Below are 56009 nucleotides of genomic sequence, written 5' to 3'. Positions count from 1 at the left end.
ACAGCATCTCGATCTTCTTGCGGAGCCGACGAGAAGTGCGACCCTCCCATGATCTTGCGATCTGGCGCGCCATGTCGCGAGCGCCCTCGTAGATCGAGCGTGGCACCCTCCGTGAGGCCTGCGTGGGGCAGCACCGGAGCTTCAATGCGCAGCGATCACAATCGCGCTTACTGGCCAGGTAAAGCATGGTGGCACCCTCATTCACCAGCGTTCCGGTCGTGGTAAGAACTTTGCCATCGGGGCAACGATAGACGTCTCCGGTATGGTCATAGGTGAAGTCGTCGCGCGAGAAGATCCCGTCTGTGCGGGCCGACTTGTCGAACACTGTAAGGTGGGGCTCGATGCCGTGCTCATAGAGCAGCCAGGCGAGCATCTCGGCCGAGCCATAACCGCTGTCACCGAGGAGCCGGCTTGGATAGAGATCGAACCGTTCGAGCGAGCGCTCAATCATGCACTTGGCAGCCAGCACCTCCGCCTGCCGAATCGCCGTAGTCGCCTCAACATCGACGATGATCGCGTTCTCGACGTCGATCAGGTAGTTCGTGGAGTAGGCGAAGAAGGCTTGGCGACCGTGAGCCCCCGTCCAGCGCGCCGCCGGGTCGGAGGGCGACACGAACTTGGGGGTGACTTCGGTCGCTGCCCCGAAGGCTGCATCTCCGAGGACAGCTAGATACTCATCGATGGCTCGTCCGGCCGCCGCCGGCGGAAGTCCCTTGTCGCCTTCGATGCCCTTCTGCCGATTGGCATCGGCCTTGATCAAGCTCGCATCGACTGCAAACCCTTCACCGCCGACCAGCCGTTCCTCGATGCAGCGGCGCAACACGCACTCGAACACGCGTCGGAAGAGATCGCTTTGCCGGAAGCGGCCGTGCCTGTCCTTGGAGAATGTCGAGTGATCCGGCACCGCCCCTCGAGACCGAGCCGGCAGAACCACCGGTAGGCGGTGAACCTCATCGCACAGGCGCCGCTCTGACCGGATACCGAAGCAGTAACCGATCAGCAGCATCCGGATCATGAGCTCCGGATCGATCGAAGGCCGATGTAGAAAGGTGCTAGGTCCCGCTTGATCTCTCCGAGGTCAACAAACCTGTCGATCGACCTGAGCAGGTGATCGGCGGGAATATGCTTCTCAAGTGAGAACTCATAGAACAAAGCGGCTTGCTCGACTTGCCGACCCCCATCATGATCTTCAGTCCTGCCAACTAGACAGGCTGAATCACTGATCTATCTGCGCCGCAACAGCCGACTTTTTCAACAGAATCGGCCCATCTGAGACCTCGGAGACCATTCGCTCTTCGGCGGCTGTTCGCGGTAAACCGGACATCAGGCGGCCAGCCGTTTAACGAGTACATGCCGTAGACGCCGCAAGCACGAGGAGCTTAGCAAATGAAGGGCCGCATAGGAGGCGAGATCGGCAGCGGCTGATGACGCACCGCTGGCGGCTCCAGTGATAAAACAATGGCCCGCCGGGTTCGCGCTGTGTTGGCGACTCTGCTAACCTAATCCAGTGATCGGTGCCCGCCGATTGCCAACAATCTCAAATAAACTCCGCCGGCTCGCAAGGTCGGCGGGTTTTTCTTTGACCTCGGGAAATTTACGGATGGTCGCGGTTCATGCTGGCGGGCCTCCTGCACCCGGTTGTGATGAGCATTGAGGAAGCCGTGTGATGTAGTTCACAGGCGGCAGGTATCACCCAGGATAGCGTGCCCGCCTCAACTGGAGGGAAGCGCCATGCAATTTAATTGGACAACCTCTCGAACGCTCGCTTTGACGGCCGTTCTTCTGGTGGCGGCTGGCACCACTACGGCAATTGGTACTCCTCGCGGAGTGTTTGAGCCGACTTTAGGACAAGATTGGCAATGCAGCCGAACCATGCTGGTCGTGACCACTTGTTCTCACAGCGCAAAACCAGGTTGAGTCCGGCGGCGGCTCCCCTGTGCGGTTCCTGATCGGAACAGTATCGCGAATGTGCGGAAGCGAACAGAACAGCCGCTTGGCTTGAGAGTAAGCTCGCCTTGCTTAGCCTTCCAAGGCTCAAGCGCCTCCAGCGGCCCCCGCCTCCACGACCCCAAAAGCCCCCAGCGCCGGGGCCGTCTTTAAGGCTATCGATGGCCCCATGCCGCCGATAGACCGTGTTCGATGTTCCAATGGAAATTCTGCCGAACCTCGGCGCCGTACCGGCCGGGTGTCGCCTAAGCGCGCGCGACGTGTGGGCGCCGGCACCCCACAACTTCAGATTCGTGGCTCCTGATGGCCCGACATGCGATGCTGACAGCATATTCGCGTCTCGGAGGGAAAGCCCGATGCGCCTCCTCCTATTGCCTTATCTCGGAATTGGTCTGTGCGCCTCGCTGGCGGCGTGGCTAACGGCGATGCTGCTTTATTGACGCGGGAACAGGTCCGCGCCTGGCGGCAGCAGCCGCACATAGGTGCCGCTCTCGTGCAGCCTGCCCAGTTCGATCGCGAAGTCCATATGCCGCATCGAGCCCTGGAACGAACGAAGTGGCATTTGGTTTCCAGCCCACATCTCCGAAGGAGGTAGCTAATGGACTGGAATCGTGTTGACGGCAATTGGAAAGAAATGAAGGGCAAGGTCAAGGAGCAATGGGGCAAGCTCACTGACGATGATCTTGACGTAATTGCCGGCAAGCAAGACCAGTTAGAAGGTCGTTTGCAACAGCGATACGGCTACGCAAAGGATCAGGCTACGAAAGAAGTGAACGACTGGTACGAACGCCAGAAGTGGTGACCGGCAAAGGCACAACAGTCTGGCGGGGTCTCCGTGGGCAGCGGGGGCCACAGACAGCGCGGATCAGGACAAGGCAGCGCGGCCCGCCGAGGTAATCGTGTATTCGACTTCACCCGAGGCGAGTGGTTCGGCCTCGACGAGCCCAAGCTCGACCAGGCGGGCGACGAGCTCATGGTTCAAATAGCGGCGGGCTGGCCCAGGATTCCAAAGCCAAGCGGTTCAAGAAGTCGCGTTCGGTCGCCGTCAGGTCCATCAGGACAACGTCGTTTAGAGGTCGCCGCAAGCGCTCCAGACTGCAATGGGGACGAGGGCGACGCAAACCCAAAAGGCGGGTGCGCTGGAGAAGCGAGAGCGAGTTACCTTTAACAATGTCGATTATCGTCCTCAGAGCAGGCTATGGCAAGTTCGCCCAGTCGGCGCAGAGGAACGCAAATGGGTGCTGTCCTAATTAGGACAATCGGGCTGGAGGATTAGGACACTTCGCGCTTAGATGCCGACCAACAAAAAGCCAAGAAGCTCCCTTGGAGCGCAGCGGGAAGCCTTGCTGCGCAGAGCCCGACATGTCGAGGTCGGCGCTCACATGACCGAATGGCTCAGCTCGCCCGGGGTGCAGCCTCCGGAGTAGTCCGCCCGTAAATTTCCCAATGGAACAGGGGTCGCCTCAGTTGGCAGCCTCTTCCTTTGCGCTGCTTACGCTGGCGGGGCTTTTCCCGTGAACGAAGCTCAGTAGCGCCGATAGTATCGATGGGCATAAGGCCGAACGACGACTACGCCGCGGCGATAGGCAGGTCGATAGACCGGGCGAGTTCGGACGCATCCGTGCCGGCCGCACACCAAGGCTACCGTCTCAACGTTCGCGATCGTTGATTGTCCGAGCGGAGCAACTGGCATTGCCGATGCCGTTGCAAATGAAAATGCGGCGCCACCGAGAACGGTGAGTGCGGCAAGTGTAAGCTTGAATTTCATCCATGCTACTCCAGCGGAGCCTATCCCCGCTAACCAACGTTAGACGTTCCTTCCTGAACCTTGGATGACCAAGTGTCCGTCCGGCGTTCTTTGATCCATCTCAACACTCAGCGGTGGTTCTCGGCGAGCCTTTGGGCATGAGCCAATCGGACGAGCCAGGCCCGCATAGAGAGGCGCCAGAGCCCAAGCCTTCGCGCTTGGAGGAGGCTCGACGCATCATCGAGGAATATGCGGACGACCTGCGCGAGATCATCAGGAATCTCCGCCGACACCTCAATTGACTCGCGCGCCTTAACGGACAACTCGCGCGCTTGGAGCGGCATCTGCCGGGATCTGGCGGCGGCGCGCGGCAGGGACGGAGAACGAGACGGCCTGATCGAGGCTGATCGGACAGCACCCTTAGAACGCGCCATGGGCTTCCTTTAGGGCATCTAATGAAGATGCTCAATCCCCAGACCGGGGGGATCGTCCGCATATTCAAGTGCCAGTGCGGTGAGCAAAGTTGGACCGAGGACAAAGAGTAAGGCCGCCTCGTGAGCGGGCTCTGCACTCCGGCTTCTGCTCTTGGCCCGAAGGGGAAGATCGCCTTCGTGTCCGGCACGTCGGCAGTCTGGGCCAGACCGGACATCAGGAAGGAGGGGGCAAATTGACGCAAATGGCCCGAACCGGACATTGCCGCCGCCGAAATCGCATTGTACGAGCGCGCGTCTTTGCTACACTCATTGATCGAGGCGCCGGGGTAGCCACTTCAGCTTTGTGGGAAATTGCACACCTTAGTCATAGCAAATCCGACCTTCACGGAGTGCCCAACATGAACTTTCACAGTGCGTTGAAGTTCGGAGCCGTCACTTTGCTATTTTTGTGCGCAGGTACGCCGGCGCACGCACAGTCGCCCAAGATGAAGATGACCACCGAAACACCTCCGTACCTCGTAACGCCGAACACGGTCGAAACGCGGATCGGTACGCTCAAATTTATTGATGGCTTCCCCGACGAAGCTACAGCGGCGAAGGTCTACGACAACCTCGATTTTCAACGCGGCGTTCAAGCATACCTTGCTGCGTTGCCCGCCGTTTCGATTGAAGCGTTTCTTAAAGGCTTCGCCGAGTTTGGATCCGTCAATCAGACTGTTTTGATCTCAGAGCAACTTTTGAACGCCAAGTCGCTGTTCCTTACTGCCAATACAACCACACCCTACACTTTGCTCTATCTGAGCACGAAGGATGGTCCGCTGGTCGTGGAGATCCCGCCAGAGGTACTTGGCCCGATCGATGACGCCTGGTTCCGGTGGGTTAGCGATGTTGGCATCACCGGTCCAGATAAAGGTAAAGGAGGCAAGTACCTCTTGCTGCCGCCGGGCTACACGGGCGCGGTCCCCGATGGGTATTTTGTTGCGCGTCCGCGCACAATTGGAAACCTGCTGTTCTTCCGCACCTTCTTGAGGGACGGCGATCCCAAGCCCGGCGTGGATAACGTAAAGAAGAACCTGAAAGTTTATTCGCTCAGCCAGGCGGCCAACCCACCTCCGATGAAGTTCGTGGACATCTCTGGCAAGGCTTTCAACACGATCGGTCCCGGCGATTATTCGCTGTTCGAGTTCGTCAATCGCGTTATTCAGGATGAACCTATTGATGCGTTGGACCCCAACACACTGGGCTTGTTCGCTGCCATTGGCATCGAAAAAGGTAAGCCATTCGCCCCCGATGTCCGATTAAAAAAGATACTTACCGAAGCAGCGGCGGTGGGCGACGCAACAGCGCGCTCAGTTACTTACAGGACCCGGATGAAAGATGCCTACTTCTATCCGAACAGCGCGTGGGTGACACCTTTCGTCGGCGGCAGCTATAAGTTTGAACAGGACGGAGCGGTCAATCTCGACGCAAAAAACATGTTCTTCTTCTATGCCACCGGCGTGACGCCAGCGATGACGATGAAGATGGTTGGTGAGGGTTCGCAGTACGCCGGTGCATTTGTGGATGCAAAGGGTAACCCCCTGGACGGCAGCAAAACGTACAGGCTGCACATGCCGCCCAACATTCCGGCCAAGGATTTCTGGTCGTTCACACTCTACGATAACCAGACACGCTCAATGCTCCAAACCGATCAACAATCTCCGGCTGTCGGTAGTCTCACCAAGGGATTGCTGGTCAATGCGGATGGTTCAGTGGACGTTTATTTCGGACCAAAGGCTCCCTCGGAGAAGGAATCAAACTGGGTGCAGACGATCCCGGGGAAGGGCTGGAACACCCTCTTGCGCCTCTACGGTCCGCTCGAACCTTGGTTCAACAGGACCTGGCGCCCCGGAGAGATTGAACCGATGTAGCCACTATCTGCATGCGATTGAGTTCGATCAAGTGCAGCCCCATTCTTCCGCTTCTGGCCCGAAGTCGGCTGCAAGAAAGGGCAGAGCATGTCCGCTCTGCCCAGTTAGTTCAGACGTCGACTTGCTCTGCTATTGCAATCGCATCGTCGACTTCAATTCCTAGGTATCGGACGGTGCTCTCGATTTTGGTGTGCCCCAGAAGCAGCTGCACGGCTCGCAGGTTGTCCGTGCGCCGATAGATAAGGGTCGCTTTTGTTCGACGAAGCGAATGCGTTTCGGACAGGTGAGGATCCAATCCTATACCGGACAGCCAGCTCCATAATAGCCGCACATATTGCCGAGCGGGCAGGCTGCTCCCGAGGCCTCTACGGCCGGTGAACAGACGGTTGCCAGGCTTCTTGCTCGTCGCCCTCAGGAAGTCATCGATGGCTTGGCGGGTAGACTCTGTAAGTTCGAACTTGACCGGCCGTCCAGTTTTCTTTTGGCGGACGCTTGCTCTATCGGCGGCATAGCCGCTTGGTGCCACGTCATCGACTTTCAAACCCACCACGTCGCAGCCACGAAGCTTGCTGTCGATGGCGATGTTGAACGACGCCGCATCGCGGATCGTCCCTCAACCTGGAGCTTCGTCCGGATAGAGCAAACGTGCTTCGGCCGAAGTGGCGGCTTGGCGCCAACAATCTTACCCTTGTTCCACGGGACGCGCTTTTGGACGTTCTCTGTGGCATTTGAGACGGCGGTCATGATGACCTCCTCAGTTGATGAGGCCGGTCACTTTCGAACGTGTCACCTTCTGAACCTACGTCGGCTTTCGGACGAGTGGAGCCGTCCTTAGGTCCAATTCGATGGATTAGAGTTCGCAATTTGACCCATAGCAGACCTCGGCTCTTGGCTCTTGCTCACGCTAGCTTAACAAATGACCCTGATAGAGTGAAAGCCGCTTTGCTATGATTCTCTCGTGATTTGCGGGGAAGCTGATGAGGTCCACCGTGCCGTGCATCAATCTCATCTGGCTAGCGCAACTTCCTTGAACGAGACGACCAGCGCCTTCTCGAGCTTTCCTTTCATGCTGCAGAGAATGTCGTAGGCCGCCTCACGGGGCATGGTCGGCTTGTACTGCCGGTGCTCGATCAGCGCCGCGAAAATATCCGAGATGGTGAGGATGCGAACGATGTCCGTGATGTTCTCGGCGCAGAGGCCGTCGGGATAGCCGCTGCCGTCGAGATACTCGTGATGGTGCCGGACGGAGTCGAGTATTTCGGATGAGATAGAGCCGTGCTCCTTCAGCACGTCATAACCCGCTGCCGGATGGGTCTCGACCAGCGCGCGCTCGTTGTCATCGAGGCGTCCCGGCTTGTCCAGAACCGCTAAGGGAATCCTGGCCTTTCCGATGTCGTGGAACATCGCAGCGGTAGAGAGCCGTTCAAGGTCGCTTTTGCGGACGCCGAGACTGAGGCCGAAATCGATCGCGACGCCGGTTACGAGAAGGCAGTGTTGGTAGGTTCCCTCATGATGGCGCCGCACCGTGGTCAGCCATTCGGATAGCCCGTGCTCGGAAATCCGGTTGGTGATCATGCGGCCGGCCTCCTTGGTGCCGTCGACGTCAATCCGCTCTCCGAGTGCGACTAAAGTGAACAATGATGTGATGGCGTTGGCCGCAGCCTCGACCGCATCATTAGGCTGCGAGATGTCGCACGTCGAACTAGTTTCGCTCCGCGCCGGATCGGACAGCGCGGCCATGAGCTTGATCGGATCGATCTTGCCGGGCAAAACGAGCGTGGCGCCCAGCGCGTAGGCTTGCGAGATGCAAACGCGGGAGGTTTGCTCGACGAGGAAGATCCGCTTGCCGGCCTTGGCGAGACGCGCAGCTCTCGTTTTCAGTGCGGCAATGTTTTCGACAGATCGTAGATCGGCACGGATCACGACGGCGGCAGGCGCATGCGGTAGCTTTGCCTCCACGTCGAGCCGCTCGCCCTCGACAGTGAATTGCCTTTCAAGGACCGAGCAGAGCCCGAAGAGCTTATCGGAAGTATCAGCCAGGACATGTACCAACATGACTGATGCCTCTGTTTGAAGGGGGCCGGTCTGAATGGGCCTGCGTCAGATTCCACACGATCATTGCATCAGATTAGAGTTCGATGAAACTGCTCGGCTTATGGCTGTTTCGACTCGGCTCTGTCGCTGGCCGTCTTTGGCGCTTTCTTGCCATCCGCGTGGATGAAGTGAACCCCAGCGACGGTTCCGTCAATCCAGACCAGCTCGCAGCGCCGATAGGCCAGTCCCGTAGACGACAGCAGCATGAAGAACTCCTTGGCCTTGAGAACGTCGAGCGATCCTTCGACCTCGATCTTGGCGCCCGTGTCCGAGACGTCGAGCAGGACACAGCTTCGCCGCCAGGTGCCGTCGGAGCCCATCAGGTTGACGGCCTGCCTGTGGTCCATCCGCACTCGAGAGGCGTTACGGCCATCGAATTTCATCGTCGCGCTCTCGATTTCGCAGTGCAGTGGTCGGCGCTCGCGGAGATTTCTCCCCAACGAACGGAGACCATTGGCTGGTCGACAGATGAAGCTTTTCAAACAGCTCCTGAGCTCGTTCGCGTTCGCCGAATGAAGGACGCGGGCCGCGATTGTTGAGGATGGCCAGCGTCGTCTGCCAATTCAGGCGCGACGCCCGACACGCCATCACCAAGCCTTCGCAATCGGACTCCGCCATTACGAGCTCCACGACCTCGACGGGTGCTCCGGACAGCACCGACAGCGCGGTGTATAGATTGGCGGTCTCGCTCCGGATAGCGAACCGATTGACGGTCGAGTCGTTCAGCTTGCCGGCGCGGTTCAGCGACACGATCTCCGGCCTCGCAGCGGCGTACTCTGCGTCCCAAGGGCGGTTCACCGTTACCGGCATTTCGGAGGACGTGGTTGCGCCTGAAAATGCGGACGGACGCGCGTCGGTGTTCGTGACGGTTGCTGCCCGTGGAGATGCCGATAGCAGCGCTCGGATAACCATGTCCGGTGTGCCTGGCCTCAACGCCAGAGCCTTGGTGATCTCGTCATCCTGCTCGGCCTTGCCGATCAAGATGGAATAGCCGACTTCAGAGAATCCCGCGGCTGGATTTCCGATAAGCGCCAGACAAACCTTGCTGCTGCCGCGCTGCAACAGCACGTCCGTCAGCGCATTTTCGATCTCGCGCCTGTCAGCAATGGCGAGGAGGTGACTCTCGCTGCTGGACGCCGCGATCTCCATAAGATCCCGCGGAGACAACGCCGGAGATTGACGCAGAACGGGGACCGCGATCGCGGCGTCTGCGCATGAGGCAAGACGCCGCAACGTCGTTCTCGGAGCCGCCCGCAAGTCTGCAAGAGCTGTACTGAGCTCGACGAGAGTGGCGGGGGCAATCCGAGCGATCAGACGAACAAGGACGTCGTCGAGCAGGCCGACGTGCGGCTCTTGCAACCGGCTGTTCTCGGCGACAAGCAGCTCGACGATGCGCCGAAGCATCCGAACACAACGTTCAGATGAGCTCCCAGCAATGGTGGCGTCCAACTCGACAATAACATCGGCTGCGGAAATTGCGGTCATTGGTCGGCCTTAATCGTCAATAAATGCAGTTATTCAATTTATGTATTACGCGCCGAAGTTGTTAACATAGGTTTTATTCATCTGGGTCTCACGGGTATTGTGCAACTATAATTGCCTTAAAATATCATCGAAACCGGCAGGCCGCGCCGTTTCGCCTACTTTGCGTGAGTATTGATGACCAAAGCGTCCATGCCGGCGCGACAGGAGACGCTTTCGACAACAATCGAACTCGTCGCGTATAGCCAGGAGCAATCGCACGGTCAGTTCATCTCCTTAAACTGAATAAGAGGATATGAGGACCGCTCGGACCTATTACTCGTTCCTTACTCCGGAGAGATTCGGCTTTTCGTCGTAGCATCCGAATTGCACCTGGCCCTGCAACTTGGATTAGGTGTTCTTGGCATCTGTGAACCGACCTTAACGGATGGTCTTGCCCTCGGCCATCAGGAGACTCATCATGCATCCCACAGAAATCCTGATCCGACGATTGCGTGCGAACACTCGGCTGTCCGACGAGGACGCCGCCGCAGTCAAGACGCTGCCCGTCGATGTAAAGCAGCTTACAGCCGACACTTGCGTCGTTCGTGAAGGTGATTGCCCCAAACGTAGCTGTTTGGTCCTAAGTGGTTTCCTCTGCCGGTCTAAGATTGCCGAGAGCGGCAAGCGTCAGATCCTGTCCTTCCACATCCCGGGAGACATTCCGGACTTACAGAGCCTTTTTCTCAGGGTTATGGATCATGATCTCGCGACAATATCCGCGGCGACACTGGGCTTCGTCGACCATTCCGCTCTTTCGGCACTGATCGAGCAGCGGCCCGCAGTCGCGCGCGCTTTCTGGTGCGAAACCCTGATCGACGCCGCAATCTTCCGTGAGTGGATCGTCAACGTGGCAGTGCGCCAAGCACCGGCCCGTATGGCGCATCTTCTCGCCGAAATGCGCGAGCGCTTGGCGGCGGTCGGACTCGTCGGCGATGACGAGTTTGAGTTTCCTGTTACGCAACCTGAATTGGCCGAGGCGCTTGGGCTAAGGATCGTGCACGTCAATCGCGTCCTTCAGGGTCTCCGCGCAGACGGCGTTTGTCCGTCGGCGCACACGTCCGCCGGCTTTAACCCTCCAGGAACTTTCATGTTGTGCTCATCCGTGGATGCGGCATTTTGATGGGCGAAATAAGCTCTCGGTTGCGTGCGAACATGGACCTCATTTTGGAGGAGGTGTGCCGAGAACTTCCGCGTGGCGGCGATCACGAGAGCCGTAAGTACATCGCGGAACAGTTGATCCAAGCGGCCGCGGCTGGTCAGAGCACCTTGGGCGAGCCGACGGCGGTCGCCAGAGGCGCCTTGGTGCGTCTCAACGCTCGACCTAGGTCTGCCTAGCGGCTCCGGCTCAGGGCGCCGCCGGGACTAGCCGTCGGCAGGCCCTCCACCAGTACGACATCGCGCAGATCCTACGACCCTTTTCCAAGCCCGCATTTTGAACTGGCCGGTTAAGAAGCTGTGTGCAACATGATCCGGCTGTCGAGCGATGCCGGCGGCCATAAGGCCCCGCGCTGCGGTTAGGTGCGGACCCCGACGCGCGGGGCCCATTGCTAATCCGATCGACGCCAGATGGAAAGCGGTAGCGAGGCGCCTATGATCACCACACGCTCAGCGGCCCCAGAAAGCCAAACACCGGGCAAGGCGATCCCTAACCCTAACAAGACCAAAACCGAATTGGGATTTTGCATTGCAGGAACGCAACTTGAGGGAAGGGCGATAGATAGCAACCGTATCGAACGCCGTTGCTTGCGGACGGAGGATTGACGCGCTCTCCCTTGCGGACGCCTTACACTTCTTCGCGCTTTTCTTTTCGGTCATGATTTGGCTGCCCTTACGTTGCGCTCAAGGCGATCGCCGGCACGAATTCATACCCGGACCCGCCAGCGGACCTTGTCGATCTCGACCTTAAACAAAGCCATTGGGCATACGCGGCATTCCGCCCTTGACGCGCACCGGCGTCGCCACAGGGGCAGGCGCGGAATTGTTCTCGCAGACCAATCCGGGGTCGTCGCGTTGGTGACGCATGTCATGAGAACAGCTCTTGCCGGAGAGACGGCCCCCGGCCGGGTGTCTTGGAGAGGTGGATCGGAGCCGCTCCGCCAGCCATCGGCGGCTATGGCCAGCAGACCTTAACCTTCGACGAAGTTCCACGTTCCTCCGCCGGGTGAACCGTTGCATAACTTTCCCATTGGAGATGCCACCTTTTTAGCGAGATTTTGCCATGGCGAACGGCACCGAAGATCTTCAAATGCTGCGGTTGATGAGGGCTTTTCAGAAGCTGACCGATCAGAATACGCGGCGCAAGGTGCTCTTGTACGCCGAGGAGCAGGTTCACCAGCAGCAAACCGGTGCCCGGGTCGAGCATGCGCCTGCTTCCGAGTGCACCAGCAAGTCGCCGCCCGGCAGCGGCGGCGGCACAACCGGAGATTCGTAGTCATTGGGCGGCCGACATGTGAAGCTAAGGCATATTTCGCGTCTCGGAGGAGAAACCCGATGCGCCTTGCATTGCCTTATCTTGGAATTGGTCTCTGCGCGTCGCTGGCGGCGTGGATGTCGGTGATGCTCTTCTATTGAAGTCCGTCCGCCCAGATTCGCCGATGCGGGCGGTCCTTAACTGTCTAGCCGGCAGGGTCGTTCCTTTTCGGCTCTTGCAAGAATTTTGGCATGTGTCCACGCGCTTCACGGTCACGCGGGGCGGGGCGCTCTGACGGATCGCGGCCGAGCTTGGCCTGCAGTTCGACGAGGTCGGTGAAGACGTCGGCCTGGCGGCGCAGCTCGTCGGCGATCATCGGCGGCTGGCTGGCGATCGTGGAAATCACGGTGACCCGCACGCCGCGGCGCTGAACGGCCTCGACCAGGGAGCGGAAGTCGCCGTCACCCGAGAACAGCACCATCTGGTCGATGTGCTCGGCGAGCTCCATGGCGTCCACGGCGAGCTCGATGTCCATGTTGCCCTTGACCTTACGGCGGCCGGAGGCGTCGATGAACTCCTTGGTCGCTTTGGTCACGACCGTGTAGCCGTTGTAGTCCAGCCAGTCGATCAGGGGGCGGATCGAGGAGTATTCCTGATCCTCAATGATCGCGGTGTAGTAGAACGCCCGCGTCAGTGTCCCGCGGCTCTGAAATTCCTTCAGCAGGCGCTTGTAATCGATGTCGAAGCCCAGAGTTTTCGCCGTCGCGTAGAGATTGGCTCCGTCGATGAAGAGCGCGATCTTGTCGGTAGAGGAAGGTGACATTTAGTTCACGCTTTCGGTGGGGCAAGTTCGGGTCCTGCAAGCATCCCGGATCCGCGACGCCGATTATCGGTCGCATTCTATATAAATCGCTACCGGAGATCGTCGAGTAGCGCCAAGCTTTAAGCTTCAACTATTTTCGAGAAGCACGCAGTCTTGGAACTCTGACATTAGCCGAAAGTTGTTCTGTCAGATTTGTAATGTATCCTGTCTATTTCCATGTGCCTGTTTGAGGGTGTTCCCGCCATGATCGCTGGCGATTTTCCTCTCTTTGATCTTTCCATTTATAGGCGCGGCCGCGCCTGGCGATGGTCCGTTATAGACCGGTCAGGGATTTCTGTTCTGACTGGAAGCGAGCGGAGCAGGCCTGCTGCGCAGTACATGGCAGCAAGGGCGGTTTTCCAATTGCTGTTGACCGCTCCGTATCGGAATCGAATTTCCCCGCCGGCCTAATCGTCGACTTGAAAGCCGAGATACTGGAGCCGAACGCCCGACCGAATCCTTGCAGCCATTCTGCGTGTTATTCGCCGCACGGTTTGACCCCGATCGGGGCTGAAGGTTCACCCCGGCCAACACTGCCTAATTTCTTGGGCCATTGCTCATCACGTGTGGGGTCAATGTTGGAAGGCGATAGGGATCAAAGTTCGGCGCTTGCTTACACCGCGTCGCGTGCTCCGATCGGAGTGATGCCTTCAACTGACGCTTCTACTGGATGGAGCGAGGTCCCTCGTGGCGATGTAGCCGAGCGGCTTGCGATCGGTTGCAATCAGCGACTCACCCATTTTTGCTCTCGATCACCGTGACCACCGTCTTTGTGGAGAGGCTTCGCACGACGGTTCCGCCCGCGTTCGGCTAAACCTGGAGCTGCGCGGTCTGCGACAGTTCGTATTTGGGCTTTGCCGCCGCCACCGGCGTGACGTCGTCCTGCAGGACCCGGGTCTGTCTTGCCGCTGGCCCCGGAAGGCGCGTGCGACGTCCTTTGCATCCGATGCCGCGTAGGACAGCTGGATGCGGGGATCGGCATAGTCGTTAACGCCGGCCACCAAGACGAAACAGCCACGGCCTGGTCGAACCGGCGGCTGGTCGCCCAGCGGCGGCTGGGTCGGGGCGCCGGGCGGTGCGACCAGTTGCGAGGCGACGTACAATCGCGCGGGGAGCGACGCGAGCAGGTTCGCGGCGTTTAGGCCACGCCTCGATCGCGTTGTCGCCGGCATCGAGCAGCGGGCCGCGGCTGAGCCGTGTCGGCTGGCCTGTCGGCGCGGACACCTGTGTGTCCACGCCGGCCGTGACGCCGCTGATGCGCCATTCCACCCGGCTGATCCCGCCGCCGCCATGACGAGGTGAGTTCTCTCGGCTTAACAGCAAACCAAAACTGGGGCCCGGCCTTTGGCGATAGCACAAGCCAGTCAGGCTGCGTTCTGTTCGGTGTCACGACCTCGACTTGGAAGCAGATAATCGAGCTGCCCGGAGAGCCTTCTTTTTTGCCGGCGCCCGAGTCTCTCTTTTCAGAATAACCAGGCAGAATAACCAGGCAGGCGTGGTGCTCGCTGTCTCCGGCGTCGCAGGATACAAATTCGCTGCTCATCCCCGGAAGTTCGCTGATATCTGCTCAAATTTCGCTGATACGTGGCATAGGGTATTCGCGATAACGCCCTGCAAACAGGCCGGTTTTTCTTTCGCCAGCGGCAGTTGCGAAGCCGAAACGATCAAATTCCCCGCAAAATTCCCTGTTTGCCGGGAAATGACCTAGAGACAGGTGCGATCAGCACTGGGTCGCCAGCCAGATCCAACATGCTGATTTTGTTGGAGGAATGGCCTTGCTGAAGGAGGATTTTCCGGCGCATTTGGAAATTCCGTTTGCCTCGCATTTGGAAATTCTGTGCTGGTTTCGTTTTGGTCGAAGGCAGATGAAAATCCTCGCGCGTTGAACGTTCGTTCGACTTATCAAGATACGAATTGAGCCTATGAACGCTGTCCGCGTTGCAAGCTTCCGACCGCTCGCGTTGACGTCGCGTGCGGGATCGACAGCTGCAGAATCCCGCCGCCTAAGCACTGTTCAACGAAACGCGAAGTCTATCTTTGAGATCGGACGCTAGTCTCGCTCCATCTTGTCCGGCACCATCGCACCGACATGGACCCAGCAGTGATGCTTGTCGCCGAGTTGGTGCGCGCGGTCGCACCACAATTGCATGATCCGGAAGCCAGATAACTCGCATCATCTTGCTTCTATGGACCAGACTGTCTTCCAACAGCCCGAGGCTTCCTTAACGAACGGCAGCTTCCAATTTGGTCGCAACCGGTACTGATGCGAGATGCAGCCTATTGTCGCCGCAGCTCAAGCCGAGCGTTGCCAGCCATACTATAATGATCCTCATCTCGTCCTATCCCATGATAAACGAGGCTGAAGACGGCGCTTACGTTCCCGGCAGATGTCGTATCAAGCTTTCACGGATGTGCCGCGCAAGTTCGGTGGCGGCTGGCGGCGCGTGGCCGTTAGGCATATGCAGATTGATCGCAAACGGAGGCAACTCAGGCAGGCCCGCTTCTGTAGGTACGATCTCGAGGTCGGCCGGCACGGTCGAGGTGAGCAAAGCCGTGATCGCCAAGTCTGAGCGAACGGTAGCCGTGCTGGCATCGATGCTCCCGCTCTCAAACACAGTGCGCCATGCCACGCCGTGCTCACTTAGCGCTCGAAGGACCGCAGGCCGGAATCCGCATGTTTCGGCGACCATCGAAACAGGAAACGGCGTTTTCAAATGTGCCGAGCCGGACTTTGCACCAACCCACACCAAGCGATCGACGATCAGGCACTCGCCGCGGGACGGCCCGAGCGGTTCTTCGATAAGGGCAACATCAATCGTCCCATCCAGGGTGCTCGCCAGAAGATCAGGAGACGCGGCGCAAACGAGCATGATGTCCACCAACGGATAGTTCTCAGTGTAGCTTTTCAAGATTGGAGCGAGCCACGTGCCGGCGAGATCGTAGGGAGCGCCCAGGCGAACTTGCCCGCTCATCGCGTCGGTAGTCATGTCTGACCAAAGCTCGTCATTCAGGACCAGCAGACGACGGACTTTCCCCAGCAGCCGCTCTCCTGTGGCGGTGAGCCGAATGCGTCGGCGATCACGCGTAAAGAGAGCGCCAGACAAATCCTCTAATCGGGAGATCTGCTGACTGACGGCGCTTTGAGACAGGTGCAGCGCATTTCCGGCCGCCGTCATGCTGGCATGATCGGCGACGGCTACGAAGGTCCGCAGAAGCCCCATATCGAGATTACGACGCATCCTTGTATTTTGGATCGTAATGCGTTCCATGCACAGCATGCGTTTCCATAATGGATTGCGGCGCGGTAAATTCTCGCTTCAATAAACAGGGGCAGAGAGTGTCTTCCGCCGAGTTCTTACCGCTTATTCTCTTCGTTATCGTTTCGACGATCACGCCAGGAGGCGCAACGACCCTAGCCACAGCCTCGGGCGCTCATTTCGGTTATCGTCGCTCCATACCGCTCATGGCCGGCATCGCGGTGGGCCTTGCTTCAATGGCGGCCTCGGCCGCTGCGGGCTTGGGGAGCGTTTTGCTGGCGCTACCGTCCTTGCAACTCGCTATGAAGGCGATCGGCTCGCTCTATCTCTTGTGGCTTGCCTGGAAGATCGGTCGCAGCGGACCTCCCCATCTCCAAGCTAATCTCGCGAAACCGACCAGCTTCCTCGGCGGGGTGTGGTTGCTATGGCACAACCCGAAAGGCTGGGCGATGACGCTGGGGGCCGCAGCTTCCTTTGCTGCGCTTGCGGGCAACCCGTTTCAACTCGGTGCGCTGCTCGGGTGCGCATTTGGTATCGCCGCAATCCTGTCTCTCTCGCTCTGGTGCGCCGCCGGATTGCTGCTCGCTCGCCTGCTCGAAACGGAGATGCAGTGGCGCGTCCTCAATGTCCTTTTAGGGGTTTTGCTCGTCATTTCGATCGTTCCGATGTGGCTCTAATGATTGGGGCCGCTGGTCGCTCTGCCTTCTCCCAATGACGGGGCCTTCCCCAAGGAGTTGCTGGTATTCAGCGATAATCCTGAGAAGCACATGGCAATGATGGGCATCCCAACCCGCGTCAGAAACTGCGGTTCGGATGCGCCAAGGACGGACCCGCATTTCATGCGGTCGTTGTACCCCTTGTTCATCCAAGAGGTACTGCCTCTTAATCCCAAGAGAGTGGTCGATCCGGACGGTACGCGACGCGGATCATCGCCAGTCGAGTGTTACCTGAAGGCCTCGCTTCGAGCCTTTGATGGTGGGATCTACTGTGGTTCGATTCCCGCGGCCTTGATGATCCGTCCCCATTTGCCGATCTCGGCCTTCAGGAAAGCCTCGAGCGCCTCCGGCGTCGCGCGCTCGGGCTCGACCGGAGCCATGCTGAGTTCGGCAAAGCGGCTGATCAGGGCAGGATCCTTCAGGGCTGTCTGCAGCGCGCTCACGAGACGGTCGATCACCGGCTTCGGCGTGCCGCGCGGCGCGTAGAGGCCGTACCAGGTCGTGACGTCGAACTCGGGAACACCGGCTTCGGCCGAGGTCGGCACGTCAGGCAGCGTCCCGACGCGTTTCTTGCTTGTGATCGCGTAGCCCTTGATCGTGTTCGACTGGATATACGGCGTCGGACCGGTCGCGGGATCGCAATAGACGTCGATGTGGCCAGCGATGACGTCGTTCAGCGCCGGTCCGCCGCCCTTGTAGTAGATCGGCGTAAGCTTTGTGTCGGTGGTGTTCATGAACATCAGGCCGCAGAGCTGCGAGGCCGAGCCGAGACCGACATTGCCGAAAGTCATCTTGTCGCCTTCGCTGCGGATGCGCGCGATCATCTCGCCGAGATCCTTGGCCGGAAAATTCGGCCGGGCCACCAGGATCATCGGCACGTCGGTGACAAGCCCGATCGTGGCGAAGTCGCCGACGGGGTCGAACGGCAGCTTGGCATAGAGGGAGGGTGCCGTGGCCTGGCCTACATGCATCAACAGCAGCGTGTAGCCGTCAGGCGCGGCTTTGGCGACGCGGTTGGTGCCGAGCGTGCCGCCGGCGCCGACGACATTCTCGATGACCATCGACTGCTTCAGCGTCGCGCTCATGGCGTTGCCGAGGATCCGCGCGATGACGTCGCCGGGGCCGCCGGCGGAGAAGGGCACGATCATCGTGACCGGGCGGGTGGGGTAGTCGTCTGCGATCGCCGCGCCACACGGGCAGAGCAGGAAAAACAGGATCAGCGATCGTACGAGATACGTCATCGAACACCCCCTGGCGGCATTTTTTTAGTCGTCGGAAGGCGCCGCCTCCTTGGCCGCCGACGATTTTTCGATCATGTCGAGCGCGGCCACCGCGGCCGCGTTGATGTGATCGACGCAGCAACGTTCGGCGAGGTCCGCATCGCCGTTTTGGATGGCACGCCAGATCGCTGTCACCTCGCGCAGGCTCTTGTTGATCCGTTTCGGTTGCGACATCGATGTGATCCGCAACAGCTGGATCCGGTCGTGGAGCGGCTTGAGCATGCGCTCGATGAAGGCATTGCGGCAGCCGCCGATCAGCGCGCCGTAGAAGTCGGTCTTGGCTTCGAGGCACCCGACCAGATCCTGCTTGGCGGCGGCGGCCTTCAGCCGCGTCAGGGCGTCCCCGATCCGGCGCGCCACTTCGGGATCGTGAAGCCTGGCGCATTCGCGGCCGGCGAAGCCTTCGAGGACCGCGCGTGCCGTGTAGAGCTGCCGGGCCTCCTCCAGGCTGATCGTCGAGACCACGGGGCCGCGATGCGGGACGGTATTGACGAGCCCGTCGGCCTCGAGGGCGCGCAGCGCTTCGCGGATCGAGGGACGGCTGACGCCCATCATCTCGCAGAGCTCGCGCTCGACCAGCCGCTGGCCCGGCTTGAGCGTTCCGGACATGATCGCCCCGCGCAGCTTTTGCGCGACCATCGCCCGGACGGTCGGGACGTCCTCGATGCGAAGCGACTGCAGTTCCGTGCGTCTGTCCATGACTGGCCTTGGTTTGAGGGCTCAAAACCGGTTTACAGGCAGAATCATCATTTCGGCAATTTGAACGTGCGGGGGCTGGTCGAGGGCAAAGACGATGGAACGGGCGATGTCGGCCGGCTCGAGCGCCATCCTGAACTGGTCGAAATAGTCCTTTTCCTTCTGCTGATCGCCGCGGTAGCGGGTCAGGATGATGTTGGTCCGGGTCAGGCCGGGCTGGAGCTCGGTGACCCTGATCGCAGTTTCCGCCAGCTCGCCCCGGAGGGTCTCGGTGAACATGTGCACGCCCGCCTTGCTGGTGCTGTAGGCGGCCATGTCAGGCACGATCCGGACCGCGTTGATCGAGCTGATATTGACGACATGGCCGGCATTGCGCTGGACCATGCCGGGGAGGATCGCGCGCGTGACGCGCATCAGGCCGATCAGGTTGGTCTGGATGATGTTGGACCAGTCGTCCGCGGAACCAATGTCGAAGCGTGTCCGTCCGCCGATATCGTGGCCGGCGTTGTTGATGAGGACATCGACCGGTTTGAAATGACCGGGAATGGCATCGGGCAGGCCATCCACCGCCTTTGCGTCGCTGATGTCGAGCTGGATCGGAAACACCGCATTGCCGGCCGTCGCCGCCAGCTCCTGAAGCGCCTTGGCGTCGCGATCGACCAGCACGACGCGGCGGCCGCTTTCCAAGAGCGCCTTGGTGATGGCGCGTCCGATGCCGCCGGCGGCGCCTGTCAGCACGACGGTCTGACCCGAATGTTCAGTCATAACAACACTCCCATTCCAATGCTCTCATGCGACCGACCAGCCGCCGTCGATCGGCAGGCTGGCTCCGGTAATGTCGTTTGCGGCGGTTCCACAGAGAAAGACGACCATGGCGGCGACCGCATCCATTTCGACGAAGCGCTGCGTGGGCTGGCGCTCGCCGAGATACTCACGGGTCACGTCGTCTACCGATCGGTCACTGTCCGATGCAATCGCCGCGAGCTTGTTCAGGATGGCGGGCGTCGGCAGCGTGCCGGGGCAGAGCGTGTTGCAGGTGATGCCGCTGCGTGCTGTCTCAATGGCGACGGCGCGGGTCATGCCCAAAATCGCCGTCTTGGTGGTGACGTAGTCGATGCGGTCCTCGACTGCGCGGCTCGAATAGATCGAGCCCATGTTGATGATGCGGCCCCAGCCGCGCTGCTTCATCGCCGGCAGCGCCAGGCGGATCAGATGGAACGGCGCAGACAGGTTCACGGCCAGCGCTTGCTCCCATCGATCGGGCGGAAACTGCTCGATCGCGGAGAAATGCCTGATAACGGCGTTGTTGACGAGGATATCGATGGCGCCGCAGCGGTCGAGCAGGTCCGCCATCATGGCCTCGATCGCCTCGCGTTGGGAGAGATCGACGCCGGCCGCGATGATTTCGACACCGAAGCGGGCGCGAAGGTCATCCGCGGCCTGCTTCGGCGCGACGAGATCGTGAAGGACGATGTTGGCACCCGCGCCGGCCAGGCCTTCCGCGACGGCCAGTCCGAGGCCCGCAGTCGCACCAGTCACGAGTGCCCATTTGCCCTTCATCGTAGCCACGCTTCGCTATTTGTTGTCGAGTTCGGCGAAGACGTCCTTCGCGTTTCGGAATGCATCCACGCCGGCCGGCACGCCGCAATAGATCGCAACCTGCATGAAGACCTCGCGGATTTCCTCGCGCGTTGCGCCGTTGGCGAGCGCACCGCGCACGTGAGTCTTCAGCTCATGCGGCCGGTTGAGCGCGCACAGCATTGCGAGATTGAGAAAGCTGCGGGTCTTCCGCTCCAGCCCTTCGCGCCCCCAGACATAGCCCCAGCAATATTCGGTGGTGAGATCCTGCATCGGGCGGTTGAAATCGTCCGCGGATGCGATAGCCTTGTCGACGAACTCGTTGCCGAGCACGCTCTTGCGGATTTCGAGGCCGCGGTCGTAAGTCGCCTTGTCCATGTTGTTCTCCGTTGTCAGTTTTTCGGCCAGAACGGCTGTGCCAGTGCGAGCGCTGGAGGGAATACCGTCACCGGCACGCCTGCCTGCCACTGCACGATGGTCATGCCGGCGCCGACGCGGCGGCCCTTCTCGTCGAACTTGATCTCGCCCAGCGGATAGTATTTCGAGGGGCCGGCATCCATGGTGCGCAATGCTTCACCGACGGCGACGCGATCGGCCTTACCGGCTTTCTCGAGCGCGTCCTTGATCACCCACATGTCGCCGTAGGTGGAGATCGCGTTCTGCGTCATCCACGGCTCCTTGTAGCGGGTCTTCAATTCGGCGATCAGTGCCTCGTGGCCCTTGGCGCCCCAGCTTGCGACGCAGGTCAGTACGCCCTGAAGCAGTTCGGGGCTGACGGTTTGCAGCATGTCCGGCTCGGCGATCGCGATGCCGAACGAGATGGTCGGAATCTTGCCCTGGCCGAGACCGAACTCGTTCATCTTCTCGAGCAGCAGTTTTGCGTCCGAGATCACCGTGGGCAGGAAGAACAGCAGGTCCGGCTTGGCCGAACGGATCTTCTGCACAAGCGACGTCGCATCCGCCAGCGGCGGCGTGAACGTCTCGTCGACGATCAGCTGCAACTGGTTCTCCGCCAGAAGGCCCTCGCGCATCGCCTTTGCGGAGGCGATCGAGGCCCCCGTGTTGTCGGTGAGGATCGCGACCGTCTTCGGACGCTTACCGGAGGCCGTCTCCGCCAGCTTGATGATCTGGGGCAACGCTTGCCGCGCCTGCGAACCTGCGGTGGCTGCGGTCTGGAATACGTATTTGAATCCGCGCTCGGTGATGAGGTCGGAGTAGGAGAGGGTGAGGACGGGCAGGCTGGCGCGCTCGGTCACCTCCGTGACCGCGAGCGTGAACGAGGACAAATACGCGCCGCTGGCCGCGACCAGATCGGTCTCCTGCGCAACCATGCGCTGGGCGGCGTTCTTGGCCTTTTCCGTGGTGTCGCCGGAATCGAGCACGACGAGCTTCAGCTTGGCGCCGCCGAGTGCCTTGACGCCGCCTTGCGCGTTGATGTGATCGACCGCCATCTCGGCGCCTTCACGCATCACCGTTCCCGGCCGGGCATAAAGCCCGGAGATCGGCACCAGCAGGCCGACCTTCACTTCCGCAGGTTGTTGCGCCCAGGCGCGGGATGCGATCAGCGTACCGGATGCGCCCGCCAGCAGCGTTCGCCGCGTGATCGTGATCTTGCTCTTCGTGGTCATGACAATTCTCCTCCCTGAAAAAACGCGCGACGCTGTTAGGATTTCTTCGGCCAGAACGGCTGCGACTGCGCGAGTTCGGGCGGATAAACGGTGACAGGCACGCCCGATTGCCATTGCACGATGACGACGCCGGCGCCGACGCGACGGCCCTTCTCGTCGAATTTGAGTTGACCGCCTGGATAGTATTTCGAGGGACCGGCATCCAGGGTGCGGAAGGCCTGCGCGACCGAGTTGCGGTCGGCCTTGCCGGCTTTCTCCAGCGCCTCCTTCATCAGCCACATGTCGCCATAGGTCGAGATGACGTTCTGCGTCATCCAGGGCTCCTTGTACTTGGCCTTGAGCTCCGCGATCAGCGCCTCGTGACCCTTCGATCCCCAGTTGGCGACGATGGTCATGATGCCCTGCACGGTCTCCGGACTCACGCTCTGGAGCATGTCGGGCTCGGCAATGGTGATACTGAACGACACCGTCGGAATTTTGCCCTGGCCGAGGCCGAACTCGCTGATCTTCTCCAGACCGAGCTTGGCGTCGGAGACGGCGTTCGGCATGAACAGCAGCAGGTCCGGCTTTGCAGAGCGAACTTTCTGGATCAGCGGGGTCGCATCCGACAATGGCGGCGTCCAGACTTCCTCGACGACGAGCTGGAGACCTTCCTGCGCGAACAGCTTTTCCTTCAGCGCCTTGGCGGTGGCGACGGAGGTCGCGGTGTTGTCCATCAGCATCGCCACGGTCTTCGGCTTCTTGCCCGATGCATTCTCGGCGAGCTTGATCAGCGTCGGCAGGCCGAGCTCGGACTGGCGGCTTGCGGTCGCGGCGGTCTGGAAGATGTACTTGAAGCCGCGGTCGGTCAGCAGGTCCGAATAGGACAGCGTCAGCACCGGCAGTTCGGCGCGCTCGGTCACCTCGGTCACGGCGAGCGTGAAGGACGAGAGATAGGCGCCGGTGGCGGCGACGAGATCGGGCTCCTGCGCCACCATGCGCTGCGCCGCGTTCTTGGCCTTCTCGGTGGTGTCGCCGCAATCGATCACGACAAGCTTCAGCTTGGCACCGCCGAGCGCCTTGATGCCGCCCTGCGCGTTGATGTGCTCGATGCCCATCTCGGCGCCCATCTTCATCACCTGGCCGGGGCGGGTGTAGATGCCCGACAGCGGCACGATCAGTCCCACCTTGACCTCTGCCGGCGTCTGCGCGCGTGCCACGCCGGCGAGGCCGACGGCGGCGGCGCCCGACAGTACGGTCCGACGCGTCAATCCTTTCGATGTCCTGCCCTTCGATGTCTTGTTCATTTTTGTTTTCTCCCTGGTCTTTGTTTTCTTGTTTGTCACATGCCGAGATAGGCTTTGCGTACGCGGTCGTCGGCGCGCAGCGTGTCGTTGTTGCCTTCGAGCACGACGTGTCCGGCTTCGAGGACGTAGCCGTGATCTGCTGACTCAAGCGCTTCCGCGACGCGCTGCTCGACCAGCAGCATGGTCAGCCCGGACTGACGCCGGATCTCGATCAGGCGCTCGAAGATGAAGTCCGCAGTCGATGGCGCGAGCCCCATTGAGGGCTCGTCCAGCATCAGGAGTTTTGGCGAGGAGGCGAGACCGCGGCCGATCGCGAGCATCTGCTGCTGGCCGCCGGACATCGTGCCCGCAAACTGATTGCGGCGTTCCTTCAGCACCGGCAGCCATTCGAAAATGCGCTCGATATTGGCCTGCCAGTCGCGCCGGCCGCTCTCTGTCATCGCGCCCATTTCCAGATTCTCCATCACGGTCAGCGACGGGAAGACCTGGCGGCCCTCGGGAACATGGGCGATGCCGAGATGGGCGCGCTGTGGCGGCGGCACCGCGAGCAGATCGACGCCGTCGAATGAGATAGCCCCGCCGCTTGGCTTCACGATACCGGAAATTGTCTTGAACAGCGTGGTCTTGCCGGCGCCGTTGGGCCCGACGATCGCAACGAACTGACCTGCACCGACATTGATCGACACGTCGTTCAGGACGGGTTTTGCGGAGTAGCCCGCGCTCAATCCCTCAATTCGCAGCATGGGCCGCCCACTTTTTGCCGAGATAGGCCTCGATCACGCGGCTATCGCGCGTCACCACCTCCGGCAGGCCCTCGGTGATGACGGCGCCGTGGTCGAGCACGAGAAATCTGTCGACCAGCCGGACCATCGCCTGCATGGTGTGCTCGATGATGGCGATGGTCATGCCGTCGCGTGCAAGCTGCTGGATCACGGCGACGACCTCGTCCGCCTCGCCGTGACCGAGGCCGGCCAGCGTCTCGTCGAGCAGCAGGATGCGTGGCTGGCCGGCAATCGCGCGCGCAAGCTCCATCAGCCGCAGCTCCTTGGTCGAAAGTTCACCGGCGACACGATCGGCCACCGCAGAAAGCCCCACGCGGGCAACCGCGTCGGCGGCAAGCTTGCGTGCCTCCCCGTCGGAGCGCGCACGCACATAGGCGCCCACCACGACATTGTCGAGGATCGACATGCGCAGGAACGGCCGCATGACCTGGAAGGTGCGGCCGACGCCGGCCTCGCAGATTGTGTGCGGCCGCTGGCCGGACACGTTGCGGCCGTCGATCAGAACCTCGCCCTGGTTCGGCTTCAGGAAGCCGTTGAGGAGATTGAACAGCGTGGTCTTGCCGGCACCATTGGGGCCGATGATGCCGAGGATCTCGTTCTTGTGCAGCTTGAAGCTGACATCCTGCACGGCCTTGAGGCCACCGAAAGAGCGCGAGAGGTTGCGAACCTCAAGCACGACCTCGCCGGTCGCGGCGCGCTGTTGCGAGCCGGCCTTCAGTGTCGTCACGTTGGCGGCGGTCGCTTCCGGAGCGTCGTTGACCGTTGCTTTGGACGCATCCCGTTTGCGCAAGAGATCGCGCAGTTTCCAAAAGAGGCCTTCCGGTGCCAACAGGATCACGCAGACAATGGCAAGGCCGAAGATGACGCCCTGGATGCCGGGGATGCGCGCACCGGCCTCCGCGTGCAGGATTTCGGCGAGCGGGATCAGAATGACCGACCCGATGACCGGACCCCAGACCGTGCCGACGCCGCCGAACATCACGACCGTGAGCGCCTGCGCGGACACCAGCATGCCGAACACCGAGGCCGGGGTCACGACCAGCAGCACCTGCGCGTAGAACCCGCCGATAGCAGCCGCGATTGCGCCGCTCAGCGTGATCGCGCGGAGCTTCCAGGCCAGCGTATCGATTCCGGCCGCTTCGGCCGCAGCCTCGTTCTGCTTGATCGCGAGCAGCGCCATGCCGAAGCGCGAGCGCTCGATCACCTGCGTCAGCACGATCGTGGCAAGCATGATCGCGAGCCCCAGCAACGTGTAGAGGCGAGGGTCGGCGAACTGCATATAGGCGATCGGAGCGTCACGCTTGATCGGGAGCGTCACCTCCTGGAATCCGAGCCACTCGAACACGTAGAGAATGGCGAGCGGGTAGGCGAGCATCGCCAGGGCGAAATAGTGGCCCTGCAGGCGGAAGGTCGGAAATCCGATCAGGAGCCCGGCGATGCCGCCGAGCATGGCGGCGACCGGAATCAGCAGCCACGGCGAAATATCGAAATAGATCTGCCCGAGCGCGGTGGCATAGGCGCCGATCCCGAAGAAGGCGGCGTGGCCGAACGAGATCAGTCCGGTGTAGCCGCTGAGCAGGTTCCAGGACAGCCCGAATACCGCCCACACCGGCACCAGGGTCAGGATGAGCTGGTAATAGGAGTTCGTGACGCCGAGCGAGACCACGGCATAGGCGATCGTGAACAGCAGGGGAGGAAGGAAGGAGCGCATCCGGAGCATGGTCACGTCCTCTCGACCATGCGCCCGAAGAAGCCTTGCGGGCGAAAGAAGATGATAAGGAGAAAGACGGCGAAGATCGCAGCATTCTGCAATTGCGTCGGCAGGATGAGCGTCGACATCTGCTGCACCAGGCCGATCGTCATCCCGCCCCAGAAGGCGCCGATGATGCTGCCCATGCCGCCGAGCACGACACCGGCATACATGACGATGACGTATTCGAGGCCGACGAAGGGGTGGAACGGATAGTTGGTTGCGAGCAGGCCGCCGGCGATCGCCGTGATGCCGCAGCCGAGCGCAAAGGCGGTGCGGTGCGCGCGGTCGACGTCGATGCCCATATAGGTCGCGGCGGTCGGATTGTCGGCGGCGGCACGGAGTGACTTGCCGATCCGCGTGCGCGCGATCAATAGCGAGAGCAGCGTCATGATCGCCAGCGAAACGATCGCGTCGATGCTGCGCGCCTTGTTGAGGAAGATGCTCATATCAAAGTAAGGGCCGAGCTCCCAGGCCGTGCTCGACAGCGGCGTGCGGATCGAGGCCAGCACGGATCCGAACACGATGAGGCCGCCGTTCTGCAGGATCAGCGCGATGCCGAGCGTGAGGATGAGCTGGGCGTAATGGCCTTCGCCCTCGAGCGAGGCGGTGCGCGTGCCTGAGACGTGCGAGATCAGCGCCAGATGCACGAAATAGCCGAATACGGCAAGCACGGGCCCGGCGAGCAGGATCGCGACGAACGGCCCGACGGTGTTGCCGAACAGCGTCTGGATCCCGGCGGCGGTGAAGAGATAGAAGGCGGTATACATGCCGAGCATCATGAAATCGCCGTGGGCGAAGTTAATGACGCGCATGACGCCGAAGATCAGGCCGAGCCCGACGCACATCAGGCCGTAGACGGCACCGATCAGAAGGCCTGCGGCGAGCGCTTGAAAGAATCCCTCCATCAACCCAGCCTCCGCGCGGCGCCTGCGCCGGCCTGCTGACGATCATGCGCCGATGGTGCTAATAGACTGGTCTCCAAGTCGACCATGTTTCCCCCGTACTCTCCGGCACTTCTTATGATGCCGATCGTAAAATCCGTTCCGGTGCGTCCAGACGGCACTGTGCTGCGATGGCACCGGCATTGCCGAGCTGTTCGCAGTCGTCGATGAGTTGCTCCAGCCGGTGTGCGCGGTCCTCGCCGAGGGCGCGGTTGGCGGCGGCGCGAAAACGCGCGCGAATATCGGAGGGTGTGGCGGCAATGACATCGGGCAACGCGTGCCGGATCGTCCGGCCGCCGCGCAGATGCACGGTCACATCCGCGCCCTGCTTGCCGGGGAAGGCAGCGGTGAAGCCGGCATCGGCCTTGAGGTCCGTGACCGAAACCAGGCGGATGATGTCGGCATCATCGAGCCCGGCATAATTCTCTTCCGCGATCTCGCCCCGCGCCAGCGTCGCGGCGACGCTGAACGGAATGCTCATCTTGGCCTGAAGCGCGTTGCGGTAGGGCCCTGTGGAGTCGCAGCCGGGATAGCGAACGGCGGCATCGGGCGCGCGAATGACGACGCGGTCGATCTCGTCGGCGCCGGCGAGCTCGCGCGACACGCGAAGCGCCGCCTGTGCGGCGGTCTGCGCGAAATTGCAGGCCGGGACCGGCTTGTTGTAAACGGCCATGATCTCGCTCTCGCCATTCGGGAATAGCGCGACGCTGTCGGGCGCGGCCTGGCGGCGATATGCGGCGAACAAGCCGGCTTCACCTTCGAGAATCGTTTCCGAGCCGAAAGCGCCGGCTGCGGCAAGGCCAATCGCCTTAATTGCGTTACTGGCGGCGAAGCCCGGATGAAAATACATGTCCGAGCCGCCGGCATGTGGCCACTCGTTCAGTCCGCTCGACGTATTGGCCGCGATCGCGATGGCGCTGGTCGCGGCGTCTTCGGAAAGGCCAAGCGCGAAACTTCCCGCCAGCGCCGCGCCGATCGGTGCAACCAGCCCGGTCGGCCGATACAAGCGCGCGAGATCTGAGCTGACGAGCGCGCGGCCGATCCGCGCACCGGTCTCGTACCCGATGATGGCAGCTGTCAGCAGTCGGCCCCCGTGCAGCGGCGTCTGTTCCGACAGCGCGAGAAGGGTCGGCCAGATCACGACGCCGTGGTGCGCGATGCTGGCCGCATGCATGTCTTCACGGACGAGACCATGTCCCATCACGGCATTGGCGAAGGCTGCGTCGGCCGGCGAGGAGGGTTGCGGTCGTCCGACGATCGTCGCGCTGCCACCGGCATTCGCGACTGAAACAGCCTGACGGCTCCAGGGATGATGGCCCGCCTCGAAGGCGCAGGACAAGAAGTCGAGCAGGCAAATCTTCGCCTTGGCGACGACTTCGGACCCGAAATCTCCGAGGTCGAGCGCAAGCACGCTCCGCGCCATCTGGCGCGCGAGCGATATCTTGCCTGATACGGTCGGGCCGATCGTCATCGCAGTCGCTCTCCCCGAGGGTTTTGCGCGATCAGCCGCGCATCTCGACGCCGGCCCACTCCTCGAGCACCTTGGCGATCGAGGTGAAATCGGACGACGCGCCGTATTTGGCGTTGGTGATCGCGAGCATCTGCCGCACCACCGCGCCGCAGACCATCGGCACACCCATGGCCTCGGCCTCGTCCACGCACAGCCGGACATCCTTGTAGGAGAGGCCGGTGGTGAAGCCGAAATCGAAGGTGCCGGGCAGCACCGCGCGGGGGAATTTGTCTTCGGAGGCGCTGTTGCGGCCGCTGCTGGCATTGATGATGTCGATCAGCACCTTTGCGTTGACGCCGCCTTTGACGCCCATCGCGACTGCTTCCGACGTGATCACCAGCGCCGCGGCCGCCATCAGATTGTTGGCGAGCTTGGCCGTCTGCGCCACGCCGGGCTTGTCGCCGGTGTAGAACAGCTTGCCGAAATTCTTCAGGATTGGCTGCACAGTCTCGTAGGTTACCTGCGGGCACGACACCATCACGGCCAGCGTGCCGTTGACGGCGCCCTTGATGCCACCGCTCACGGGCGCATCGACGAGTTGCATTCCTTTGGCCTTGAGGCCTTCAGCGACGAACTTCGCCGTGCCGGGACCGGAGGTCGAGAGATCAATCACGATCTTCGCACGATTGCCGCTGCTGATGCCGTCCTGTCCGAGCGTGACGGCCTTGACGATGTCGGGTGTCGGCAGACTGGCGAGCACGATATCGGCGCGCGAGGCGACGTCGGCTGGCGACTTTGCGAGTAGCGCGCCGCGCTTGACCAGCGGCTGGGTCGCCTCGACTTGCGTGTCGTAGATGACGAGCGAATAGCCCGCGTCGATCAATCGCCCCGCCATGGGGTCGCCCATGCGGCCCGTGCCGATCACGCCGAGAATCTCTCCCGCCATCGTCTACTCCCTGTCGCGCGATCCCGTGACGGGCGCGCCTTCTTGATATTCTGGTCAAACGTTTTCGCCGGTCGGCCTTTTCTGCCGCCGTCGTCGTGGCAGCGGGATCCCGCGCCAGCGGGCCGGATTGTTATGTTTGTCAGACAAGCTGTCAAGCATAACATTTGGGGTCGACAGTTTGCCGATGATCGGCATAAGGTCCGGGAAAACGAGGAAGACGCCCCGCGTGCCGCAAGTCCCAACTTCGAGTGTGAGCAAGACGCTCGCCGATTTTGTCGCGTCCGCGTCATGGGCGGACGTCGAGGCGCAAAGCCACGAAGCGCGGCGATCGATCCTCAATTTCTTTGCGACCACGCTCGGCTCCGCACGCGATCCCGTCGTGATGGCCGCGATGCGCACGCTGTCGCCGTTCAGCGGCGCCGCGACATCGACGGTGATCGGCCATTCGGAGCCGATTGACGCGTTATGCGCGTCGTTTCTCAATGCCATCTCGGCCAATCTGCTCGACTTCGACGACACGCATCCCGAGACGATCATTCATCCGGCCGCGCCGGTTGCCGCTCCCGTGCTCGCGCTCGCGGAGACGCGCAAGGTGTCGGGCCAGGAGGTGTTGACGGCCTTCATCCTCGGCGTGGATGTCGAGTGCCGCATCGGCAATTCGGTGTCGCCGCGCCACTACGCGCGCGGCTGGCACATCACCTCAACCTGCGGGATTTTTGGCGCGGCCGCCGCTTGCGCGAAGCTATTGGGGCTGCCGGCGGAAGGGATTGCGAACGCCATCGGACTCGCGGCGAGCCAGTCGGCCGGCAATGTCGAGAACCTGCCGAGCGCCGCCAAGAACGTCAGCGTCGGCAACGCGGCACGCAACGGATTGTTCGCCGCATTGCTTGCGCAGCAGGGTTATGAGGCCGCGCCGCGCGCGATCGAAGGTCCGCTCGGCTGGGCGCGCACCATGGGAGATGAGCCCGATCTCGCCCGCCTGCTCGAGGGTCTCGGCAAGACCTGGGAGATCGCGAAGAATACCTACAAGCCCTATCCGGCCGGCATCGTGTTCCATTCGGTGATCGATGCATGCCTCCTTATGCGCGGGAAAATGGGCCGACGGATCGACCAGATCGAGTCGGTAACGGTGCAGGGCTCGGCGCTGCTGCTTGCGCGGGGCGATCGCCCTGTCAACAACGAGCGTGATGCGCGCGTCAGTATCCATCATTGCGTTGCCTGCGGATTACTGCTCGGCACGGCCGGCGTTGTCGAATTTGCACGTGAAACTGTGGCCCGGCCCGATATCGCGCAGCTGCGACAAAAGGTGAGGGCGGAGCTCGACAGTGAGATGCCCGATGGCGCGGCGCGGGTCATCTTGCGTCTGTCATCCGGCGAGGTCCTCACCGAGACTGTCATCACGCCGCGCGGCAGCCAGGCCGCGCCGCTTGCAGATAGCGACATTGAAGAAAAGCTGCGCGAAGGCGTGCGCACTGGTCGGAGCGACTGGGATGCGGACCGCGTTATCGACGCAGTCTGGCTGCTCGATAAGGCGGATAACGTCGGCAATCTCCTGCAATCGCTGCGACCGCCGTCGGCGTCGCGCCAGACAACTTCCAACTAGAATCTCTCAAGACCTGAAAGGGACGATCATGAGCAAGACCGAACTGTTCGAAAAAGGCCTCAAAGTTCGCAAGGAAGTGCTCGGCGAGGACTACGTCAACAAGTCGATTGCCGGGGCCGACGAGTTCACGCGCACGATGGCGGAATGGTCGACCGAGTTCTGCTGGGGCGCGTTGTGGACGCGGCCCGGCGTCGACCGGCGCACGCGCTCGATCGTCAATCTGGCAATGCTTGGCGCGCTGAACCGCCCGCACGAGCTGAAGCTGCATGTGAAGGGCGCCCTAAAGAACGGGCTGACCAAGGAGGAGATCAAGGAGATCCTGCTGCAGGTCGCCGTCTATTGCGGCGTTCCCGCCGGCATCGACGCCTTCCGCAATGCGCGCGAGGCCTTCAACGAGGTCGATGCAAAACCCTGAGCACGGACTATGTGAGTTGTCATGGCTGATCCGGAATACGAGCTCTTCGCCATCCACTATGCAACGCGCGATGCGCAACGGAGCGAGCACTTCATCGGCGGCGACCCGCATGACGGGCCGATGCCGATGGACTATTTCATGTGGTTGGCGAGGGGAGGCGATCGCACCTTCGTCATCGACACCGGGTTCAACGCTGAAATTGCGAGGCAGCGCGGGCGAACATTCCTGCGCTGCCCGGTAGAGACGCTTCGCGCGTTCGATGTCGACGTCGCCGACGTCAAGGACGTGATCCTCACGCATCTGCACTACGACCACGCCGGCAATTTCGACCGGTTTCCGAACGCGCGGTTTCATCTTCAGGAGAGCGAACTCGCCTTCGCCACCGGGCGCTATATGCAATATCCGAGGCTGTCGCATTCCTTCGAGGTCGAGGATGTCTGCGGGATCGTGCGGCTGAACTATGCGCGCCGGGTGCTGTTCTACAATGGCGACGCCGAGATTGCGCCCGGACTGACGGTTCATGCGGCCGGCGGGCATTCCGCCGGTCTCCAGTTCGTCCGCGTCAACACACGCCGCGGCCCTGTCGTGCTCGCCTCCGACGTCAGCCATTTCTACGAGAACATGACGAGCGAGCGTCCGTTCACGACGGCTTTTCACGTCGGCGACATGCTGGTGGGTTTTGACAAGCTGCGGGTCGCGGCGTCCGACGCGGCCCACATCGTTCCCGGTCATGATCCGCTCGTGATGAAGCTCTATCCCGCGCCAAGCCCGGATCTGGATGGCGTTGCGGTCCGTCTCGATGTGGCGCCATCCCAAGCCATTCAGTCCCAGGGCGTTCAGCGGGGCGGCGGCGTAACCTAGGCTAGAAAAAATCGATTTTCGATTTTCTATTGACCCGCGCGCGCCGCCTTGCAATCATCCCAACATGGGTCCGCTTCAGTTCCATATGTCCGGAAGCCCCGGGGATGGTCCGCGCAGTCTGACGTCGGCGCTGCATGAGCGCTTGCGCGCCGATATTTTGGCGACGCGGCTGCTGCCGGGGCAGAAACTGCATATCGCCGGGCTCGCCAAGCAGTTTTTCGTGAGCCTCGCCGCCGTGCGCGAGGCGCTATCGCGTCTGGTCGCCGACGGGCTCGTGCAGGCGTCCGACCAGCGTGGCTTCCGCGTGAGTCCGGTGTCGCTTGCCGATCTCGCCGACGTGACGCAGACCCGGATCGATATCGAGGGGCTTGCGCTCCGCCGCTCGATCGAGCGCGGCGATGAGGCCTGGCTCGCCTCGGTGAAATCGGCGTGGGCGGATCTGAAGGCCGTTCCTTATCACTATCCCGACGATCCGACGGTGCACTACGAGGAATGGGTAATCCGTCATCGGATCTTCCATCGCGCGCTGGTCAACGCGTGCGGCTCGCCATGGCTGCTCGGCTTCCGCGACGTGCTGCATGAGCAGAGCGAGCGCTATCGCCGGCTTTCGATTCGCAGGGAGGTCGGTGGCAAACCGCGCAACGTCGAAGCCGAACACAAGACGATTGTCGCTGCAGTGGTGAAGCGCGATGCGGATGCGGCAGTTCGCGCATTGTCAAAGCACTTCGGCACCACCAAAGATTTTGTCGAGCTCGCTGCCTCGCGCATTGCGGAGGTAAGCCGCGCGCCCTGACGATCCGGAGAAAATCCGGCAAACAAAAACAGAGACCGGGAGGAAACCAACAATGAAGATCAATCGCCGTCACGCGCTTATGTCGCTCGTCGCCGCCGCAATTCTTGCCGGCCCTGCGAGCGCCGCCGACACCATTCGTGTTGGCCTGCCGACGAAAACCTACTGGCCGACGACGATCGCCGAGACCGCTGTGCGGCAGAAGCTGTTCGAGAAGGAAGGCATCCAGGCCGAGCTGACCATCTACCGCAGCGGTGCGGAGACGTTCGAAGGAATGGCTGCGGGCGCAGCCGACATCATCCTCGATCCGCCCTCGCTGGTTTCCGCCGGGCGCAAGAAGGGGGTGATGTCACGGATCGTGGCCAATGCCGCGATGGGCAATTTCGGCTGGCAATTGATGGTCCCGACCAAGTCGACCATCGACGTCAAGGACCTCAACGGCAAGAAGGTGGCGATCACCGCGGCCGGATCCGGCTCCGATTTGCTCGCGCTGTGGACCATCCAGGACAAGAAGATCGATTTCACCCGCGTTCCCGTCGGCGGCGGCGGCCTCGTGCCGAACCTCCTCGCGGGCAACGTCGAGGCTGCCGTGGTCTATTCGCCGCTCAGCTTCCATATCTCGAAATCTGGCGAGGCCAGGGCCATCCTCGACTATGCGACCGCCGTACCGCCGAACCTGACCGCCGGCTGGATCGTGCTCGACAAGCTCGCCGACGCAAAGCCGCAGCTGGTGCAGAAGGCGGTGAACGCCCTCTACGGCGCGGTCGCGTTCATGCGGGCCAATCGCGATGTCACGGTCAAGCTGATCGCCGAGCTCTATGAAATGCCGCCGGAGATCGCGAGCCTCGAGTACGAAAACACGATCATGAAGCTCGAGACCAGCGGCGACATGGGCGCGGTCAATGTGAACGCGGCCGTGCAGCTGTCGCTGGATCTCGCCAAGCTCGGCGGGCTCAAGGATATCGTGCCGGTCGAGGACGTGATCTCGACCAAGTTCAAGCCGATCCCGACCAAGCAATAGCGATGCAGAGCACGCTCGCCATCAACCTGGTGCGGATCGCGATCATCATCGCGATCCTGGCGCTGTGGGAGGTGCTGCCGCGCACCGGCATCGTCAATCCGCGCCTGCTGCCGTCGGCGTCCGACACGTTCGCGACGCTCGGCGATCTCCTGCAGCGCGCGGCCGTGCAGAAGGATCTGATGGTGACCGCGACCGAGGTGCTGGCCGCGTTCGCGCTCGCCGTGCCCTTCGGCGCAGTGATCGGCTTCCTGGTCGCGGAGAACCGCTACTTTGCCGACGTGGCCAAGCCGCTGCTGTTCTTCGCGTTCAGCATTCCGAAGTCGATCTTCCTGCCGATGTTCATCCTGGTGTTCGGCGTCGGCTTCGCGCAGAAGGTCGGTTTCGGCTTTTTCTCCACGATCTTCATCGTGATCATGTCGACCGCGACGGCGGTGGAGTCGGTCAAGGTCGAGCATCTCACGGTGGCGCGCTCCTATGGCGCCACGCCGATCCAGACCGCGTTCCGGGTCTATCTGCCGAGCATGCTGCCGGTGCTGCTGGAGGCCTTGCGGATCTCCATGATCTTCAACCTGACCGGCGTGATTTTGGCCGAGATGTACGCCTCGCGCGACGGCATCGGCCACCAGATCGCGACCTGGGGTGAGAATTTCCAGATGAAGCAGCTCCTCGCCGGCGTCGTGATGGTCGCCGCGATCGCCATGACCTTCAACGAACTAGTCAGATGGGTGGAAACGCGATGCAGCCATTGGCGAACGTGACCCCGTTGAAGCCTCCCGCGCGCGCCGGCGCGATCGAGGTGAAGAATGTCGGCCAGGTGTTCAAGACCAGGTCGCAGGACGTCGTCGCGCTGGAGGACGTCTCGCTGGAGATCAAGCCCGGCCGCTTCGTCGTGCTGGTCGGTCCGAGCGGCTGCGGCAAGTCCACCCTTCTGATGATGATGGCTGGGCTGCGCCAGCAGACCTCGGGCACGATCACCATCAGCGGCGCGCCGATCCCGGAGCCGGACCCCGACAGGGTCGGCGTGGTGTTCCAGGAGGCGAGCCTGTTTCCCTGGCTGACGGCAGAGGACAATGTCGAGTTTCCGTTGGCACTGCGCGGCGTGCCCAAGGCGGAACGGCGCACCAAGGCGCAGGATGCGCTCAAGCTGGTTGGCCTCGACGGCTTCGGAAAGCGCCATCCGCATGAGCTCTCAGGCGGCATGAAGCAGCGCGTCTCGATCGCGCGCGGGCTGGTGCAGGACCCGCCGGTGCTGCTGATGGACGAGCCGTTCGCCGCGCTCGACGAGCAGACGCGCATGACCATGGGCGACGAGTTGCTGCGTATCTGGGCGGCGACCGGAAAGACAGTCGTGTTCGTCACGCACAGCCTCACCGAAGCCGTCTATCTCGCCGACGAGGTGATCGTGATGTCGGCGCGGCCCGGCCGCATCGTCGACCATCTCCAGGTCCAGCTGCCGCGGCCCCGCACCTACGAGATGCTGAGCGGCGACGCTTTCGGCGCGCTGCGCGACCGCATCTGGCGGCACATCCGCAAATCGGCGTGAGGCGGGAGATGAGCGCCAAGATGACCGCGAAGATCAGCGCGAAGACGCTGCGATATCTGATCGTGATCGGCCTGATTGCACTTTGGGAGCTGCTGCCGCGCACCGGTCTTATTCCCGAGCTGTTCCTGCCGTCCCTGTCGTCAACGCTGGTCGCTGGATGGAGCGACGCTGCCGAATACGGTCATGCGCTGGCGGTGACGCTCTACGAAGTCGTGGTCTCCATGGCGTTCGCCTGTGGCGGCGGCATCCTGCTCGGCGCCGTCGTCGGCAGCCTGCCGCGCCCGCGCGTCCTGATCATGCCGATGGTATCGAGCCTCTACGCGGTGCCGCTCGTGATCCTCTATCCCGTCTTCACCGTGTGGCTCGGCATCGGCTCGGAGTCAAAGATCGCGTTCGCCTCGATCTACGGTTTCCTGCCGACGATGCTCGCGACCGCGGCCGGCATCCAGACCATCGATCCGCAGCTCCTGCTCGCGGCGCGCAGCATGGGCGCGACGCTGACACAGCGGCTGGTTCGCGTCATCATCCCTGCGGCAATCCCGACCGTGCTGTCGGGCTTGCGCGTCGGCGGTGCGCTTGTGATCGTCGGCGTCGTGGTCTCGGAGATGCTGATCTCCTCGGCCGGCATCGGCTATCTGATCTCGCGCTACCGCACGATCCTCGACAGTCCGCACGTGTTCGCGGGTGTGCTGCTCGTGCTGTTCATGGCGATCGCCTTCAACGCCGCGATCCGGTGGATCGAGCGCAAGGCGGCGATCTGGCAGACCGGCACGCGCGCAGGTCAGGCCAATGACGAGATCGCGTCGGGCGCGATGCAGCCGGCGACCTGAGGTTTTAGCGTGTACGATCTGACCCTGACATTCGACAACGGCCCCGATCCCGACGTGACGCCGCGCGTGCTCGATATTCTCGGCGAGCGCGGGATCAAGACCACCTTCTTCGTCATCGGTGAGAAACTCGCCGACCCCGCGCGGCACGGCCTTGCGGTGCGAGCACACGGGGAGGGGCACTGGATCGGCAATCACACGTTTACGCACACCATTCCGCTCGGTGAGCAGCCGGACCGGGACACTGGGGAGAACGAAATCGGCCGCACGCAAGGAGCGATCGGCGATCTCGCGCATCCGCAGCGCTGGTTCCGGCCTTTCGGTGGCGGCGGCAATCTGGACACGCGGCTTTTGAAGCCGTCCGTCGTCGATTATCTCACCCGCAACAAGCACAGCTGCGTGCTGTGGAATGCGATCCCGCGCGACTGGGACGATCCCGACCGTTGGACCGAGCGCGCACTTGACCAATGCAACCGGCAGCCGTGGACGCTAATGGTGCTGCACGATCTGCCGACCGGCGCGATGGACCATCTCGAGCGCTTTCTTGACCGCGCCGAAGCGGCCGGCGGTCGCTTCCGCCAGGATTTCCCGCCGCAATGCGTTCCGATCCGCAGCGGCGAGATTGCACTTCCGATCAACGATTATGTTTCCTCCATCGAAGAGAGTGTTTGACCCATGAAAGTCGCAAGTTTCACGATCGCCGGCGCCGCCAGCTACGGCATTGTCACCGACAAGGGCGTCATCGATGCCGGCAGGCGGCTGACGGCATTTGCGACGCTGAAGACGCTGCTTGCGAAGGGCTCGCTCGGCGAACTGAAAAAGCTTGCCGGCGAGACGCCCGACTACGCGCTGCAGGATGTCGCGCTGCTGCCGACCATTCCCGATCCCGACAAGATCTTCTGCATCGGCGTCAACTATGCCACCCATCTGGCCGAGAGCGGCCATCCTACCCCGCCACACCCGATGATCTTCACCCGCTTCGCCAACAGCCAGGTCGGGCATGGCCAGCCGATGATCCGGCCGCTGGAATCCGAGCGTTTTGATTATGAAGGCGAGATGGCGGTCGTCATCGGCAAGGCCGGTCGCCGCATCTCGCGCGAAGCCGCGCTTGGCCATGTCGCCGGCTATGCCTGCTACAATGACGGCAGCATCCGCGACTGGCAGCGCCACACCTCTCAATTCGCACCCGGCAAGAACTTTGCCGGCACCGGCGGCTTCGGGCCCTGGATGGTCACAACCGACGAATTGGCCGATGTCACCAAGCAGACACTGATCACGCGGCTGAACGGTGTCGAGGTGCAGAAGGCCCCGATCTCCGATCTCGTCTTCGACGTTCCCGCCCTGATCGCCTACTGCTCGACCTTCACCGAACTCGCGCCGGGCGATGTCATTGTCACCGGCACGACCGGCGGCGTCGGCGCCTATCGCACCCCGCCGCTGTGGATGAAGGGCGGCGACGTCGTGGAGATCGAGATTTCTGGCATCGGCATCTTGCGCAATCCCGTCAAGGACGAGGTGCCGGCCACGGCGACGCGCGCGGCCTGACAGCCGCGCTCGACAACATAAGAAGGAGAACCCCATGCCCTTGCCAACGCACATCTTGCCGACCACTGTGGTCGGCAGCTATCCGCAGCCGGAATGGCTGGTGAACCGCGCCATGCTGTCGAAGGTGGTGCCGCGCACTCGCCTGCACGACATGTGGCGGCTACCGGCGGAACATCTTGAGGAGGCGCAGGACGATGCGACCATCGTCGCGATCCGCGACATGGAGCGCGCCGGCATCGACATCGTGACCGATGGCGAAATCCGCCGCGAGAGCTACTCCAACCGCTTCGCCACGGCGCTCGACGGTATCGACGGGGATAATCCCGCGATGATCACGGCACGCACTGGCAACACTCAGACCCCGGTGCCGCGCGTCGTCGGGCCGGTGAAACGCAAGGGACCGGTTGAGCTGCACGACATGCAGTTCCTGCGCAGGAATACTGATCGTGCAGCGAAGATCACCCTGCCGGGTCCGTTCACCATGAGCCAGCAGGCCAGGAACGAGTTTTACAAGGACGAGGAAGAGCTCGCGATGGCCTTGGCCGAGGCCGTCAATGCCGAGGCGCTGGATCTGCAAAGAGCAGGCGCTGACGTGATCCAGCTCGACGAGCCCTGGGTGCGCAACAATCCGGATCTCGCCAAACGCTACGCGGTCAAGGCGATCAACCGGGCGCTGAAGGGCATCACGGTGCCGACCGTCGTGCATCTCTGCTTCGGCTATGCCGCGGTCGTGCCCGGCTCGAACAAGCCGGCCGGCTATTCCTTCCTCGCCGAGCTTGACGACACGATCGCCGACCAGATCTCGATCGAAGCCGCGCAGCCGAAGCTCGACCTCGGTGTGCTCAAGGACCTCTCGTCGAAGAAGATCATGCTCGGCGTGCTCGACCTCGCCGATCCCGCGATCGAGAGCGTCGATACCGTGGCCGATCGCATTCGCAACGGCCTGAAATACGTATCGCCGGATCGCCTGGTTCCTGCGCCCGATTGCGGCATGAAATACATGCCGCGCGCAACTGCGTTCGGGAAGCTCAAGGCCATGTGCGATGCAGCAGCGATGGTCAGGCGAGAGCTAGGCTGAAAGGGCGCGCGTCAGAGTTAGTTAATGCGCCAAACCGCAGCGACTTTGAAAAATCGGCAGAACGATGTGAATGTTGGAATGCGTCGTCAGGGACACTTCAGTTCGCGCCTCTTTCGAGCCGAGGGGCGGACTCAATTGATCCACCAACTGGCGGAGCAAGTGCGACCGAGCGAAATCAAACTACCGCCCAGAGGTCAAACGACAATCTATTTCGCTGCGGAGCGCAGAAAAATCAATTGGTTTCGTCAACAAGGCCTCTGCACCCGCTGCCATGGCTCTTCGTCGGGTGTCGCCATCACCGTAGGCAGTGATCATGATCACCGGGACATCCGGCCTTGACGCTTTCGCTTTGGGTAGAAGTTCAAGGCCGCTCATTCCGGGCATATTGACGTCCGACAAAATCAGGATCAAAGGCACGGTATTGGCATCACTGATTTTCTGAAGCGCGCTATCTCCCGAAGTAGCGAATTCCATTGTAAAGCGGCCGGAACGGATGTCGCGCCTGAATTGCTGGCGAAACAGGTCTTCGACGTCGGGTTCATCATCGACCACGAGTATAAGACAAGTCACGAATGAGTCTCAGCGTTGCTGGCATGGGCGGAGCGTGGAAGGACCACTCGAAATTCAGTGAACTGGCCGGCTTGAGTGTCGACCTCAATCGAGCCGGCGTGTTGCTTGACAACGATATCGTAGCTTAGCGAAAGCCCGAGACCGGTGCCTTCTCCGGGCGGCTTGGTCGTGAAGAATGGGTTGAACATTTTCTCCATCACTTCGGACGGAATTCCCGAGCCATTGTCGCGAATTCGAATTTCGACGCGGTTCCCCAGATTTCTGGTTGCTGCAGTAAGCTGAGGCTCGTAATCATCGCGGCCATCGTCTGCCTTACGTTTCCTCGCAGCATAAAATCCGTTGTTGATCAGGTTCAGTAGCACGCGGGTGATCTCCTGGGGTACCAGCTCGGCCTCTCCTGCGCCGGGATCGAATTTCTGGTCGAGCCTGATATAAAACCCCTGCTCCTCGGCCCGGGCACCGTGATAGGCAAGGTTGAGACTCTCCTCAACCAGGGTATTGATATCAACCGCGCGCCGCTCACCTGAATCATCGCGCGAGTGCATCAGCATATTCTTGACGATCGAGTCTGCGCGCTTGCCGTGCCGCACCACCTTTTCGAGGTTACTTTTAAGAAGCCTTGCGATTTCATCCGTTTCCTGGCGCATGCTATCGTTCAATGACGCTGGTTTAAGGACCTCGCCTAGCTCGTCGACCAACCCCTGCGAGAGTGCGGAAAAATTATTGATAAAATTGAGCGGGTTCTTGATTTCGTGGGCGATGCCGGCGGTGAGTTGGCCTAGCGAAGCGAGCTTTTCGGTTTGGATTAGCCGATCCTGCGCGGCGCGCAGTTCGTCTAGCGAGTGCGACAGCTCCCGCGTTCGTTCACGGACTTTTTCTTCGAGAGACTGCCGCTCCTGATCAAGCGCCTGGTAGAAGCTCGCGTTGTTGATCGCGGTAGAAGTCTGGCTAACTAAGTTGGCCAGCTCGAGCAGGACCTCGCCGTCTTGGACAACCCGGCGCTGGTAATGCGCCTGCGCCGCTGTATTTCCCGCGACCAGCAGGCGGATGGGGTTGTTCGGTTCCCCGCCCAAAGGCGAGACGATGTACTCGTCCATACCGAAGAGACGCCGCAGCGAAGTCAGCTCGCTGCGGCGGCAATCGGGCAAACACAGTACCCGCTCCACACCGTCATAAAGTGGCGCGAGCGCCAGCGAGGCGGCGGGGAGAGCCAGCCTGGCAATGCTGGGGCTCTCGGCATCGTCATAGTATCCATCCATCGTCTCGACGGAGAACACGTTCGCCCCGGGCTGCTTAAAAAGAATGAGGCAGCGCTCGAAGTTGAGTTCGTATAAAGCGAATTCTGAGGCAAGCTGCAGGATCGTGGCGAGGTCGACGGTTGTATTGAATTTCTTACCAAGTTCGTAGAGCTGACGATACGCGCTCATCTGGCCGTCGAGATGCTCTTGGACTTCGTAGAGCTGACTCTCAGTCGTCACCAGGCGCTTGACCTCATCCGAGAGGCGCTGGTTTTCAACGCGAAGGCGGTCGATCTCGCTCATGCTACCGATCTTTCCACAGGACGCGGAGTAGCGGTGCTGACATTGGCTAACTCAGTAAACTGCTAATACTACGGCGGTGTAGTTGTGGAAATAGTCGCGCCCTCCTATCGGCCCAATTTCTCCATAGGTGTAGAGGCCTATCCATGGCACCGTGGGCCCAATTTTTTGCTGAAGCTTTTCCAGTATTTGGCCTTTTTGCTGGTCGCGGAAAACGGCTTTGCCGCGGCCTATGCAGTCGAACTGAAACACCATCTTCGGTGCGTTATTGCCTAATGTTGACTTGATTTCTTCGCCAATGCGGTCGACGCCGGCCGATATCTTCTCGTGGTCGCGCCGGCTCATCCAGATGCTCGTACCTTCTTCGACCTCGGTCGGAATTGTGATTGACCCCGCCTTGTCATCTTTTGTCGGCATGAAGCGGATCAAATAGTCGTCGTAACCCTTGATCTGTTCGGGCGCCTTGAATGCCATGCAGAGACTGAGGACCGCCTTGCTCCAATTGTCGATTTCGTCACCGACCAGATATTCCTTGAGCACATCGAGGACTGGCATGCCGTCGATCTCGTAAATGACGTTGCCGGAGCAGCGGGTCACCTTGCGTTCGCCGCCGATCGGAAGGCAGCCGTGGTTAACCGCCCAGGCAAGCCGAGCTGATCCGGACAGCAGAATGCAGGCGATGCCATCGGATGTGATTTGATCGTCGCAATATTGATAGGTTTGTTTGAATTCCATGTTGTCGGCCGACGTACCCCCAAACAGGGGCAGGTGACGATCAAGCTGCAATTCACTCTTGAGGCCTGCGGCGAATCGGTCAAAATTCAGGGTCAGCCCGTCGCCAAGCATGATCAACCCAAGCGTGTCAGGCTGCATCTCGCAAGCCAGGCTCTGAGCGATGGTCCTTCCCGCGGCTTCCGAATCCGCCTTGAGGCCGGAGGCGATTGCGTTCTTGAATTTCAATTCATCGGAGCTGATGGTCATCACGGCCACCGAGAAGTTCGACTCGTCGGCTTCGACACCTGCGATGACTCCCCCGCCAGACCCGCCGGCGAGCGGAGCACCGCCGGTGGCCACGCGAACGGCGTCCAAGAGTGCGCGCTGTTCATATCCGACGGAAGCAAACATAAAGACGAAGTCGGGCCGGTCGATCCCGGCCGCCGTCAATGCTCTCTCGGCGGCCTCGCGCCCGGCCACCTTCGGATTTCGATGATGACTCATCCCAACACCGGCATTCGTACCCATCGGTATGACCTTTCATCGCGAGCGAACCGGACGCCTGTCCCCAGCAGATTTGCTTAGCTCTATGAGAGATTGCCGATAGGGCGACGACAACAGCGGCAAAGAACGATGAGCACGGCATCCTCAGGCTAGTCGGGGAACCAACGGCTGCCTATGCTAATCCGGCAAAACGCACGCCTTGCCTTATTTTGAGAACGTAGCACCGTACACCTTTTGTTGCCATGGACGCCGACCGGCTCTGGACAGAAGCTTACCTCTTGGTGTTCGTCGCAGTTTCGATGGCGACCAGCAGCGATGCAGGTTGCATCGGCTTGGCAAGGAAAGCCGCGCAACCGGCCGCTTCGCAGCGTTCACGAGCGCTGGTCTCGTTGTGAGCCGTGATGACGATGGTGGGAATCCGGATCCCTGAGCGAGTGAGTTGGTGCTGAAGCTCGAGGCCGCTCATTTCGGGCATCTGCAGGTCGACGATCAGGCACACTGGCAGTCCGAGCGGCAGCCCGGCCAGAAAGCCCCGGGCCGAGGTGTATGTCCTGACCTCGAGCGCGCGTGCCCTCAACAAGCGCTCGAGAGCCCTCAGAACGAAGGGGTCGTCATCCACAATCGCGATGCAGCCCGAGTTGTCTCCCATGGTGACACTATCGGCGTCAGGGTTGTGGCCTGTCGAGTTGGCCCTTGGACCAACATTGCCTGGAATTCCACTCGGCACTAGATCCGCGCTTTTTCCGTCAACCTTACGAGGTCCGCCACCGAGCGCACCCCGAGTTTCATCATCACCCGCCCGCGGTGCACCTTGATCGTCTTCTCCGCAGTACCCAGGTTCCCCGCGATCTGCTTGTTGAGGCGGCCGGCGACCACCTGGGTCAGAACTTCGCGCTCCCGCGGTGTCAGCATCGCGAGCCGTACCTTGATCTCGCCGATCTCAGCAATAGCGACGCGGGTCGCCGCATCCTCTTTCCCGGCTCGTGCAATCGCGGCCAACAGTTCTGTTTCCTTGACAGGCTTGGTCAGGAAGTCGATCGCACCGGCACGCATGGCGCGGACGCTGGTCGGGATGTCACCCTTTCCGGTCAGGAAGATGATTGGCCTTTGCGAACCTGCTGCAGTCAAGGTCTGCTGCAACTCTAGCCCATTCAACCCCGGCATCGACACATCTAGTATGGCACAACCAGGCACCGATCCATCGTGTTCGGCTAGAAACATCGGCGCAGACGTGAATGCCTTGACGTCGAAGTTTCGCGCCCGTAACAGCCGCGACAACGCATTCAGCACCCTCGTGTCATCATCAACAACGAAAATTGTGAACGTCGGATCTTTCATTGGGCCTCCGCAAGGACTTCTTGCGTTGGCAACAATATAGTCGCGACGACGCCACCAGTACGGTCGTTAGCCACGGCAATCTTGCCTCCATGCGCTTCAATGATGGTGGAGCAGATCGTCAGTCCAAGTCCAAGGCCATGGGTCTTGGTCGTGAAGAACGGTTCGAACAATCGGTCTGCCTGGGCAACCTCGATCCCTGGTCCTCGATCTCTGACAAAAACCTCAATGCATCCCTGCGTTGCTCGGCTGGAGATCGTGATCGTCCGCGTCCCCGCGGTCGAAGCCATCGCGTCCATCGCGTTCATGAGGAGGTTTAGCAGAACCTGTTGCAATTGGACGGCATCGCCGAAGAGCTGCGGCAAAGCTGCCGCAAGATCCATGTTGACCATAATGCGGCGGTCGATCATTTCGCTCCGAAGCAACGCGACCGTCTGATCGATCAGTGCGTTCATACTGACAGACTCCAGCACCGTCTCGCCTTTTTTCAGCAAGCTGCGCAGGCGATGAATGACTTCGCCAGCCCGGTTAACATCTTGCACAATATCCTGCAGCGCGTCTCGAACCTCCGCGATGTTGGGGGGATCGTCAGCCAGCAGATAGAGCGCAGCCTGCGCGTTCGACAAGATCGCAGTGAGTGGCTGGTTGACCTCGTGGGCGATCGCACCGGAGAGCTCACCCAGAACGGAAACCCTCATCAAATGCGTAACTTCCTGTCGCTGCAACTCCGCTTCGGACTCGGCGGCCTTCTGCTCGGTGACATCAACGAAGATTCCGCTAAATCGGTTCGGAGCTCCGTGATCGTCGGGGCGCACACGCGTCCGGATGCTGATCCAGCGCACCTGACCTTCCATTAGTATCCGAACTTGCGTTACGGCAGGTTCGCCGGCATTCCCGATTTGCCGGATCGCGGCGAGTGCGACATCGCGGTCGCCAGGGTGTATGATTTCCAAAAACGTATCGCGGGTAAGCGGCCGGTCACCCGCGAGCCCGAACATTGCTCGGCAATGCTCAGTGGCCCACATTCCGTTCGTTGTTCGGTCAAACTGCCATAGACCGACATTTACCGAAGCCGCGGTGAAGCTCATTCGCTCCTCGCTTTCCTTGAGCGATATCTCCGCTTGATAGCGCCGGCGTCGCTGGAACAGCAATGCGGTGACGAAGGATGCCTGCAGTCCGACAATCAAGATCGTGCTCAGTACGAGGTAGCGATGCTCACTCCAGAGCGTCGGCTGCTTGAAGAGTACAACGCTGCCAAGCGGAAGGTCACTTTCTTTGAGGCCCCACTGCGTCATAGCCCGCGCATCAGTCCGGAATGCGGGCTTCGGATTGGATTTGGGAGGAACCTTCGTGACCTCGGTACCTGAAAGTATCTCAAGGGCCATGTCAGCGGCAGTTATGCCCAGAGACTCGAATGTGTCTGTGTATCCTCCAACGATGCCGGCGCCGATATAAGTATCGAAGATCCCATAGACTGGGGCGGCGGAAGCTTTCGCCACCGCCGCAGCCACGTCTCTTGGGATGAAGCGTTTGCCTTCGCGATCTGCAAAAAAGGTAAGCATCATGACAATGCTGTCACTTGGCAGCCGTGAAACGTCGCGCAGCAATTCCGCATGAGTGAGGTTAGACCAGTAGACCACCTCAAGCCCGGCATTCTGGCTTTCAATCGCAGTGCGTGCGATTTCACGCCAGCGGAGATCGACGACATCGGTCCCGCTAATCACAACCAAGCGGCGTGCGTTGGGCTGAAGCCGTTCTGCAAGCTCGAGTGTCTTTTCAGGGTAGGAGTTATTGATCACGCCGGTGATGTCCGGCGGCAACTGCAGCGCTTCGTAGGTCGACCGGGTGACATCGGAAAATACGACAGGAACACCCGGGCCGATTACGTCACGATACTTGAGGATAAAAGGTATCGCCGAGACGCCGATTACGAACAGAAGGTCGAAATGGACGCCGGCGTATTTCTCGCGAAGGAAATTGGCCATTCGTGAGGCGTGCGCCTCATCCGGACGTCGGGCCAAATCCAGATATTCGGCGTCGATTTCAAGCCCCTCGGGAGATCGTTCCAGCCAGCGCTTTCGAACCGCATCCGAAACCAGTGCGGTAGCCGGGAACGTATAATTGTATGCGTGGAGAACTAAAACCCGTCGCGACGCATCTTCAGCGTGAGATTGAGCGATGAAAACCCAAGGCGTGAAAAGAATCAGCAGAAATGCACCACGCAAAAGACGCGCGTACCTAGCAGCCGGCCAACCAACACGATCGCAGGCTTTCACGAAGCTCGTCCATTCGAAACCCGGACGAGAATAGAGCATTCATTCGGGAGCTGTCGAGTGGTGAACTCGGCTTTGGGCGGTGGTGGGACTAAGCCGCATCGGACCACAGATCGGTTTTCATGCGCGCCCACGTCCTCCGCCGCACGGCCACGTGGGACCTTGGTCCAATTTAGCGGGGCGGTTTCGCCGAATACCTTCCTCAGCTGGATACCTTCGCTGCGGCGCGGCTGCAGAGCCGTTCTGGAGCGGGGGCGAAGATCAGAACCCCACTCTCAGCCCCATCAAATCACGTTCCGCGCGACCAAACGCTTCATCCTTGCGAGCCTGCGATAGCAATGCGCCAAGTGTGTTATCTCAAGTCGTTTTTGTCCGGCCGGCGGAGCGACAGCCGCTTCGGTCAGTGCGTCGGCGAGTTCGTCGCACTCGTCCGCTGTCATGTTGATCGGCTGCTCTGGCTCGGTGCCCATCGATCATCCTCGAACCTTCGGACCTTAAGCGACAGGGGCTGGCAAATCTATTCGTCGCCCCCGGCCGGATTCACTTAATTCGGAGCCCGCCGCCGAGCCCCAACCGCCAACCGTCCGATGGAAACACACAACACGTGTGCCGAAAACTGCGGAGGAGAAGATGGATCGGAGTGCGACGCTCAGCTTTGAAGATCCACTTTGCTACCAGGCGGCGATCACCACTGCGGATCTTGAGGTGCTACCGACGTCAGGCTGTTCGTTCAGGGCGGAATTGACCAAGGTCCGCTTGGGTGAGCTATTGCTGCAACGCTTCTTCCATAATCTACCCACGCTCAACACCGGCGTTATCAAGCCCGGACGCAGGGTATTTACGTTCCTGACGTCATCGTCGCCAGCTAGTATGCGGCACTGCGGAATGGACGTTTTGTCTGGAGACATCATCGCCAATGACAGCGACGAGATACACCAGCAGACCGAGGCCGAGTTTCGTCTGGGATCGATATCTCTCGCGATCGCCCAACTCGATGCCGCTTGCCAAGCCATAGCCGGTTGCGAGTTTTTTTCGAACTCAGCGCAGAAGCAGCTTATTCGGCCGGATGCTGCTATGATGTCGCGGCTGTTGAACCTGCATGAGGTAGTGGGCCAAATCGCAGCAAACGCGCCTGAGATTCTTGTCGTGAACGAGGCAGCGCGCTCCTTGGAGAACCAGTTCATCCATCTACTGGTCAGGTGTCTGACGGAGAGCGCATCTAGTCGATCCATTAACTGCGGCCTGCGGCAGGCTCGGATAATCGCAAAATTCCATGAATATCTTGAAGCTAACCCGAACGTGCCGCTTTATTTGGAAGACATATGCGGAGCGATCGGAGCGGCGGAACGCAGCCTTCGCGCCGCCTGCGAAACACATCTCGGCATGGGTCCTATCCGCTATCTTGCGCTGAGGAGAATGCACCTTGTTCGCCGGGCGCTCTCGCAAGCCGATTCTTCCACCACAACCGTGACGAGAATTGCCATGGAGCACGGGTTCTGGGAGCTGGGGCGCTTCTCAGGGAGTTACCGCGCGATGTTTGGGGAAACGCCTTCGGCTACATTGTTCCGACCGCCGCACGACCGACCTGCGGATGGCCTGATGTAGCGCGAGCGCCGAGTTGAAGCCGGCCAAATCCACCAGACTTAGCACTCTAGCTACGCCGTCGGTCCACTTCCGGTCTGGCCCTGAACGGACCCTTCAGCCGCTTCCACCCCAACCAGCGCCCGCCTATCCTTCGTATTGGTCCGGCCCCATCGCCCAGAGCGATTGATCGTGGCCGGATGCGTAATTGCGATTGTTCAGCGCCGGATTGCGATTGACCATCGGCCGCATGAACATCGGGTGGGTGGCGCTGCGCACCTCGTGCTCGACCGTGAACAGGGGCTTGCCGCCGTCGAGATCGACGATGTCGCAGAACCGGTACTGATATTGATTGTCCTCGCGCGAGATCAAATTGCGCGCCAACAGCCTGCGGTAAGGGCCGGAGAAGTCGGTGATGTACATCTGCACATGGTGGCCGTCGTAGTCGCCTTGCGGCCGATCGGTTTCGCGGAACAACAGATGCTGGTCGCGGCCCGTCTTCACGGCGGCGACCGTGCCGTCGCCGTTCCACGTTTCGGATGGCATGCCCATGATTTCAGGGTAGAAGGCGCAGATACGCGCTGCTGAACCCACCGGCACGTCGAACTCGACATAGGGAATGCCGAGTGCGATGCGGCCGAAGCGCGCGGCGTCGGGCTCGTAACAGCGCAGGCGGTTGCCCCAAGGACAAGTCGCTTCGACATGGTCGTTGCGCTCGGCGAAGGCGAACGCCGTGCCCTCGAGCTTTTTGGCGACCGACGCCAATCGCGCCAGCAGCGCCTCGCGGCCCGCGATGACCAGTCCGACATGACCGCGCAGCACCTGCGGCCTCCCGCTCGGCAAGTGAAATTGGCTCCGCCCAGCGTTGATCCACATGTTGGTGTCGGACACCATCAGGTAGGGATCGCGGGTGAGCCCGAGGCCCGTGACGTAGAACAGGGTGGCGGGCCGCTGATCCGGGACCTGGATGTTGACGTGCTCGAGATGGATCGCGTTGCCGAGATCTTCTGCGGATCGATCGAATTGTTGCGGCATGGATGGGGCTCTCGCTGGGGGACGGACGGGTCATACTAAAGCGTTTTCAAGCGAAGTGGACACCGGTTCGCGTAAAGAAAACGCGTCAAAATAAGAATCTAGAGCGCACAATTTCCGCCAGCCGAAACGGCGAACCGATGACATCTTGAGGGCTGGGCATGACGTCCGTTGCGACCTTGCCGTGGCGGCCAGTCCCTGTAATCTGACAAAAACCTGAGGCAAGAACACCGGGAAGGGACGAATGCGGGGAGTTTTGGCGGGCGTACGCGTTCTCGATTTCGGGCGCTATATCGCAGGGCCTTATTGCGCGACCTTGCTGGCCGAATTCGGCGCCGAGGTCATTCGCGTGGAGAAGCGCGATGGCAGCGAGGATCGCTTCGTGGCGCCGGTGGGAGAGGGTGGCGAAGGCGCGCTGTTTCTTCAGGTCAATCGCAACAAGAAGTGCGTCACGCTCGATCCGATGAAGCCGGAAGGGCAGGAGGTGATGCGCCGCCTGGTGGCGACCGCGGACGTGGTCGTCGCCAATCTGCCGCCGCAGACCCTGCGCGCGATGAAGCTCGACTACGGCTCGCTCAAGGCGATCAAGCCGGACATCATCCTGACGACGGCAACCGCGTTCGGCGGGCCGGGGCCATGGTCCGACCGCGTCGGCTTCGACGGCGTCGGGCAGGTCATGTCGGGTTCGGTGTACATGACGGGCACCGGCGATCCGCCTTACCGGGCCGCGGTCAACTGGGTCGATTTCGGAACGGCGCTGCATTGCGCGTTCGGGACGCTCGCTGCGCTGATCGAGCGCGGCAAATCCGGGCGCGGGCAGATCGTCGAGGGCGCGCTGCTTGCAACCGCTTTGTCCTTCACCAATGCCACGCTGATCGAGCAGGCCGTTATCAACGTCAATCGCGTGCCGACAGGCAATCTCGGCCAGACCGCAGCGCCAGCCGACATCTATCGCACCAGCGACGGCTGGGTGTTGTGCCAGGTCACGGGGCATCCGCTGTTCAAACGCTGGGCCAGGCTGATGGGCGAGGAGGAGTTGTGGCTGAACGATCCGCGCTTTGCCGACGACATCAGCCGCGGCAACAACGGCCCCGTCATCAGCGAGCGGATGGCGCGCTGGTGCGCCGAGCGCACCACGCAGGAGGCCGTCGACACCCTCGGCAATGCCATGATTCCGACCGGCCCCGTGCTGAGCCCGCAACAGGCGCTGGATCATCCGCACATCCGCGCCGCCGGCTTTATGCAGGACGTCGATTATCCCGGTCTGCCGAAGCCCGCACCGGTGACACGCGCCGCCGTCCGCCTGTCGGAAACGCCCGGTGAAATCGCGACGCGCGCGCCGACGCTCGGCGAGCATACCGATCTTATCCTGACCGAGCTCGGCTACGACAAGGCCGCGATCGCGGCGCTTCGGCAAGGCGGCATCGTCTAGCGAGGGAGGCAAGCCGAGCACATCCGGCAATCTCTCATCGGCCCTGTGCGATTGCCGGGAGCTTGGCTGCGGTGTGGTCAACGGGTTGTTTGGAGGAAACGTCGGCGGACGCCGGAGGCGCTACGCGCAGAGATCGATGGCAGCGCGACCATCAGGTGGTCGGCCGTCACCGTCGGCTCCCGCATCAGATGCGGGACGCCGCAGCCGCATCGAGGCGCCGCCGGGGGGCGGCGGGTCGTCGTCGTCATCCAGCCTGCGCAGCGCGGCGAGGATGTCCGCGAGCCGGATGGTCTGATCCAGGCCGGGAATCTCGCGCAACGCGGGATGGGATTCGACCGCGTACATGTCGGACGCCCACGACGACAGGATGATCCGCTTCTCCGGGGTCGAGAGGCCGCGGTCGTCGAGGACGGCGCTCGGAGATGCATAATGTGCGGCGGGGTGAAACAGCGGGTTGAGACCGTCGGTGGTCGCATTGGCATTGGTCATGGTTGTCTCCCTCTACACTCCTTCCGAAGGGATGGTTCTCGATCGGCGGACGGCGACCCGGTCGCCATCCGCCATGCTGGTTGCGGCAGTGCCGAACGAGCGGGACGAGGCTAAGCCGCCTTCCTCTGCTCGATCTGCGGTGACGAAGCGCCCGCGATCTGGATCCGGCGTGGCTTCATCGCGTCCGGAATCTCGCGCACCAGGTCGATGATCAACAGGCCGTCCTCAAAGGCAGCCTGCTTGACCTGGACGTAGTCGGCGAGATTGAACACGCGGCGGAACGGGCGTGCCGCGATACCCTGGTAGAGGTATTCGCGTGCAGCGCTGTCGGGCTTCCTGCCCTCGATGGTAAGGGCGTTCTGTTCGGCGGTCACCGTGATGTCGTTGACGCTGAAGCCCGCCACCGCCAGCGTGATGCGATAGTGGTCTTCGCCGGACCGCTCAATATTGTAGGGGGGATAGTTGTCCTCGCTCGCCTGGCGCAGCGTGCTGTCGACGAGGTCGGCCAGGTGATCGAAGCCAATGGTGGAGCGCCACAGGGGCGCGAAGTCAAAGGTGGTCCTCATACCAAGTCCTCCAAAGAGCAAGATGGATACGAAGGAGCGCAAGACAGGGAATCGGACCAGGTCCGAACACCCCGACCGGCGCCCGCGCCGGACCCGATCGGGCATCCGGCACACCGCTCTCGCGGCGAAAAACGAAATAGAGCGGCGCAAGGACGTTGCAAGAGGTGAGCAAAATTTTTTTTCGACTCACATCGCCGGCGGCCGGCCGATCCCTCCAAAAGCGCCGGCAAGCGGCGAGGAATAGCCTTGACAAGGAAGGCAGCCTGAATATTTTTTTGGCCAGGAAGATTGCTCTTCCGACACCGCTAAATCGATAAGGACCGTGAACGACCGTCTGGAGTGACGACGATGCTCGATCAAGATCTGGCCCGTCTCCGTGCCCACCGAAACAATCTCTCCCGCTACCGGCGCTTGCTGAAGACCAAGCTGTCGGACATCGAACGCCGGTTTGTCGAACGACGCCTCGCCGAGGAGCAGACCGCGCTCGAGGCCCTTGCCGCCGATGTCTTCCCCATTGCGTTCACCCTTCCGAACCAGCCGCCGGCTTCCGCCGCGCGGGGAGCGGAACGATGAGCGACGTCCGCGACCTCCTCATCCGCGGCAGCGAGAAGGTGATCCGGCACTATCGGCTGCTGCTGGCCGGCGCCAGAACCGAGAGCGAACGCGAGTTCTACCGTAGCAGAATCCAGCGCGAGCAGCGCCTGCTCGACGAGCTGCAGGGCGGGTTGCCGGATCGATCGGCGGCATGACTGCGCTTCGCCGAGCCTCGTCCGTGCGTTACAGCAATTGCTTCAATGCCTGTGCATCGGCCGGCGCCGCGCTCTTCTGGTCGTTGTCGAAGTAGACAAAGACGTCGCAGCCCTGCCGCTTCCAGGATTTGATGCGCCGCGCCCATTGCGCCAGCGTGGTTTTCGTATAGTGCCCGTGATAGCGCCCGCTTGGTCCGTGTCCGCGCACATAGACGAAATCCGCCGTGCGCTTCCATGGTGCCGGCGCGTCGTGATGGTCGGACAAACATAGCGAGATGTTCTCGTCGGCCAGCATCCTGAGAATGCGCGGCTGATACCAGCTCGGATGACGGAATTCGAAGCTGTACCGCCGCTTTCTCGACAACAGCTTGAAGAAGGCGGCGAGGCGGTCCGCGTCGACCTCGAATTGCGGCGGGAGCTGGAACAGGATCGGGCCGGCCTTGCCGCCGAGCCGCGAGATACGATCCTCCAGCAGCTCGAGGCTGTTGACGGAGCGGCCCGACAGGCGCTTCCAGTGCGTGATGAATTTCGACGCCTTCCAGGCGAACACGAAATCGCGCCCGGTCTGCGCCCGCCAAGCCTCGACGGCCTCCGGCGTCGGGGTGCGGTAGAACACCCCGTTCAGCTCGGTAGTGTCGAACTGTCCGGCGTAATAGCGTAGCTGCTCCTTCAACGTCACGCCCTCCGGAAAGAACGGGCCCCGCCAGGAGGCGTAATGCCAGCCGGAAGTTCCGATCAGAACGCGCGCCATTTCCCTGCCATCCGTTTGCCATCGTCGGACGCGGCACGCTTGATGGCGGGAGCCGCGCCAGCCGAAAGGGAACGCCCGTGCGGCCGATACGTTGCTCGTGAGCTTGACCAACGCAGGACCGGAACCGATGTACGCACTGTTCGAAGGCAGCAAGCAGATCGGCGACCCATTCCCCTCCGAGAAGGAGGTGTGGGAAGCCGCATTGATCGAAGGGCTGGTGACCGACGTTCCCGTCGCGGACGAGGAGGGCGGCAGGCTTCTGCCTGCCGGTTATCACGTCGCGCGCATCGAGGAGACGTTCGAGCCGAAGCCGGGCTGGAAGCTGCCGCGCGATATCTCTTGAGCGGGCCTAGTTTGACGCCAGCGCCGACTTGGCAACTTCCGCCATCCAGCTCGATGCCACCGGCAGGATCGCGTCGTTGAAATCATAGCGCGGACCGTGCAGCTCGGCGCCGTCGCGCAATTCGCCATTGCCGATCCAGACGAAGGCGCCCGGGCGCCGCGAGAGAAAGTGGGCAAAATCCTCGCCGGCCATGCTGGGCGCGAGGTCGCGCCGTACGTCGGCTCGCACCCTGTCCGCGGCGAGGCGCGCGAGGCTCGCTTCGACCGGCGTGTTGATCACCACACCAACGCCCATGACGATCTCGGGCATCACCTTGACGCCAAAACTCGTCGCGATGCCGGCGCAGATCGCTTCGATCCGCGCCACGATGGTGTCTTTCACCGCGTCGCGATGATAGCGCAGCGTTCCGCCGATCATGACGCGCCCCGCGATCTGATTGCGCGCCGTGCCGCCTTCGATCGTGCACAGCGAGAGCACGGCAGTGTCGAGCGGATCGACGCTGCGCGATACGATCGATTGCAGCGCCACGATCAAATGGCCCGCCGCCATCACCGGGTCGCGCGTCAGATGCGGCATGCCGGCATGTCCGGCGTGGCCGTCGATCGTGATGCTGACGCGGCCGCCGGAGGCCATGACGACGCCGTCATGGACCGCGATGGTGCCGGCGGCAAGGCCCGGCCAATTGTGAAAGCCGAACACCCGTTCCATCGGAAAGCGGTCGAACAGCCCGGCCGCCACCATCGCGCGCGAGCCGCCAAAACCCTCTTCCGCCGGCTGGAAGATGAAGTCGACCGTGCCGCTCCAGCTGGTGTCGGCGGCGAGCAGCGCGGCGGCGCCGAGCAGCGAAGCGGTATGCCCGTCATGCCCGCAGGCGTGCATCACGCCGGGATTTTTCGAGGCGTAGGGCAGGGCCGTATCCTCGGTGATCGGCAGCGCATCCATGTCGGCGCGCAGGCCGACGCGGCTCTGCGCGTGGCCGCGCGTCAAGGTCGCGACGATGCCGTGGCCACCGATGCCTGACACGAAGGGAATGCCGAGCTCGGTGAGCTTGTCCTGTACGAAGGCGGCGGTGGCTTTCTCCTGGAGGGACAGTTCGGGATGCGCATGCAAATGCTGGCGCCACGCGGTCAGTTTCTGGTGCAGTTCGGGTGTCAAGACAGGCATCTCTCGCAAGGTGGCGGCTTGCCACCATAGCGGATTATCCGCGCCCTGCATCCAGCACCTTGGAATGCCTCACGTGCAGCAACGCGTTCGGTGATTGCTGGGGGAGACCGACCGCGCCGCGCGCTCCACTTCACCTCTCCCGCAAGCGGGAGAGGGGGCGCACCGGCGGCCGCGGATCCGCGCTACGCCAACAGCTTCGCCAGCCCGCTCCAGTCGAAGCTGATGCCGTGGCCCATACGGTCCGGCGCGAGCGCCAGCCCGTCCTGAAGCACCAGCGGATGCTCGATATATTTGTCGAGCCCAAAGCCGTGCGCCTCCAGATACGATCGGTTCGGGCAGGCCGCGAGCAGGTGCACGGTGATGTCGTGCGCGCCGTGGCTGGTGACGGGCAGGTTGAACGCTTCCGCCAGCCGCGCGATCTTCATAAACGCACTCACGCCGCCGCAATTGGTGACGTCAGGCTCGGGATAGGACACCGCGCCTGCGACGATGTAGTTCTTGAACTCCCACAGCGAGCGCAAATTCTCGCCGGCCGCGATCGGCACGCCGCCGGCCTGCATGATCCGCGCATGTCCCGCGACATCGTCGGGGATGATCGGCTCCTCGAGCCAGGTGAGGTCATGGGGAACAAACGCACGGGCGGCGCGGATCGCTTCCTCGACCGTCCATTTCATGTTGGCGTCCGCCATCAGCGGAAAGCCGTCGCCGAGATGCTGTCGCATCGCGGAGACCTTCGCGACGTCGGTTTTGAGATCAGGCCGGCCGACCTTCATCTTGATGGCGCGAAAGCCCTTGGCGAGATTGCCGTCGGTCTGCTTCAGCAGCGCCTCGACGGAGAGATCGAGGTCGATGCCCCCTGCGTAACACGGCACACGCGCATCAAAACCGCCGAGCAGGCGGAACAGCGGCAATTTCGCGCGCCGCGCCTTCAAGTCCCACAGCGCGATGTCGAGCGCGGAGAGTGCCAGCACCGCCGGCCCGCCGCGCCCGCCATAATGCAGGCCCCACCAGACCTGATGCCAGATCGCTTCGGTATCATCGGCCTCGCGCCCCTCGACGAGCGGCGGGATCTCGCGCTTGAGAATGTCGGCGACCGCGCCGCCATTGCGCCCGACCGTGTAGGTGTAGCCGACGCCCTCGGCGCCATCGGCATCGCGGATGCGGCAGGTGATCAGCTCGAACGCCGCGATCTCGCCATGGGTCGAGTCGGAGAGCGTGACGGGGAGGGGGATCCGGTAGAACCCGGTCTCGATGGTCGAAATGCGCGGCATGATTTGTCCCTGCGTTTTCTTTGCAGGCTAGGCTGGCATGCACGGCCCGGCAAGCGCGCGCCGTGCAAGGCAGCTCACCGCATCGTCGCGAGCTGCAATGCCAGCGCGCAGGCGCGGTCGTATTCGTCGAGATTGATCCATTCGTCGATCGTGTGCGCCTCGTTCTGGCCGGCGCCAAAGGTCACCGTCGGAACGCCGTGGCGGACCATCCAGTTGGCGTCCAGGCCGCCATTGGCGGCGCGCACGTTCGGAGTTCCGCCCACTGCAGACACCGCTTCGATCGCGCGTTTCACCACCGGCAGGTTCTCCTTCATGCGGAACGGATAATAGTCGGTTTCGGCCTTGAACTTGACCTTGCCGGCTTTTCCTTGCGCGTTGGTGACGCGCTTGGCCGCCTTCTCGAACGCGGCCTTGTAGGCCTTGGTGATCTCCTTGAAGAACTTTCCGTCATGGCTGCGGCTTTCGCCGCGCACATGCACGTAGTCGGTGACGACGTTGGTGGCATCGCCCGCAGGCCGCCCCTCGCCGCCGGTGACGGGGCCGACATTGCTGGTGCCTTGCTGCTTGCGCTTGACCACCTTGCCGAACCAGCCGCCGGCCTTCACATCGGCCAGCGCAAGCGCGAGGATCATGGTCGAGGAGATGCCGCGCTCCGGCGCGACGCCGGCATGCGAGGCGCGGCCGAAGATCTCCACGGTCCAGCGATCGGCACCCACGGCGCCGATGACGACGTTGGAGGCCGAGCCGCCGTCATAGTTGAACGCCATCACCGG

The 56009-nt window shown here is 61.7% G+C and carries 55 protein-coding genes and 1 pseudogene (2 of these 56 running past the window's edge); 21 read left to right on the top strand and 35 right to left on the bottom strand.

Annotated elements, in window-relative coordinates; all coding sequences use genetic code 11:
- Both ABIB00_RS16530 and ABIB00_RS16525 read right to left on the bottom strand, forming a co-directional pair.
- Window positions 1-1015, bottom strand: the 5' portion of a protein-coding gene (locus tag ABIB00_RS16530; RefSeq protein ID WP_354105069.1) for a transposase. Its footprint begins 149 nt before the window's first position; only the first 1015 of its 1164 coding nucleotides appear in the window; it begins with the start codon at window positions 1013-1015; its stop codon lies beyond the left edge, outside the window.
- A 1365-nt stretch (window positions 1016-2380) separates the two neighbouring features.
- Window positions 2381-2509, bottom strand: a complete 129-nt coding sequence (locus tag ABIB00_RS16525; protein ID WP_256468292.1) for a hypothetical protein — start codon at window positions 2507-2509, stop codon at window positions 2381-2383.
- Between the two features lie 36 nt (window positions 2510-2545).
- Here ABIB00_RS16525 and ABIB00_RS16520 point away from each other — a divergent pair, with 36 nt between their 5' ends.
- Entirely contained in the window at window positions 2546-2749 is a 204-nt protein-coding gene (locus ABIB00_RS16520; protein WP_354105068.1) for a CsbD family protein, read from the top strand.
- 63 nt (window positions 2750-2812) lie between these two features.
- Here ABIB00_RS16520 and ABIB00_RS39085 read toward each other — a convergent pair whose 3' ends face one another.
- The gene (locus ABIB00_RS39085) at window positions 2813-2929 is read right to left on the bottom strand and encodes a hypothetical protein (protein ID WP_502917830.1); all 117 of its coding nucleotides are present in this window, start codon (window positions 2927-2929) and stop codon (window positions 2813-2815) included.
- Window positions 2930-4526: 1597 nt separating this feature from the next.
- Here ABIB00_RS39085 and ABIB00_RS16515 point away from each other — a divergent pair.
- Window positions 4527-6038, top strand: a complete 1512-nt coding sequence (locus ABIB00_RS16515) for a DUF1254 domain-containing protein (protein ID WP_354105067.1) — start codon at window positions 4527-4529, stop codon at window positions 6036-6038.
- Window positions 6039-6147: 109 nt separating this feature from the next.
- Here the strand turns inward: ABIB00_RS16515 and ABIB00_RS16510 are convergent.
- From ABIB00_RS16510 to ABIB00_RS16495, 4 genes and pseudogenes are all read right to left on the bottom strand, one after another.
- Window positions 6148-6782 (bottom strand): annotated as a pseudogene (locus tag ABIB00_RS16510) (tyrosine-type recombinase/integrase).
- 261 nt (window positions 6783-7043) lie between these two features.
- On the bottom strand, window positions 7044-8093 hold the full coding sequence (locus tag ABIB00_RS16505) for an HD-GYP domain-containing protein (RefSeq protein WP_354105066.1): 1050 nt from the start codon (window positions 8091-8093) through the stop codon (window positions 7044-7046).
- 98 nt (window positions 8094-8191) lie between these two features.
- The gene (locus ABIB00_RS16500; RefSeq protein ID WP_354105065.1) at window positions 8192-8515 is read right to left on the bottom strand and encodes a PilZ domain-containing protein; all 324 of its coding nucleotides are present in this window, start codon (window positions 8513-8515) and stop codon (window positions 8192-8194) included.
- Window positions 8496-9617, bottom strand: coding sequence for a DUF2336 domain-containing protein (locus ABIB00_RS16495; protein WP_354105064.1), 1122 nt, complete (start codon window positions 9615-9617; stop codon window positions 8496-8498). The genes ABIB00_RS16500 and ABIB00_RS16495 overlap by 20 nt, the downstream gene beginning before the upstream one ends.
- Window positions 9618-10074: 457 nt before the next feature.
- On the opposite strand from ABIB00_RS16495, the gene ABIB00_RS16490 reads away from it, so the two are divergent.
- Together ABIB00_RS16490 and ABIB00_RS16485 are read left to right on the top strand one after the other, a co-directional pair.
- Complete coding sequence (locus ABIB00_RS16490; protein WP_354105063.1) at window positions 10075-10776, top strand: Crp/Fnr family transcriptional regulator; 702 nt, start codon at window positions 10075-10077, stop codon at window positions 10774-10776.
- Window positions 10777-11874: 1098 nt separating this feature from the next.
- Window positions 11875-12087 (top strand): hypothetical protein, encoded by a 213-nt coding sequence (locus ABIB00_RS16485; protein WP_354105062.1) that lies wholly within the window; start codon window positions 11875-11877, stop codon window positions 12085-12087.
- 184 nt (window positions 12088-12271) lie between these two features.
- Here the strand turns inward: ABIB00_RS16485 and ABIB00_RS16480 are convergent, their stop codons facing one another.
- Window positions 12272-12889, bottom strand: coding sequence for a LabA-like NYN domain-containing protein (locus ABIB00_RS16480; protein ID WP_354105061.1), 618 nt, complete (start codon window positions 12887-12889; stop codon window positions 12272-12274).
- 2411 nt (window positions 12890-15300) lie between these two features.
- Complete coding sequence (locus tag ABIB00_RS16475) at window positions 15301-16206, bottom strand: LysR family transcriptional regulator (protein ID WP_502917828.1); 906 nt, start codon at window positions 16204-16206, stop codon at window positions 15301-15303.
- A gap of 59 nt (window positions 16207-16265) precedes the next feature.
- Between ABIB00_RS16475 and ABIB00_RS16470 the strand changes: the two genes are divergently transcribed.
- Window positions 16266-16862 carry a LysE family translocator gene (locus ABIB00_RS16470; protein WP_247348088.1) on the top strand — a complete coding sequence of 199 codons (597 nt, stop codon included), beginning with the start codon at window positions 16266-16268 and terminating at the stop codon, window positions 16860-16862.
- 305 nt (window positions 16863-17167) lie between these two features.
- On the opposite strand, the gene ABIB00_RS16465 is transcribed toward ABIB00_RS16470, so the two are convergent.
- The 12 genes from ABIB00_RS16465 to ABIB00_RS16410 all read right to left on the bottom strand — a co-directional run bounded on the left by ABIB00_RS16465 (window position 17168) and on the right by ABIB00_RS16410 (window position 29241).
- The gene (locus ABIB00_RS16465; RefSeq protein WP_247348090.1) at window positions 17168-18142 is read right to left on the bottom strand and encodes a tripartite tricarboxylate transporter substrate-binding protein; all 975 of its coding nucleotides are present in this window, start codon (window positions 18140-18142) and stop codon (window positions 17168-17170) included.
- A 24-nt stretch (window positions 18143-18166) separates the two neighbouring features.
- Window positions 18167-18880, bottom strand: coding sequence for a GntR family transcriptional regulator (locus ABIB00_RS16460; RefSeq protein WP_354105059.1), 714 nt, complete (start codon window positions 18878-18880; stop codon window positions 18167-18169).
- 21 nt (window positions 18881-18901) lie between these two features.
- A complete protein-coding gene (locus tag ABIB00_RS16455; protein WP_354105058.1) occupies window positions 18902-19642 on the bottom strand; it encodes an SDR family oxidoreductase in 741 nt (246 codons plus the stop codon).
- 24 nt (window positions 19643-19666) lie between these two features.
- Entirely contained in the window at window positions 19667-20437 is a 771-nt protein-coding gene (locus ABIB00_RS16450) for an SDR family oxidoreductase (protein WP_354105147.1), read from the bottom strand.
- Between the two features lie 15 nt (window positions 20438-20452).
- Window positions 20453-20833 carry a carboxymuconolactone decarboxylase family protein gene (locus ABIB00_RS16445; protein WP_247348098.1) on the bottom strand — a complete coding sequence of 127 codons (381 nt, stop codon included), beginning with the start codon at window positions 20831-20833 and terminating at the stop codon, window positions 20453-20455.
- Window positions 20834-20847: 14 nt separating this feature from the next.
- A complete protein-coding gene (locus ABIB00_RS16440; protein WP_247348100.1) occupies window positions 20848-22083 on the bottom strand; it encodes an ABC transporter substrate-binding protein in 1236 nt (411 codons plus the stop codon).
- A gap of 35 nt (window positions 22084-22118) precedes the next feature.
- Window positions 22119-23369 carry an ABC transporter substrate-binding protein gene (locus tag ABIB00_RS16435; RefSeq protein WP_354105057.1) on the bottom strand — a complete coding sequence of 417 codons (1251 nt, stop codon included), beginning with the start codon at window positions 23367-23369 and terminating at the stop codon, window positions 22119-22121.
- A 35-nt stretch (window positions 23370-23404) separates the two neighbouring features.
- Window positions 23405-24112: an ABC transporter ATP-binding protein gene (locus ABIB00_RS16430; protein WP_247348104.1), complete on the bottom strand. Its 708-nt coding sequence runs from the start codon at window positions 24110-24112 to the stop codon at window positions 23405-23407.
- On the bottom strand, window positions 24099-25871 hold the full coding sequence (locus tag ABIB00_RS16425) for a branched-chain amino acid ABC transporter ATP-binding protein/permease (RefSeq protein WP_354105056.1): 1773 nt from the start codon (window positions 25869-25871) through the stop codon (window positions 24099-24101). Before ABIB00_RS16425 ends, ABIB00_RS16430 begins: the two co-directional genes overlap by 14 nt.
- A 2-nt stretch (window positions 25872-25873) precedes the next feature.
- Window positions 25874-26809 carry a branched-chain amino acid ABC transporter permease gene (locus ABIB00_RS16420; protein ID WP_247448286.1) on the bottom strand — a complete coding sequence of 312 codons (936 nt, stop codon included), beginning with the start codon at window positions 26807-26809 and terminating at the stop codon, window positions 25874-25876.
- 112 nt (window positions 26810-26921) lie between these two features.
- Window positions 26922-28316: an MmgE/PrpD family protein gene (locus ABIB00_RS16415; protein ID WP_354105055.1), complete on the bottom strand. Its 1395-nt coding sequence runs from the start codon at window positions 28314-28316 to the stop codon at window positions 26922-26924.
- 31 nt (window positions 28317-28347) lie between these two features.
- Window positions 28348-29241 (bottom strand): NAD(P)-dependent oxidoreductase, encoded by an 894-nt coding sequence (locus tag ABIB00_RS16410; RefSeq protein ID WP_354046041.1) that lies wholly within the window; start codon window positions 29239-29241, stop codon window positions 28348-28350.
- A 226-nt stretch (window positions 29242-29467) separates the two neighbouring features.
- On the opposite strand from ABIB00_RS16410, the gene ABIB00_RS16405 reads away from it, so the two are divergent.
- The 11 genes from ABIB00_RS16405 (at window position 29468) to ABIB00_RS16355 (ending at window position 38924) form a co-directional block, all read left to right on the top strand.
- Entirely contained in the window at window positions 29468-30844 is a 1377-nt protein-coding gene (locus ABIB00_RS16405) for an MmgE/PrpD family protein (protein WP_354046043.1), read from the top strand.
- A 28-nt stretch (window positions 30845-30872) separates the two neighbouring features.
- The gene (locus tag ABIB00_RS16400; protein WP_247348113.1) at window positions 30873-31259 is read left to right on the top strand and encodes a carboxymuconolactone decarboxylase family protein; all 387 of its coding nucleotides are present in this window, start codon (window positions 30873-30875) and stop codon (window positions 31257-31259) included.
- A 21-nt stretch (window positions 31260-31280) separates the two neighbouring features.
- A complete protein-coding gene (locus ABIB00_RS16395; RefSeq protein ID WP_354046045.1) occupies window positions 31281-32120 on the top strand; it encodes an N-acyl homoserine lactonase family protein in 840 nt (279 codons plus the stop codon).
- Window positions 32121-32205: 85 nt separating this feature from the next.
- Window positions 32206-32913 carry a GntR family transcriptional regulator gene (locus ABIB00_RS16390; protein ID WP_354046047.1) on the top strand — a complete coding sequence of 236 codons (708 nt, stop codon included), beginning with the start codon at window positions 32206-32208 and terminating at the stop codon, window positions 32911-32913.
- A 52-nt stretch (window positions 32914-32965) separates the two neighbouring features.
- Complete coding sequence (locus tag ABIB00_RS16385; RefSeq protein ID WP_354105054.1) at window positions 32966-33931, top strand: ABC transporter substrate-binding protein; 966 nt, start codon at window positions 32966-32968, stop codon at window positions 33929-33931.
- A 2-nt stretch (window positions 33932-33933) separates the two neighbouring features.
- Entirely contained in the window at window positions 33934-34689 is a 756-nt protein-coding gene (locus ABIB00_RS16380) for an ABC transporter permease (protein WP_354105053.1), read from the top strand.
- The gene (locus tag ABIB00_RS16375; protein ID WP_354046053.1) at window positions 34668-35474 is read left to right on the top strand and encodes an ABC transporter ATP-binding protein; all 807 of its coding nucleotides are present in this window, start codon (window positions 34668-34670) and stop codon (window positions 35472-35474) included. The genes ABIB00_RS16380 and ABIB00_RS16375 overlap by 22 nt, the downstream gene beginning before the upstream one ends.
- Before the next feature lie 8 nt (window positions 35475-35482).
- The gene (locus tag ABIB00_RS16370; RefSeq protein WP_354046055.1) at window positions 35483-36304 is read left to right on the top strand and encodes an ABC transporter permease; all 822 of its coding nucleotides are present in this window, start codon (window positions 35483-35485) and stop codon (window positions 36302-36304) included.
- A gap of 9 nt (window positions 36305-36313) precedes the next feature.
- On the top strand, window positions 36314-36973 hold the full coding sequence (locus tag ABIB00_RS16365) for a polysaccharide deacetylase family protein (protein WP_354046057.1): 660 nt from the start codon (window positions 36314-36316) through the stop codon (window positions 36971-36973).
- 3 nt (window positions 36974-36976) lie between these two features.
- A complete protein-coding gene (locus tag ABIB00_RS16360) occupies window positions 36977-37846 on the top strand; it encodes a fumarylacetoacetate hydrolase family protein (protein ID WP_354046059.1) in 870 nt (289 codons plus the stop codon).
- Between the two features lie 34 nt (window positions 37847-37880).
- Window positions 37881-38924 carry a 5-methyltetrahydropteroyltriglutamate--homocysteine methyltransferase gene (locus ABIB00_RS16355; protein WP_354046061.1) on the top strand — a complete coding sequence of 348 codons (1044 nt, stop codon included), beginning with the start codon at window positions 37881-37883 and terminating at the stop codon, window positions 38922-38924.
- A 180-nt stretch (window positions 38925-39104) separates the two neighbouring features.
- Here ABIB00_RS16355 and ABIB00_RS16350 read toward each other — a convergent pair whose 3' ends face one another.
- The 7 genes from ABIB00_RS16350 to ABIB00_RS16320 form a co-directional block, all read right to left on the bottom strand.
- On the bottom strand, window positions 39105-39494 hold the full coding sequence (locus ABIB00_RS16350) for a response regulator (protein ID WP_354046063.1): 390 nt from the start codon (window positions 39492-39494) through the stop codon (window positions 39105-39107).
- Entirely contained in the window at window positions 39491-41035 is a 1545-nt protein-coding gene (locus ABIB00_RS39080; protein WP_502917754.1) for a sensor histidine kinase, read from the bottom strand. The genes ABIB00_RS16350 and ABIB00_RS39080 overlap by 4 nt, the downstream gene beginning before the upstream one ends.
- A 51-nt stretch (window positions 41036-41086) precedes the next feature.
- On the bottom strand, window positions 41087-42274 hold the full coding sequence (locus ABIB00_RS16340; RefSeq protein ID WP_354105052.1) for an FIST signal transduction protein: 1188 nt from the start codon (window positions 42272-42274) through the stop codon (window positions 41087-41089).
- Window positions 42275-42521: 247 nt separating this feature from the next.
- On the bottom strand, window positions 42522-42899 hold the full coding sequence (locus ABIB00_RS16335) for a response regulator (RefSeq protein WP_354105051.1): 378 nt from the start codon (window positions 42897-42899) through the stop codon (window positions 42522-42524).
- Between the two features lie 77 nt (window positions 42900-42976).
- Window positions 42977-43588 carry a response regulator transcription factor gene (locus ABIB00_RS16330; RefSeq protein WP_354105050.1) on the bottom strand — a complete coding sequence of 204 codons (612 nt, stop codon included), beginning with the start codon at window positions 43586-43588 and terminating at the stop codon, window positions 42977-42979.
- Complete coding sequence (locus ABIB00_RS16325; protein WP_354105049.1) at window positions 43585-45861, bottom strand: sensor histidine kinase; 2277 nt, start codon at window positions 45859-45861, stop codon at window positions 43585-43587. Before ABIB00_RS16325 ends, ABIB00_RS16330 begins: the two co-directional genes overlap by 4 nt.
- Before the next feature lie 281 nt (window positions 45862-46142).
- The gene (locus ABIB00_RS16320) at window positions 46143-46328 is read right to left on the bottom strand and encodes a hypothetical protein (RefSeq protein ID WP_354105048.1); all 186 of its coding nucleotides are present in this window, start codon (window positions 46326-46328) and stop codon (window positions 46143-46145) included.
- 160 nt (window positions 46329-46488) lie between these two features.
- Between ABIB00_RS16320 and ABIB00_RS16315 the strand changes: the two genes are divergently transcribed.
- Entirely contained in the window at window positions 46489-47463 is a 975-nt protein-coding gene (locus ABIB00_RS16315; protein WP_354105047.1) for a helix-turn-helix transcriptional regulator, read from the top strand.
- A gap of 123 nt (window positions 47464-47586) precedes the next feature.
- Here the strand turns inward: ABIB00_RS16315 and ABIB00_RS16310 are convergent, their stop codons facing one another.
- Window positions 47587-48474 carry a VOC family protein gene (locus tag ABIB00_RS16310; RefSeq protein ID WP_354105046.1) on the bottom strand — a complete coding sequence of 296 codons (888 nt, stop codon included), beginning with the start codon at window positions 48472-48474 and terminating at the stop codon, window positions 47587-47589.
- Window positions 48475-48715: 241 nt separating this feature from the next.
- Between ABIB00_RS16310 and ABIB00_RS16305 the strand changes: the two genes are divergently transcribed.
- Window positions 48716-49903 (top strand): CaiB/BaiF CoA transferase family protein, encoded by a 1188-nt coding sequence (locus ABIB00_RS16305; protein WP_354105045.1) that lies wholly within the window; start codon window positions 48716-48718, stop codon window positions 49901-49903.
- Between the two features lie 120 nt (window positions 49904-50023).
- On the opposite strand, the gene ABIB00_RS16300 is transcribed toward ABIB00_RS16305, so the two are convergent.
- Complete coding sequence (locus ABIB00_RS16300; protein ID WP_354105044.1) at window positions 50024-50392, bottom strand: hypothetical protein; 369 nt, start codon at window positions 50390-50392, stop codon at window positions 50024-50026.
- A gap of 110 nt (window positions 50393-50502) precedes the next feature.
- On the bottom strand, window positions 50503-50958 hold the full coding sequence (locus ABIB00_RS16295) for an Hsp20 family protein (RefSeq protein WP_247448305.1): 456 nt from the start codon (window positions 50956-50958) through the stop codon (window positions 50503-50505).
- Between the two features lie 348 nt (window positions 50959-51306).
- Between ABIB00_RS16295 and ABIB00_RS16290 the strand changes: the two genes are divergently transcribed.
- Window positions 51307-51531 (top strand): hypothetical protein, encoded by a 225-nt coding sequence (locus tag ABIB00_RS16290; RefSeq protein ID WP_354046082.1) that lies wholly within the window; start codon window positions 51307-51309, stop codon window positions 51529-51531.
- Complete coding sequence (locus ABIB00_RS16285) at window positions 51528-51707, top strand: hypothetical protein (protein WP_247348152.1); 180 nt, start codon at window positions 51528-51530, stop codon at window positions 51705-51707. Before ABIB00_RS16290 ends, ABIB00_RS16285 begins: the two co-directional genes overlap by 4 nt.
- Window positions 51708-51735: 28 nt before the next feature.
- Here the strand turns inward: ABIB00_RS16285 and ABIB00_RS16280 are convergent, their stop codons facing one another.
- Window positions 51736-52458 carry a DUF72 domain-containing protein gene (locus tag ABIB00_RS16280; protein WP_354046084.1) on the bottom strand — a complete coding sequence of 241 codons (723 nt, stop codon included), beginning with the start codon at window positions 52456-52458 and terminating at the stop codon, window positions 51736-51738.
- A 127-nt stretch (window positions 52459-52585) separates the two neighbouring features.
- Between ABIB00_RS16280 and ABIB00_RS16275 the strand changes: the two genes are divergently transcribed.
- A complete protein-coding gene (locus ABIB00_RS16275) occupies window positions 52586-52801 on the top strand; it encodes a hypothetical protein (protein WP_354046086.1) in 216 nt (71 codons plus the stop codon).
- A gap of 6 nt (window positions 52802-52807) precedes the next feature.
- Here ABIB00_RS16275 and ABIB00_RS16270 read toward each other — a convergent pair whose 3' ends face one another.
- From ABIB00_RS16270 to ABIB00_RS16260, 3 genes are all read right to left on the bottom strand, one after another.
- Window positions 52808-53956, bottom strand: coding sequence for an amidohydrolase (locus ABIB00_RS16270; RefSeq protein WP_354105043.1), 1149 nt, complete (start codon window positions 53954-53956; stop codon window positions 52808-52810).
- 191 nt (window positions 53957-54147) lie between these two features.
- Entirely contained in the window at window positions 54148-55236 is a 1089-nt protein-coding gene (locus ABIB00_RS16265) for a mandelate racemase/muconate lactonizing enzyme family protein (RefSeq protein ID WP_354105042.1), read from the bottom strand.
- A 74-nt stretch (window positions 55237-55310) separates the two neighbouring features.
- Window positions 55311-56009, bottom strand: partial view of a M20/M25/M40 family metallo-hydrolase gene (locus ABIB00_RS16260; protein WP_354105041.1) — the 3' portion only. It continues 495 nt past the right edge of the window; the window shows 699 of its 1194 coding nt (coding positions 496-1194); its start codon lies beyond the right edge, outside the window; the stop codon is at window positions 55311-55313.

Source organism: Bradyrhizobium sp. LB14.3, assembly GCF_040547985.1.
Classification (GTDB): domain Bacteria; phylum Pseudomonadota; class Alphaproteobacteria; order Rhizobiales; family Xanthobacteraceae; genus Bradyrhizobium.
This window is presented reverse-complemented; position numbering and strand designations above follow the sequence as displayed.

Coding starts and splice junctions, on each gene's coding strand:
- ABIB00_RS16525 (WP_256468292.1), bottom strand. CDS start 2,509: ATGCCACTTCGTTCGTTCCAGGGCTCGATGCGGCATATGGACTTCGCG.
- ABIB00_RS16520 (WP_354105068.1), top strand. CDS start 2,546: ATGGACTGGAATCGTGTTGACGGCAATTGGAAAGAAATGAAGGGCAAG.
- ABIB00_RS16515 (WP_354105067.1), top strand. CDS start 4,527: ATGAACTTTCACAGTGCGTTGAAGTTCGGAGCCGTCACTTTGCTATTT.
- ABIB00_RS16505 (WP_354105066.1), bottom strand. CDS start 8,093: ATGTTGGTACATGTCCTGGCTGATACTTCCGATAAGCTCTTCGGGCTC.
- ABIB00_RS16500 (WP_354105065.1), bottom strand. CDS start 8,515: ATGAAATTCGATGGCCGTAACGCCTCTCGAGTGCGGATGGACCACAGG.
- ABIB00_RS16495 (WP_354105064.1), bottom strand. CDS start 9,617: ATGACCGCAATTTCCGCAGCCGATGTTATTGTCGAGTTGGACGCCACC.
- ABIB00_RS16490 (WP_354105063.1), top strand. CDS start 10,075: ATGCATCCCACAGAAATCCTGATCCGACGATTGCGTGCGAACACTCGG.
- ABIB00_RS16485 (WP_354105062.1), top strand. CDS start 11,875: ATGGCGAACGGCACCGAAGATCTTCAAATGCTGCGGTTGATGAGGGCT.
- ABIB00_RS16480 (WP_354105061.1), bottom strand. CDS start 12,889: ATGTCACCTTCCTCTACCGACAAGATCGCGCTCTTCATCGACGGAGCC.
- ABIB00_RS16475 (WP_502917828.1), bottom strand. CDS start 16,206: ATGCTGTGCATGGAACGCATTACGATCCAAAATACAAGGATGCGTCGT.
- ABIB00_RS16465 (WP_247348090.1), bottom strand. CDS start 18,142: ATGACGTATCTCGTACGATCGCTGATCCTGTTTTTCCTGCTCTGCCCG.
- ABIB00_RS16460 (WP_354105059.1), bottom strand. CDS start 18,880: ATGGACAGACGCACGGAACTGCAGTCGCTTCGCATCGAGGACGTCCCG.
- ABIB00_RS16455 (WP_354105058.1), bottom strand. CDS start 19,642: ATGACTGAACATTCGGGTCAGACCGTCGTGCTGACAGGCGCCGCCGGC.
- ABIB00_RS16450 (WP_354105147.1), bottom strand. CDS start 20,437: ATGAAGGGCAAATGGGCACTCGTGACTGGTGCGACTGCGGGCCTCGGA.
- ABIB00_RS16445 (WP_247348098.1), bottom strand. CDS start 20,833: ATGGACAAGGCGACTTACGACCGCGGCCTCGAAATCCGCAAGAGCGTG.
- ABIB00_RS16440 (WP_247348100.1), bottom strand. CDS start 22,083: ATGACCACGAAGAGCAAGATCACGATCACGCGGCGAACGCTGCTGGCG.
- ABIB00_RS16435 (WP_354105057.1), bottom strand. CDS start 23,369: ATGAACAAGACATCGAAGGGCAGGACATCGAAAGGATTGACGCGTCGG.
- ABIB00_RS16430 (WP_247348104.1), bottom strand. CDS start 24,112: ATGCTGCGAATTGAGGGATTGAGCGCGGGCTACTCCGCAAAACCCGTC.
- ABIB00_RS16425 (WP_354105056.1), bottom strand. CDS start 25,871: ATGCTCCGGATGCGCTCCTTCCTTCCTCCCCTGCTGTTCACGATCGCC.
- ABIB00_RS16420 (WP_247448286.1), bottom strand. CDS start 26,809: ATGGAGGGATTCTTTCAAGCGCTCGCCGCAGGCCTTCTGATCGGTGCC.
- ABIB00_RS16415 (WP_354105055.1), bottom strand. CDS start 28,316: ATGACGATCGGCCCGACCGTATCAGGCAAGATATCGCTCGCGCGCCAG.
- ABIB00_RS16410 (WP_354046041.1), bottom strand. CDS start 29,241: ATGGCGGGAGAGATTCTCGGCGTGATCGGCACGGGCCGCATGGGCGAC.
- ABIB00_RS16400 (WP_247348113.1), top strand. CDS start 30,873: ATGAGCAAGACCGAACTGTTCGAAAAAGGCCTCAAAGTTCGCAAGGAA.
- ABIB00_RS16395 (WP_354046045.1), top strand. CDS start 31,281: ATGGCTGATCCGGAATACGAGCTCTTCGCCATCCACTATGCAACGCGC.
- ABIB00_RS16390 (WP_354046047.1), top strand. CDS start 32,206: ATGTCCGGAAGCCCCGGGGATGGTCCGCGCAGTCTGACGTCGGCGCTG.
- ABIB00_RS16385 (WP_354105054.1), top strand. CDS start 32,966: ATGAAGATCAATCGCCGTCACGCGCTTATGTCGCTCGTCGCCGCCGCA.
- ABIB00_RS16380 (WP_354105053.1), top strand. CDS start 33,934: ATGCAGAGCACGCTCGCCATCAACCTGGTGCGGATCGCGATCATCATC.
- ABIB00_RS16375 (WP_354046053.1), top strand. CDS start 34,668: ATGCAGCCATTGGCGAACGTGACCCCGTTGAAGCCTCCCGCGCGCGCC.
- ABIB00_RS16370 (WP_354046055.1), top strand. CDS start 35,483: ATGAGCGCCAAGATGACCGCGAAGATCAGCGCGAAGACGCTGCGATAT.
- ABIB00_RS16360 (WP_354046059.1), top strand. CDS start 36,977: ATGAAAGTCGCAAGTTTCACGATCGCCGGCGCCGCCAGCTACGGCATT.
- ABIB00_RS16355 (WP_354046061.1), top strand. CDS start 37,881: ATGCCCTTGCCAACGCACATCTTGCCGACCACTGTGGTCGGCAGCTAT.
- ABIB00_RS39080 (WP_502917754.1), bottom strand. CDS start 41,035: ATGAGCGAGATCGACCGCCTTCGCGTTGAAAACCAGCGCCTCTCGGAT.
- ABIB00_RS16340 (WP_354105052.1), bottom strand. CDS start 42,274: ATGGGTACGAATGCCGGTGTTGGGATGAGTCATCATCGAAATCCGAAG.
- ABIB00_RS16335 (WP_354105051.1), bottom strand. CDS start 42,899: ATGGGAGACAACTCGGGCTGCATCGCGATTGTGGATGACGACCCCTTC.
- ABIB00_RS16330 (WP_354105050.1), bottom strand. CDS start 43,588: ATGAAAGATCCGACGTTCACAATTTTCGTTGTTGATGATGACACGAGG.
- ABIB00_RS16320 (WP_354105048.1), bottom strand. CDS start 46,328: ATGGGCACCGAGCCAGAGCAGCCGATCAACATGACAGCGGACGAGTGC.
- ABIB00_RS16315 (WP_354105047.1), top strand. CDS start 46,489: ATGGATCGGAGTGCGACGCTCAGCTTTGAAGATCCACTTTGCTACCAG.
- ABIB00_RS16310 (WP_354105046.1), bottom strand. CDS start 48,474: ATGCCGCAACAATTCGATCGATCCGCAGAAGATCTCGGCAACGCGATC.
- ABIB00_RS16305 (WP_354105045.1), top strand. CDS start 48,716: ATGCGGGGAGTTTTGGCGGGCGTACGCGTTCTCGATTTCGGGCGCTAT.
- ABIB00_RS16300 (WP_354105044.1), bottom strand. CDS start 50,392: ATGACCAATGCCAATGCGACCACCGACGGTCTCAACCCGCTGTTTCAC.
- ABIB00_RS16295 (WP_247448305.1), bottom strand. CDS start 50,958: ATGAGGACCACCTTTGACTTCGCGCCCCTGTGGCGCTCCACCATTGGC.
- ABIB00_RS16290 (WP_354046082.1), top strand. CDS start 51,307: ATGCTCGATCAAGATCTGGCCCGTCTCCGTGCCCACCGAAACAATCTC.
- ABIB00_RS16285 (WP_247348152.1), top strand. CDS start 51,528: ATGAGCGACGTCCGCGACCTCCTCATCCGCGGCAGCGAGAAGGTGATC.
- ABIB00_RS16280 (WP_354046084.1), bottom strand. CDS start 52,458: ATGGCGCGCGTTCTGATCGGAACTTCCGGCTGGCATTACGCCTCCTGG.
- ABIB00_RS16275 (WP_354046086.1), top strand. CDS start 52,586: ATGTACGCACTGTTCGAAGGCAGCAAGCAGATCGGCGACCCATTCCCC.
- ABIB00_RS16265 (WP_354105042.1), bottom strand. CDS start 55,236: ATGCCGCGCATTTCGACCATCGAGACCGGGTTCTACCGGATCCCCCTC.